The sequence below is a fragment of the Bacillus sp. AY18-3 genome (assembly GCF_008042305.1).
Classification (GTDB): Bacteria; Bacillota; Bacilli; order Bacillales; family Bacillaceae_G; genus Bacillus_A; species Bacillus_A wiedmannii.
Window position 1 is genome coordinate 115,343 of sequence record NZ_QKQR01000004.1, and the last position, 57,671, is coordinate 173,013.

Sequence of the window (57,671 nt, forward strand, 5' to 3'; positions counted from 1 at the left end):
AAAAGCAACAGATCAATTAGTACCAAAAGGACTTGCGACAGGACCAGACGGTAAAGATTATCAAGATACATTTAAAAATGGTCTGAAATATGATCCGAAAAAAGGTGCAGCAGCTTGGGAAGCAGCGAAAAAAGAACTTGGAAAAGACCAAGTGACAATTGAATTACTAAGCTATGATGATGGAACAGCGAAGAAAATCGCTGATTACTTTAAAGATCAAATTGAGAAAAACTTAAAAGGTGTAACGGTTAACACGAAAATTCAGCCGTTCAAACAAAAACTAAAATTAGAGTCAGCACAAGATTATGAAGTTTCGTTTGCAGGTTGGAGCCCAGATTATTCAGATCCAATGACATTTATTGATATGTTTGAATCGAAGAGCCCATATAACCAAATGAGTTATTCGAATCCAAAATATGATGAAATGGTAGCGAAAGCAGGTAATGAATTATTATCTGATCCGAAGAAGCGTTGGGAAACGTTAGGAAAAGCAGAAAAATTATTCCTTGAAGAAGATGCTGGATTAGTTCCTTTATATCAAACAGGAAGAGCGTATGTAATGAAGCCGAATGTAAAAGGAATTGTGAAACATAACATCAGTCCAGAATATAGCTTTAAGTGGGCTTATGTAACGGAAGGCAAATAATAACAAAAGAGCGTGTTTAAAAGTAGATAATTTACTTTTAACACGCTCTTTTTCTATTCAATTAAATAGAGAAGAATAAGAAAAGTGGTACTGACATATAGTAGATGGGGGAGAATTCGTATAGTAGTAATAGTAAAATACATAGTTACTATAAAATAAAACTTTAAAACTGTGGGGAATTAACAGGTGTTAATAATTAAGGTCATAGAAAATCTCTCAAAAATAGTTTCGTACATATAAATTGGGGAGGGTACAAGAATGAAGAAAAAAATGAAAAAACTAACGGCAGTTGTAGTGCCAGTTTTAGCAATGAGTATGGCGTTAACAGCATGTTCTTCTGGATCTGGTGGGGAGAAGAAACCGACTACAACGTCTAATAATGGCGGGGAAGAGAAAAAATCTGATATAAAATATGCAGCGAAGCAAGTGCTAAATCGTACAGAAACGAATGAAATTCCGACGATGGATACTTCAAAAAGTACAGATACACTTGGCGCACAAATTTTAGGGAATACGATGGAAGGTTTATATCGCCTGGATAAAGATAATAAGCCAATACCAGCTGTAGCAGAATCTAGCACGAAAAGCGAGGACGGTAAAAAATATACGTTTAAACTACGTAAAGATGCAAAGTGGTCAAATGGTGATCCAGTAACGGCGAAAGATTTCGTATTTGCATGGCAACGTCTAGTAGATCCAAAAACAGCTGCTGAGTATGCATTTATTGCTTACTATATTAAAAATGCAGAAACAATTAATCAAGGAAAAGCAGAAGTAGCTACATTAGGTGTAAAAGCGGTAGATGATCATACGCTTGAAGTTGAACTAGAAAGACCAGTACCATATTTCTTGAATTTAATGGCATTTGCGTCATACTATCCATTAAATGAAAAATTCGTAAAAGAAAAAGGGAATAAATACGGTTTGGAGTCTGATACAACAGTATATAACGGACCTTTTGTTCTTACTGATTGGAAGCATGAGCAAGGCTGGAAATTAAAGAAAAATGATCAGTACTGGGACAAAAAGACTGTAAAACTAGATGAAATCAACTTTAGTGTAGTAAAAGAACCAGCTACTAGAGTAAATTTATATGATACAGGTGCAATTGATTTCGCACTTTTATCAGGTGAATTTGTTGATAAGTATAGAAATAATAAAGAGGAGTTTGGCGCATATTCGGAAACGAGTACATTTTACTTACGTCTAAACCAAAAACGTGGTGGGCAAGATACACCGTTAAAGAGCAAAAAACTCCGTGAAGCAATTGCATTATCAATTGATAAGAAAGCTTTAACAAATGTTATTTTAAATGATGGTTCAAAACCAGTGGATTACTTAGTGCCAAAAGGTTTAGCGAGTGGACCAGACGGTAAAGATTTCGCAGAAACGTTTAAGAATGGTTTAAAACAAGACTCCAAAAAGGCAGCAGCAGCTTGGGAAGAAGCGAAAAAAGAACTTGGAAAAGATCAAGTAACAATTGAACTGTTAAATTATGATACTGGTAATGCGAAAAAAGTTGGAGAATATGTAAAAGATCAAGTTGAAAAGAATCTAAAAGGCGTCACAGTAAATATTAAACTGCAACCATTTAAGCAAAAACTAAAATTAGAATCAGACCAAGATTATGATTTTTCATATGGTGGCTGGAATCCAGATTATGCGGATCCAATGACATATCTTGATATGTTCGAAACGACAAATTCTCAGAACCAGATGAGCTACTCAAATTCAAAATATGATGACATTATTACTAAAAGTAAGACAGAATGGATGGCTGATGCAAAAAAACGTTGGACTGAGTTAGGAAAGGCTGAGAAAATATTACTTGAAGATGATGTAGCGCTTGTACCTTTATATCAAAATGCTCGATCATATGTTATGAAACCGAATGTAAAGGGAATTGTGAAACATAATATTAGTCCGGAATATAGTTTCAAATGGGCGTATGTAGAAGAGAAATAAAAAAGAGAAGAGCATTTTCAAGTTGCGGTATAGCACTTGGAAATGCTTTTTTTATGTGCACGATTTATTGATAGGTGAATATATGTATTATAGAAAATTTAAAGGAGAATTCTATGAAACGAAATACTTACATCGATTTCCTAGCTTATTACGGAATAGGAAGTGCTCATCCTGGTGGTTTTACGTTAACGAAACAATTGTTAGCACAATTGCCTTTTAGATATGGAGCAAATGTCCTTGAGATAGGCTGTGGTACGGGGAAAACGGCGGCATATATGACAAAAGAATATGGTTATAAAGTAACGGCGGTTGAAAAGAATGAGATTATGATTCAAAAGGCGAAAGATAGATGGTCGTTTGAAGGAATAGACATTCAATTAATTGAAGGAAATGTAGAGCAATTACCTTGTTTGCATGACTCATTTGAGTTCGTACTCGGAGAATCGATACTCGCTTTTACAGAGAAAGAAAGGGTTATCCCGGAGTGCTATCGTGTACTACAGAAAGACGGTAAACTTGTTGTCATTGAAATGATTATTGATAGGCACATTGAGAAGAGTGAGGAAGGAAAAATTGCCCGACTATACGGGATGAAAGAACTATTAACTGAGAGTGAATGGGTACAATTATTTCAGAAAGCAAATTTTAAAAGAATTACAATTGCTGGCGGTGGTACAATTGCAGAAACAATCTCGGGCTATATAGAAGAGCCAGAATGGAATGTATCCTCGCATATTCCAAATGAATTATATGAGGCATGGGTACAGCATGAAAATGTACGACTTATGTACCAACATATTTTAGGACATCGTATTTTTATATGTGAAAAATAAAGAAAGAGAGTTGACTAAAGCTAGTCAACTCTTTACTATGTTAAATGAAAAATAATGCAGCTAATGTAATTCCGAAGATGAAACCAAATCCGAGTTCAACGCCCCAGCCGCCGCCGCCCCAGCCACCACAACTACCGCAACCACGACCGCCACATCCACAGCCGCTGAATCCACCACCACAACCAAATCCGCAACTATCACATCTGCTAAGGCCCCCACAAAGGTCACAGCCACCGTTTGCATATGCGTCATAGTATCCAAATCCTGTATCAAAAGATGAGCGCTGTTGCACTGGTTCAATCCATACAGAGCTGTTTGTCACATCAATTATTTTGCCTAAATGAATGCGACCATCACGATCTTCAATTCGAACGACTTTACCGAAATAACGTTGGCACGTATCGTAACATTTTTGTCTATGCATGTTCTTTCCTCCTTCCCCATTACAGTAATACGATATGTAATGGGGACAAGTGCGGCTTGTACGAATGTCCTATCTATCATAATTGTTATAGGAAAGGGGAAATATAGGAGAAGGATATATAAGGAGGAAAAGGCAATGAAATCTACAGATCAGTTTCAGATATACGAAGTACCGTGGGAAGAGTTTATTGAAGCTTTGCGAGAGGAAATGAAGAAGCAAGTTGGGGCAGATATTATTGATACAGTAGTTTGCAATTTAAAAGATGGTTTTGAAGTGTATACATATGTGCAGGGGGATTTGGAGTTTGAATACAAGGAAGCACTTGAAAGAAAATACGGAAGCGATGCAAAAACTCCTAATGTGTTAACGATTATGTTATTAGCTAACATTTATAGTACAAGTGAAAAGAATATACGCTTACATGCGGATCATAAAGATAATCCAATTGTTGAAGTGTATGTGAAGCAATAAAACACGCTGTGAAAGGCGTGTTTTTTATTTGTCCCGCATTAACGGGCAGTAAGACCCCCACCTCAAAATTCAGCGGAAGCAAAGAAGTTAGGTAGGGGATCAACTGCCCGTAAAAGCCCGATTGGTGAGGGCTGATAATCAGTGGGGGATGAACAAAACCCCCACTGATTAAAGTTTCACTTTATATGATAAAATGTTAGAAAATTAAGAAAGAAGGTGATGGTTTGAAAATTAAACATCTTAATTTAACAGTTTCAGATGTAGTAGCTGCTAGAGAGTTTTTAGAAAAATATTTTGGTTTAACTTGTAGTGGAACAAGGGGAAATGGCTTTGCAGTTATGCGTGATAATGATGGGTTTATACTAACGTTAATGAAAGGGAAAGACGTACATTATCCAAAAACATTTCATGTAGGATTTCCACAAGAAAATAATGAACAAGTAGATAAGATAAATCAAAGATTGAAGGAAGATGGATTTTCGGTTGAGGCTCCTAAACGTGCACATGCGTATACGTTTTATGTTGAAGCACCTGGCGGATTTACAATTGAAGTGATGTGTTAATTTAAAATCAAACTTTTTGATGCTTGTTTTCAATATGAAAAGTAGGAAAAGTCTGTTTTAAGTGTAGAGCTTAAACAGGCTTTTTTACTTATAGTATCGGATAGAAAACGCTAGAAGGAATCATATTCAATATATATATCTGTTTACATAATAAAGTTATGCTGCGCTAGTTGTCCTAAAATACAAGTCATATATCTTGTATCCTCTCATAAATTTAAACATAGGAATTTGTCTACAAAGGTGGCGAAGCCTCATCATGAAAATTCGAATTTGTGCCACATTCATGTTGTTTCTATTTATATGGTTACATCCTTTTTGGACTTTTGCAAAAGGAGAGGAGGCAAAGGAAAGGGTCGTTTCACTTGTATATGATGATTCGGGCAGCATGAGAAATAACGATCGCTGGAAATATGCCAATTATGCTTTGCAAAGTTTAGTTGCGCTATTAGATGAAAAAGATAAATTCTCTTATGTTCCAATGAGCAAGCCGAATGATCCATTAAACATTTCGTTAACGAAGGATAAGAGACAAACAGAAATTGAGGGAATTGGAGCATGGAAAACGTATTTAAATACTCCGTTTAGCGCAGTAGAGACGGCGATGCAATCTATAAAAAAGGAAGCAGATATAGATGGAAAACGTGAATTTTGGCTTATTGTCTTAACTGACGGGGCATTTAATGATTTAGAGAAAGATAAGGTTGGCGGAAAAGAACAAATTACACAGAAGCTAGCACAGTTTAAGAAAGAAATGGATACAAAAAAGATATCGTTACATCCAATTTTAATTACGATGGAAGAGGATTTAGGGCAGCAAGAAAAGGCACAACTAAATACGTTTAAAGAAATATGGAAGAAAGAGATAAATGGCGTTACGATGCCATCTAGTGGAGAGGATGGTATTGTAAAAAGCGTCAATCAAGTGGCAGCATTAGTTGCAAATCGTGATCCGTTCTCCTCGGTTGAATCGATTGTAAAAACGAAAGTAGTAGGAAAGAAAGTAGAGATTACAACACCATTCCCGTTAAAGCGTATGACGCTTGTACGGCAATCGCCTTCTTTGTCTAATTATCAGGTCACACAAATTTCTAAACCATTACAATTACAATCTTCTTATTCCATACATGCACCAGGTGAAGCGAAATTATTCGGAAATATAGTTCATATAAGTACGGAAAATCACGAAGTTATTAAACCAGGAACGTATACGATAGAAGTGGATCGAGATATTGAGAAAGAAGGATTACAAGTACTAGTTGAACCGGCGCTTAACTATACTGTTTCTACTTATGACAAAGACGATAGTAGTCAAAAAAATGTGGAGAAAATGTACGAAGGTGTTACTGCTGTTATTGAAGCGAAGCCTACGGAATTACCAATTCAGTCTTCATATTTTCAGTCAGAAGTAGAAATAGACGGAAAACAGTACCCGATGAAGTGGGACGATAAAAAACATGTATTTTACTACGAAACGAAGATCGATAAAGGGTTAGTGCGCGGGAAAGTTCATATGAACATAAAGGGGTTTTACAGACAGACAAAGGAATTTAAAATCGAAGTAACTGAAAAACCAAAATTATCATTGCAAACTATTACGAAAGATTATGAGGAAAAAGTAACGAATTTAGAGAATAGTAAACCGTTTATTATACAACCACAGTTAGATGGTAAGCCGATGACAGAAGAAGCTGTAAAGAAACTATTAAAATCTACTGGTGTCACATCTAAACAATCAATCAACTATGAAATAAAACAACAGGATAATCAAATTTATATTTATCCTCGCCCTCATTACTCCGACACATTCAATTTTACAGATACCGGCACCGTAGAAGCTACCATCGTAGTGCAAGATTCAAAATTACAAGAAGTTAAGAAAAATATATCACTTCATATTCAAAATGCACCGTTCTATGAAAAATATGCGCTTATTTTTAAGTTTGTTATTCCTATCACTTTATTATTGTTAGTAGTAGGAATAATCGTTTTAGGATGGATTGTTCGTCCAAGATTTCACCGAAAAGCGCTATTGTATTACGAATGGGATCAAGAGGTAGCGAAAGATTGGTTATATCAATCTGAGCCAGAATTACTTAAAAATAAATGGTGGAAACACTATTTTGGCATTCCATTCCGAGCAGAAAGAAAGACTGTGCAATCCGTTACGTTTATAGCAAAGAAAGGATCGAAATCAATATTTGTAGCGAAAGAGTCACAAGTAGTAGGAATGATTATTGATGGGATGTTTATAACAGAAGATGAGGTTGGAATGGAACATAAGACGCTATATCCAAATGAACTTTTAGTAATTGATAGAGGGTATGGTAAAGAAATTTACAAATATGAGTGTGAATAGTAGATAGGGAAAAGGAGGGAGTCTTATCTTTCTCCCCTCTTTTCAAACAAGCAAGAATAGGAAGGTGGTTCACATGACGTTACAAGTTCCAACGATATTAATTGGTTTAGGTGGAATCGGTAGTACTGTGACACATCAAATATATGAAAGGCTACCTGAGGAGCGCCGAAAAAAGGTAGCAATGCACGTATTTGATACAGATGTGAATACATTGAGTAAATTTGATCATATTCGAAAGTTTAAGACGCAAACGAGTTCTAGTAAAACGCCAAGAGAGTATATTGCAGGAGATCCAACGATTCCAGAGTGGTTTCCGATGGACCCGACTATACTTGATAAACCACTGACAGAAGGGGCAGGACAGTTACGCGTCATTTCCCGTTTAGCGTTACTTGCTGCGATGAAAGAAGATAAATTGACATCCTTTTGGCAAGAAATCGAGAAGATTTTTCCGGTTACAAGCGATCAAACGGAATATGGAGTGCGTGTCATTATCGTAACATCACTAGCGGGCGGAACAGGTTCAGGGATGTTTCTACAAATTGCATTATATTTACGTGAAATGCTTCGGAAAAAACTGCAGCATCACAACATTTTAATACGTGGTGCGTTTTTAATGCCGGATGTTTTAGTTAAGACGAGAACGGTTAGTGCGAAAGAATTTGAAACGGTGCAAGCAAACGGCTATGCCTCGTTAAAAGAATTACATGCCATTACACTCGGTTCCACTGGAGAATTATCAAAACGTGGCGGTGTGACGATTGAATTAGAATATCGACCTGATCAAGTAGATGAAGACGGAAGAACGAATCATACGATTAAACAACATCATTTACCATACAATTATTGTTTCCTATACGATTACGAAAATCTACATGGACACCATCTGCACAATTTATCAGATTATATGGAGCAAATGGCAAATACGATTTATTTACAGTTATTTAGTCCGATGTCTGCAAATCATTTTGCACAGGAAGATAATCAAATTCAGCAATTAGCAGAATCAAGTGGGAAAGGACGATATTGCGGGGCAGGAACGGCAAAGATTATTTATCCGTATGAGCACGTGTTAAAATATTGTGCTTTAAAATGGGCTGTGCAAGGTTTAGATGAGTCTTGGCTGCATTTAGATCAACTGTTTCAAGAGAAGAAGCAAAGATATGACCAAGACGTCAAACGCGGGATGCAACGTGAAAAGCCAGAGCGTGGGAAAAGTTATTTAGAAGACTTAGAACATCTTGCTACCCGTCCAGAACAGGCTCATATTTTTTATAGACAAATGTACAATGAAACGCGTGAAGGAGCAGAGGGCGGTAAGGTCGGTGTTGCGAAATCTAAACTGTTTTTAGAGGCTGTAGAAAGTTATGTACAGCGTACGGTGCAAAAAGATGAGGAATTAAACCGACTGCAGCACGAGTGTAAAATTTCGGCTGCTAAACTGAAAATGATGGAGCAAATGAAAGGTGAAGTAGCAAGGGTGGATCATGCGGTTCGTTTATATGCGTATGCGATTCCGAGCCGCGTACATGAGCATGTAACGACACTATTGTATGACATGATTGAATCAGACCGTTTTTCACCAAGTGGTTCTGAAGGGCAGTCCTATCAATTAAATACATGGTTTTTAAAGAAAACAGATCCTGTTCATCCAGTATCAGCTCGTTTTATGTTGTATGAAATTCGAAAGCAGTTAGTCGAGAAAATGAATCGACTACATGAAAATAATGAACAAAAGCGTAATTTAATTCAAAACTACGATAAGAAATTTAATGTGAGTAATATTGATGGAACGGTAACAGCTGTTCGCCGAGTAGAAATTGCGCAGCAACAAGGCTGGTTTGGAAAAATGATTAATAATCAGCAGCGTTTGTTTAAAAAAGAATTTGAAGATATTGTAACGCAGTATGTACACAAATTAAACGAGTATCGTAAAGAAATGCTATTAGAACTCGTTTATCAATCGCTTTATCAAGCAGTTAATAAAATGATTCAATATTGGGAAAGGTTTTTTGATAATTTATACGAAACGCGTGAAAATTTATTGTTTGAAATTCAAAAACGAAGCAAGGAGTTTGAAGGGAAAACAAACCCAACGAATGTATACGTATTAGCTGAAGAGAAGCTGCAAGAAAAGATATGGCAAGATATGCAGCAACATTTAAATTTGGGAGTATTACCGAAAGATATATCTGCGGAAATTTATATGAGTTTATACGGGGAATATTGCCGGGATGCAAAAACAGAAGAGATTCAATCGAAAAAAGTAGAAGATTTTTATCGTGAGCACATACTAAGTTATTGCTACGATGAATTACAAATACGCTATCGTGATAAATTAGAGCTGAATATCGTTGAGGCGTTACGAAAAGAGGCAGATTATAAGAAGCGTGATCGTGATGAATACGTCCGTGAAAAAATTGAAGACTTGTTCCATTTAGCAAGTCCATTCGTTCCGAAAGTTTCCCATCATAGGGAATTACAATATTGGGGTATACATCCATCTTTAAAGAAAGAATTGCAAGAGGAATTAATTCAAGAAATGTTTAAAGAAAAAGATACAGTACATGAAGCTTTTTCGCCATTTGAAGTCATTTGTTATCGTGCGCATTACGGTTTATCACTACAAGACTTTCCTAAGCTGTCGTCTGGACATATTGCAAATGGATTTATGAATGATAAAGGTGATTATTTTCAGTCTTACTATCGCCGTGTGAACAAGTTGAATAGTAAAAAATCTAGTTTAACGCCGCATTTAGATAAATATTGGCACTTGCCAGCTTTCATGCCAGACTTAAATGCAACACAAACGAAGTTGGATTACGATAAATGTAATCGCGCTCTTCTATACGCGTATATGTATCGTTGGATTAGTTTAGTTGCTGTTGATGGCCAGTTCGTGTATCAATATAACGGTGTTGGACGTAGCTTCTTAATTCAGTCGATGGGAAAAAATATTTCAAGTGAAAGTTATAAATTACACAGAGCATTGCTTCATAATCCGTTTATTTATGAAAACATCTTGTCCAGATTTGAAGAAGAACAAGAAAAAGCTATGATACAGGGCGGACATTTATATACACATCCGTTCGTATTAGGTGCTCAAGATATTAGATGGCTTCGTAAAGAGCATGTCCATAATATTTTAGATATGATTTTAATGTATGACCGTGAAGCAAAATATGATCCAACGTTAGAAGAAACTTCTGATGAATTATTAAGATTATTCCTTGACGAAATTGAGTTATATTTCCAAAACTATTACGGTACAGGTGCCGATATGGTTGCAAAGAAAGAGAAAGAAATGTTTATTAAACAATTGTGGGATCGTTCGTACGCGAAAGGTTATGTAGATCCAAATAGTGCTCCTTATAAAAAGTGGCAAAATTTATTAAGCGTTCATGATGAAGAAGAAACGCCAAAAACGAATGTATAATGAATGAAAAGGGAATCCTTAAAAGTGGCAATACAACTTTAGAAAAGAGGGATTCCGATGCCGTTTTTAGGAAGTGTATATCAAATATTTGGATTGTATCCAGAAATTTATTATGGAATGATTTCAGCCGAACTTGCGGAGCAGCAAAGATTGGAACAGGCGGAAAACGAAGAACCAGAAACAGAAGCGTAACTGTATAGGAAGCTTCAAAATAAAAATGATAACACGCTACTTACTCTTTGCACGTATAAGAGCAAGTAGCGTGTTTTTTTTATTTAATAATCCCGTTCTCTAAAATTTTAATAGTAGGTGCTACTTTCACATTAGACTTTGAAAAGGCACTCGGCCAATCGTCTTCAACCGTTTTCCATTCTTTATATTGAAATGCTCTCGCATAATCACCAAACCCGAATGGATCAAGTTGCTGTTTTTGAATTTTGTGGATTAAATCGTTTAAATCTTTGTTTAGTTGTTTTGTAATAAGTGAAGTTAATTTCTTTCTACCTTTGTCTATATCCATGTTGAATGTAAGTTCAGATACGGAAACTTTAAAATTCATTGCAATATTAAATTTGAAGTGGTTATCGTTATAGCCTGTGTGAATGTCACGATTCATGCTAAGAACATTTATTGTTGCGAAGTCGTCGCCGTCTGTATCTTTTAGATGACTATTACTTTCAACTGAATTAGAAGGGATTTTCAGTGTAAGTGAAACGGGTATATTCGCTTTCTTTTGTAATAGAAGAAGAAGGGCACTTTCATATCGATTTAAAGACATTTTATAGATTCCGCGAGAAGTTAATAATGCAGAGCCGGTAACGAGAATATCTTTTTTACCTTTTTTTATTTCTGAGATAGCAGGTGTTATACCTTTATTAAAAGTTTGCCTATGGAATTCATGGAATGTCGTAAACGCGGTTCGATTGTATAGTTTGTTCGTATTAATTAAATCTGTTAAATATTCAGGAAGTGCAGGCTTATCTTTAAAATTATTATATATAACTGAAGAGATTGGACCGTCTACTGCAACCATGCGCATATTTCCAGTATTTTTAGGGTCGCGATACCAAACATCAAGGTAAGGCATAGCTCCTTCTTGTTTTAAAAATTTCGTACTAAATAAAATGAGTTGTAACTTTTCTGTAGATACTAAACCGCTACTTGAACTATTAAATGTTGCTTTTGCTTCTCGAGGGGTATGTACTGTCGCTTCATGAGTTTCGTATTTTTTCTCCACATCTTCATTAAAAATAGGGTTTACGTGGTATACAATTAATTTTCCTTTTGCTTGTGCATCAAACCCGTAAATTAATGAAATGGATTGTTTTTCTAAGTCGAGCCGATCTCCTCCACATCCTGTTAAAAAGGTTATGAGAAAGCAAAATATAGTGAAAATAAAGCGTCTCATTTAAATTTTTCTCCTTTTCCAATGCTGATAAAGTGTCATGTATAAGAGAAATACGACTGGGAATAGAAAAACGATAAAATAACTTGCAGTTCCCCAAAATTCCCGCAATGCACTTATTTGATACGAGGATGGGATATAAAAAAATAAAACGAAAACACACCCGAATAATAAAAACCAAATAGGTAATGAACTCCCTTTTTTGTTAAGTAACTGATTGATTCCATCTGAGGCAGTAAAAATATAAGGAATGCAAGAATCAAAAATAATGAAGAGATAAAATGACAAAAAGATAATTTCAAACCGTTCCAGAAATGAAAAGTGAAATGGTGTAACAAGAGAAAGAGTGGGCCATAAAAACTTAGTTATACCATCTGGGCTAAAATAAACGAAAGAAACGAACGTAACTTGCAGGTAAACGAATAAAGTAATCATATTTGCAATAACGATTCCTTTTTTTGCAGATGATTTATTACTGAGATAAGGATAAAGGACAAATGCAAACTCAAATCCGAGAAAGGCAATAATAGTTGATTTTACTGTGTTGAAAACTGGTAGCCATCCCTCTTTAAGGAGAGGAAGAAGATAAACCCAATGCCCGTCTTTAAGTGGGATAAATAATAGCAATGGCATCCAGAGTGTAAATAAGACAGTAAAAACAGCATAGCGGCTAATAATAAGAACACCTTTACATGCGAGCATAACCATTGGGATAGATAATAACATCATGATTAAAAACATTGAAGATCTAGGTAAAATCCAAATGTGAATAACGTATAAGAGGGAAAAAATTAAGGATACAGCTGCAAGAACAGCATATAAAATCCAAAAAATCATTCCTACTCTTCCTAGCCACTTCCCAAGATAACGAGTTAGCACATCAAGTAAAGTATACCCGGGATGTTTTTCCATAATTTTTACAATACATAGACTGACTAAAGTAGTGATAGCGCATCCTATTATAATAGACATCCAGCCATCTGTATTCGCCCCTTGCGCAACTTCACGTGGCAGTGTAAGTACACCGAACCCTACTTGAACACCACTAATCGTTAAAATGTATTGAAATAAACTAATCTCCCTCTTTGCACGCTTTGTCACTTATCTTCCTCCGTTTCTTCTATATCGCGTTGTCGATTCTCTTGTTTTAAGTTAAGGGATAGTGGTCGTTTCTTCATTAGTTTCCATGGTAAACGTACAAGAATGTCTTTTAAATCTGAAGCAAATGACGGAGAAAAAGGACTACCATAAGGAACACCAAGTGATTCCATAGAAAGAATATGGATGATGATAACTGCCATCCCGACCATAATTCCAATGACCCCAAACAAAGAAGCGGTTATCATCATTGGAAAGCGAAGAAGCCGAATTCCTGCTGACATTTCCATGTTAGGGATGATAAAAGAAGCGACTGCAGTAATAGATACGACGATAACCATAACATTACTTACTATTCCTGCTTGGACAGCAGCTTGCCCAATGACAATCCCTCCTACGACTCCAATCGTTTGTCCAACGGGACCAGGAAGCCGAACCGCAGCTTCGCGGAGCATTTCAAGTACTAGTTCCATCAAAAGTGCTTCTAATATAGGGGGGAAAGGAATTTTAGCTCGAGATTCTCCAATTGTTAACAATAATTTAAGTGGAATCACTTCATAATGAAAGGAAATCATAGCAATATAAAGAGCTGGAGCAAATATTGCAATAAATAGTCCGGTAAAACGAAGTAGTCGTATGAAAGATGGAATCATTGGCCGGAAGCTGTAATCATCTATCGTCTGAAAAAAAGATGAAAAGGTCATAGGTCCAATTAATACGCCGGGTGAGCGGTCTACAACAACAGCAATTCGTCCATCCAAAATGTGATGGGCCGTTGTATCAGGGCGTTCGGTTATTGATAATTGCGGAAAGAGAGTATAGGAATTATCTTCAACAAACCCTTCTAATTCTCCAGTAGTAATAATGGCATCCACTTTGATTGATTCGATACGGCATGCCATTTCTTGTACAACGTCTTCGTTTGCAACGTCTGCTAAGTACAGCAAAAAAACCTTTGAAGTAGCTCGTTCACCAACAGTGAATTCCTTCACTTTCAATTCGCGATTTGGAATATATCGACGAATAAGTGCAAGACTGTCGCTCGCTACTTCATTAAATCCTTCGTGGGAGCTTTTTATAGCAGTTTCTGTTGTAGGTTCTTCAATACTTCTTTTTGGCGCCGATTGCGTATCTAGTTCTAATGCTGTAAGTTGTCCATTTATAAATAAAATGCTTTTACCATGTAAAAGGGAATGTTCAATGTCAGACCACTGCTGAACTTTCTTTATATTCCCGACTGTAACTGAGGATTCCCAACAATCAACTTCATTCCACTCTTTAAATAGGAGAGGTCGAAGAATATCAATGTTAATAACGGTTTTGTCTACAAGTCCTTCCATATATATAATTGCAGCTACTTTTCCGTTTTTTAACGGAAAAGTACGTGTAATTAATTCTGGAATACCGCTAAAAAGTTTGGACAAGTGCTTTAGATTAAGGGAAAGAGAGGAAGAGATAGATTTATTTAAAAGGTGATCAGCTTGTTCTTGTGCAGAGAAAGATTTTTCACCACGTATCCATTTATTAAAAGACCCCATTTGTTCGCTTACTCCTTTTTATGTTTTATATGGGTTATTATGGATAGTTCCGTGCTGACATATGCGTAGTTTAAATTTTATATTGTATATTTCCATCTTTAACGCTATAATTATAGTGTTAAAGATGGAATCGTGATATGACCTGTTATGAATCTATCGTTTTATTTATGAATAAATGGATTGGTATTTTAGCAAGATGTGCTAATAAACTACTCCACCATGATAATAACGTGCCGAAATGTGGTGCGTATATTTTCGTGGTGGAGTTTTTTTATTCTCAAAAAGGGGGAAAGACCATGAATAACAACATGGTTCATATTACAATTGACGGAAAAAAGTATACAGCGGAGCCTGGTTCAACGATATTGGGTGTTATTAATGAGAACGGGATTGAACATCCGCAAATTTGTTACGTGCCAGAAGTAGATCCTATTCAAACATGTGACACTTGTATTGTAGAGGTTGACGGAAAGTTAGTGCGCTCTTGTTCGGCAGTAGTGACAGAAGGTATGAACATTGAACGTAATTCTGCTCATGCCAAAGAAGCACAAACAGAGGCAATGGATAGGTTACTAGAAAATCATTTATTATACTGTACAGTATGTGACAACAACAATGGGAACTGTAAACTGCATAATACAGCAGAATTAATGGAGATTGAACATCAAAAATATCCTTATGAACCAAAAGTAGATGCAAGTGAAGTTGATATGACGCATCCGTTTTATCGCTACGATCCTAATCAATGTATTGCATGCGGTCAATGTGTTGAGGTTTGTCAAAACTTACAAGTAAATGAAACGTTATCAATAGACTGGGAAGCGGAACGTCCACGAGTTATTTGGGATGAAGGAGTAAATATTAATGATTCTTCATGCGTGAGCTGTGGTCAATGTGTAACCATTTGTCCTTGTAATGCTTTAATGGAGAAAACGATGCTCGGTGAAGCTGGATTTATGACGGGATTAAAACCAGATATTCTTGAACCGATGGTAGATTTAATTAAAGAAGTTGAGCCTGGATATAGCGGCATTTTTGCGGTATCAGAAGTGGAAGCGGCTATGCGTGATACTCGTACGAAGAAAACGAAAACAGTATGTACATTTTGTGGTGTAGGTTGTTCATTTGAAGTGTGGACGAAAGGGCGTAAAATCCTTAAAGTACAACCTTCTTCTGATGCGCCAGTTAACGCAATTTCTACTTGTGTAAAAGGAAAATTCGGTTGGGATTTCGTAAATTCTAAAGAAAGAATTACGAAACCTTTAATTCGTAAAAATGGAACGTTTGTTGAATCTACATGGGAAGAAGCACTAAATGTAGTTGCAAGTAAATTAGGATCTATTAAAGAAGAATACGGTAAAGATGCTGTCGGCTTTATTTCTTCATCTAAAATTACGAATGAAGACAATTATGTAATTCAGAAATTAGCTCGACAAGTATTTGAAACGAATAATATTGATAACTGCTCACGTTATTGTCAATCGCCAGCGACAGACGGATTATTCCGTACAATTGGTATGGGCGGAGATGCTGGAACGATTAAAGATATCGCAAAATCCGGTCTTGTTATTATTGTAGGTTGTAATCCGACAGAAGGTCATCCTGTTTTAGCTACACGTATTAAACGTGCGCATAAATTACACGGACAAAAATTAATTGTGGCTGATCTTCGTAAAACAGAAATGGCAGAGCGTTCAAACGTTTTTATTAGTCCAAAACAAGGAACAGATCAAGTATGGTTAATGGCTGTTACGAAATATATGATTGACCAAGGCTGGCACGATCAACGATTTATTGATGAGAATGTAAACTTCTTTGAAGATTTTAAAGAGAGTCTTACAGAATATACACTTGAATATGCAGAAGAAATGACTGGTATTTCAAAAGAAATACTTATTCAAATGGCTGAAATGATTCGTGATGCAGATGGTACATGTATCCTTTGGGGGATGGGAGTAACGCAAAATACAGGTGGATCGGATACTTCCGCTGCGATTTCAAACTTACTGCTTGCAACAGGTAATTATCGTCGTCCAGGTGCTGGTGCATATCCACTTCGAGGTCATAATAACGTACAAGGTGCTTGTGATATGGGTACTTTACCAGGATGGCTTCCTGGATATCAGCACGTTACTAACGATATGGAACGTGCGAAATTTGAAATGGCTTACGGAGTGAAAATTAATAGTGAACCAGGTCTTAATAATATTGAAATGCTTCACGCAATTGATGAAGGGAAAATGAAAGCTATGTATCTTGTCGGAGAGGATATGGCTCTTGTAGACTCTAATGCGAACCACGTACATGAAGTGTTATCAAGCCTTGATTTCTTCGTTGTACAAGACGTTTTCTTATCTAAAACTGCTCAATATGCAGATGTTGTATTACCGGCAGCACCGTCTCTTGAGAAAGAAGGTACTTTCACAAATACAGAGCGTCGTGTGCAAAGATTGTATCAAGTTCTTCCTACGCTTGGAGATGCGAAGCCAGATTGGTGGATTGTGCAGGAGATTGCGAATAAATTAGGTGCAAACTGGAATTATAGCCATCCAAGCGAAATTTTTGCTGAAATGGCAAGTTTATCACCACTATTCTCACAAGCAAACTATGAAGTACTTGAAGGGTGGAATAGTTTCCATTGGGGAAGTTTTGATGGAACGAATACACCACTTCTGTTCCAAGATGGATTTAACTTCCCAGATAAAAGAGCTCGTTTTGCGATTGCTGACTGGGTACGTCCAGCTGAATTCCCAGCGGAGTTCGATCTTTACATTAATAACGGTCGTATGCTTGAGCATTTCCATGAAGGGAATATGACAAATAAATCAACAGGTATTCAAACGAAAGTACCTGGTGTGTTTGTAGAAGTTTCTCCAGCACTTGCAAAAGAACGTGGAGTGAAAACAGGTTCATTAGTTCGTCTTGTTTCTCCTTTTGGAGCATTAAAATTACGTGCACTTGTAACAGACCGTGTAAAAGAAAATGAGTTATATTTACCGATGAACTCTACAGATAATGAAACAGCAATTAATTTCTTAACAGGTCCTGCTGTGGACGTACGTACGAACACACCTGCTTATAAACAGACGAAAGTGCGTATGGAAGTGCTAGAAGTTGATGGCGCAAATCCGATGCCAAAAGCGAACCCGCGTAACAAAAAACGTCATCCTCAAGCTGGTATTGAGGTAAATCGTAAGTGGGCACGTCCAGGGTATGTGCATTTAACGGATAAGTAGGAGGAGAAAAATATGGCTACACCTATAAAAGTGATTCAAAAACAAGAATTAACTGAGGAAGAAATAAAACAGCAAAAATTAGATGATTTAAAAGAGCTTCTAGCTAATAATGAAGAGGCTTTAAATCAAATGTTTAATATTGTTGGGGAATTAAATGACATCGGAATGCTAGAAGCTGCAAATTCTATGTTAAAGGCGAAAGAACCGATCGCAAAGATTGTACTTGGCCAAGTGACTCGTGAGCCTGTTACGAATTTAATTAATAATATGATGGGTGCTGCGGGTGCTTTAACAGAACTTGATCCAGAACTTACGAAAAAGCTTATAGGTAGCTTATTAGTAGGGTTAGAAGAAGGTAATGAACATCTAGAGAGTAATAAAAAAGTAGGGGTATTTGACCTTATGAAAGTATTGAAAGACCCAGATATTAACCGTGCTATAGGGTTTGGGCTTCATTTCTTAAAAGGTATGGGTAAAGGGTTAAAAGACGAATAATCTTCATGAAGTGAATCTTTTCGCCCAAATGTTTGTACGAAATATTTTGGGCGGAAGGGTCATTTTGGTAAAATATATAATAAAGTAAAATGAGGATTTTTGGGAGGTATAATTGTATGTCAAAAAAAGTACATGAATTTAATGATATGATACGAAAACTTCGAAAGGAACTTTTCGGAAAAGGACCAGAACGAATTCATACTGTTTTTGCTGAAAATATGGCGATTGCGACCCTTTACGGAAACTTAACACCTACTGAAAAATTCATTTCAAGTACGATGGACGGTGCGGAAATGGTTCATATGGCTAGAACGAAAATGATTCAAGAAGTGTATGCTGCGAATTCCCGTGAACATTTGGAGGAACTTGTTGGAGCGAAATTAGTGAATTTATTTTCAGATATGAAAGTAGAAGAAGATATTGCAGTTTCGGTATTTGTTTTTGATAAAAATATAACGTGAGAGAAGGATACTGATCGTGAAACCGATACAGGTAGAAAGAGAAATCTTTCGTTATGAACAAGGGGCGTTTAAACATATAGAGGACAGTATTGTAACAGAGTTTCCTGTCACGATTAAAATGAACGGACAGGAGTTTGTTACAATGGTTAGTACTCCAGAATATATAGAAGATATGGTAATAGGCTTTTTAGCATCTGAAGGAATCATTCGGAAGTATGAAGATATTGATAACATATGGGTACAAGAGAAAGAAGGATTTGTACATGTCACAACGAAAAAAGTGAATCCGTATTACGAACAAATGCAAAATAAACGTTATATTACTTCATGCTGTGGTATGAGTAGACAAGGGTTTGTTTTTGCAAATGATGCACTAAGCGCTAAAAAAATGAATGGTGTCCATGTACAGGTTGCTGCAGAAGACTGCTTTCAATTAATGAAAGAAATGCAGCAATCTGCAGAGACATTTCAACATACAGGTGGCGTTCATAATGCATCTTTGTGTGATGTGAATGGCATTATTTTAAGCCGAATGGATATCGGTAGACATAATGCATTAGATAAAATTTACGGTTATTGCTTAAAAAATAATATTTCTATAAAAGATAAAGTCATTGTATTTAGTGGTCGTATTTCTTCGGAAATATTATTGAAAGTTGCAAAGATCGGTTGTGAAATTATATTGTCAAAATCAGCTCCAACCGAATTGGCTTTGCAGCTAGCAGAAGAATTAGGTATTACTACGATAGGGTTTATTCGGAATCAATCCTTAAATGTATATACGCATCCAGAGCGTGTTATAAATATAAAATAAGTAAAAGTGAGGCAATAAATATGAAATCTGTCACATTAGACAACCTACAACGACCTTTAAAGGATTTACGTATTTCTGTTACTGATCGCTGTAATTTCCGCTGTCGTTATTGTATGCCAGAAGAAATATTTGGTCCTGATTATTCGTTTTTGTCTAATGATAAAATTTTATCTTTTGATGAGATTGAAAGGATAACACGTATTTTTGTTTCTTTAGGTGTAAGAAAGTTACGAATTACGGGCGGAGAACCGTTACTTCGAAGAGGACTTCCGCAGCTTATTGAGCGCCTTAATAAAATAGAGGGTGTGGAGGATATCGGTTTAACAACCAATGGATCGCTACTGAAAAAGTTTGCTCCTGATTTATATAAGGCGGGTTTATCACGTGTGACAGTTAGTTTAGATTCCTTAGAAGAAGATCGGTTTTTCTATTTGAATGGTAATAGAAGCAAAGTGCAAAGGGTTCTGGAAGGAATACAGGCTGCAGCTGAAGTTGGTATGAAAATTAAAATAAACATGGTCGTTCAAAAAGGAAAAAACGAACAAGACATCTTGCAGATGGCGCAATACTTTAAGGAAAATAAGCATATTCTTCGGTTTATTGAGTATATGGACGTTGGAAATTATAACGGTTGGGAGTTAAAAGAGGTTGTCTCGAAACAAGAAATAGTAGATGCCATTCATCAAGTTATGCCATTAGAACGGATAGAAGCGAATTATGTAGGTGAAGTTGCGACTCGCTATCGTTATATTGGAAGTGATGAAGAAATAGGTATTATTTCATCAGTAACAGATTCCTTCTGTTCATCATGTACGAGAGCACGTATTTCTGCAGAAGGAAAATTATATACTTGTTTGTTTGCTTCTAAAGGAAATGACTTGAGAGAACTACTTCGATTTGGATACACTGACGAGGAAATAATAGATATCGTACGTGATATATGGAACAACCGAGAAGATCGTTATTCAGATGAACGCTTAAGTCATACAAGTAAAAAAAAATCGCCTAAAATTGAAATGTCACATATTGGTGGTTAATATATAAGAGTGATGCTTTGAGGAAGTATATACAAAATGGAAAGTATGCAACGTTTGTAGATTTTCTATTTTATAGTAAAAGTGATGATTGATATCTCTGTAAAAGATGTGCAGAGAAATTAAGCAGCATTCAAAAACCTTTATTTTGAGGAGGTTTTTTGAAGCTGCTTTTTTATTTGGAGAAAATGGAGGAATTGGTAATGGCATTTCATAAACCGGAACAAATTGCTGAGCTTGTAATTGAGGCCGGTGTTCAAAAAGTAAGTCAGACGTTGCCAGCAATGCTTATTCTCGGTTTTTTAGGAGGAGCGTTTATTTCGTTAGGTTTTTTGCTTAATATTCGTGTTTTAGGTAATTTACCTGAGCGCTGGGGTAGTTTAGTCAATGTTTTAGGAGGAGCGGTTTTCCCGGTTGGATTAATGCTCGTCGTATTAGCAGGAGGAGAATTAATTACCGGAAATATGATGTCACTTTCTATGGCGCTTTATGCAAAGAAAATTACATTGGTAAGTGTACTAAATAATTGGGTTTGGATTACTTTCATGAATTTCGTGGGAGCTATTTTTGTTGCGTATTGTTTCGGTCATCTTGGCGGATTAACAGAGGGAGATTATTTAAATAAAACGGTAGCGATAGCGGAAGGGAAATTACATGAATCATTTGGGAGAACTTTAATTTTAGCAATTGGTTGTAATTGGCTCGTTTGTCTTGCGCTTTGGCTCGCTTATGGGACGAGTGATTTTGTCGGGAAAATAATCGGAATTTGGATTCCGATTATGGCATTTGTAGTGATTGGATTTCAGCAAGTGGTAGCAAATATGTTTGTTATTTCAGCAGTTATTTTTGCAGGTCATCTGACGTGGATGGATCTTGCTAGAAATTTTGTTCCTGTTTTTATCGGAAATGTAATTGGGGGAGCTGGATTTGTTGGATTTGCTTATTTTGCTTGTTATCAAAAACAACATTCTAATATGAAATAGAGTTCGTGAGAGGAAGGATATGTAATGGCTGAGCGGTATTCACGACAACAGTTGTTCAAACCAATTGGGAGTAGAGGGCAAGAAAAAATTCGGAATAAACATGTGTTAATTGTAGGAGCAGGCGCATTAGGAAGTGCAAGTGCCGAAAGTTTCGTACGTGCAGGTATTGGCAAATTGACGATTATTGATCGTGATTACGTTGAATGGAGTAATTTACAAAGGCAACAATTGTACTCTGAACAAGATGTGAGAGAGAAAATGCCGAAAGCAATCGCTGCTAAAAATCGGCTAGAACAAATTAATTCGGAAGTACAAATGCATGCTTTCGTAATGGATGCAGTTGCAGAAAATATGGAGGACCTATTAAAAAATGTAGATGTAATAATTGATGCAACAGATAATTTTGATATTCGATTTATAATAAATGACTTATCACAAAAACATAATATCCCGTGGGTATATGGTTCTTGCGTTGGATCGTACGGTATGAGTTATACGGTTATTCCGCAAGAGACACCGTGTTTACATTGTGTGCTGAAGAACGTTCCTGTTACAGGTGTGACATGTGATACCGCTGGAATTATTAGCCCGACTGTTCAAATCGTCGCAGCATATCAAGTGGCGGAAGCACTCAAAATTTTAGTCGGAGATTTCTCAGCAATTAGAAAAACATTTTTCATGTTTGATATATGGAGTAATCAAAACCATTTTATAAAACTAGGGAAAATCAAAACAGAAGATTGCCCCTCGTGCGGTTTGAATCGAACTTATCCTTATTTATCATACGAAAACCAAACGAAGGTGGCTGTTTTATGCGGAAGAAATACAGTGCAAATTAGGCCGGTAGAAAATAGGAAGTACGATTTTGACGATATAGAAAAAGTATTAAAAAAATTGGGGGAAGTAGATCGGAATCCGTATTTACTATCTTGCCAACTAGATGATTACCGCGTCGTTATTTTTCGAGATGGTCGTGTTTTCATTCATGGTACAAATGATATTTCGAAAGCGAAACAATTATATTATCGCGTATTCGGTTAATAGAAAGGGTTGTCAATAATGGAAAGAAGAGTGCCAATTACGGTTGAAGAAGCTGTTCGTAAAGTAATGGGATTTGCTAATGAGGGATTAAAGGAGTTACTACCTATTGAATTAGCTTACGGACGTATATTAGCGGAGGATTTAATAGCTGACCATGACGTACCTTCATTCAATCGTTCACCGTATGACGGATTTGCTATTAGAGCAGAAGATACGAATGTAGCAAGTTATGAAACACCAATTGTGTTTGAAGTAATTGGTGAAATTGGTGCGGGATCAATATTTCACGAGAAAGTAGGGCCGTTTCAAGCGGTTCGAATTATGACGGGAGCGCAAATTCCGAATGGGTGTGATGCGGTTGTTATGTTAGAGCTGACTCGTCAATATGAGGAAGCTGGCAACAATTATATGGAAGTGAAGCGATCATTCAAAACGGGTGACAATATTTCTTTTCAAGGTGAAGATGCTCGTAAAGGAACGGTTCTTGCAAAAAAAGGATCATACATTCATCCAGGTATTTCAGCTCTTCTTGCTACGTTCGGATATAGTGAGGTACCAGTGGCAAGAAAGCCTGTAATTGGATTGTTAGCGACTGGTAGTGAATTACTGGATGTAAATGATTCATTACAGCCAGGGAAAATCCGAAATAGTAATACGTATATGATATTGTCTCAAATTCGAAGAGCGGGCGGAAGAGTAAAATATTTTGGGAAGTTTAGCGATGAGTTTCATACATGCTTCACAGCTGTAAAAGAAGCGTTAAGCCAAGTGGATATGCTCATTACAACAGGTGGTGTATCAGTAGGGGATTACGATTATTTACCAGCTATTTACGAAAAGTTAGGTGCATCGGTTCTTTTCAATAAAGTTGCAATGCGGCCAGGTAGTGTTACGACTGTAGCACAATTAAAAGGCAAGTTATTATTTGGTTTATCAGGAAATCCATCTGCTTGTTACGTAGGATTTGAATTATTTGTAAGACCTTGTATTCGGACGTATATGTTTAGTGAAAAAGCACATGTAAAAAGAGAAAAAGCGTTATTAGGAGAAGATTTTCTAAAACCAAATCCATTTACCAGATTTGTGCGAGCAAAACTGACATATAACGAAGGGCAATTAATCGCTTATCCGTCAGGGTTTGATAAATCTAGCTCGGTTTCTTCTCTAGCAGAGACAAATATATTTATTGTACTTCCAGGTGGTACGAGAGGTTATAAAAAAGATATGTTCGTAGATGTTCTTTTGCTGGAAGATAACGAAGGTAGTGAATGGCCTTGGGCATTTTATAAAGTGAGAGGTGTTTCTAATGGGACAAGCGCTATTTGAGATTGTAGATATACCGATTGTAGTTGAAGAAGTAACGAATAAAGTCGCAAGAAGAGAAGCAGGTGCAATTACAACATTTATTGGTACGGTGAGAGAATTAACAAAAGGAAAACGAACGTTACATTTAGAGTATGAAGCATATAAACCGATGGCAGTAAAACAACTTACAAAAATTGGTGAAGAAATTAACGGAAAATGGCCGGACGCAAAAGTAGCAATTAAGCACCGTGTAGGGCGGCTAGAAATCATGGATATTGCGGTCGTTATTGCAGTTTCATCACCGCATCGCAAAGTAGCGTATGAAGCGAATGAATACGCGATTGAACGTATAAAACGAATCGTCCCAATTTGGAAAAAAGAATTTTGGGAAGATGGGACGATGTGGATTGGAGATCAACTTGAAAATACGGCATATCCAGAAGGAAAACCGAAGAAGGAAGAATGAGAAGATGATTACAATTTTATTGTTCGCAAATTTGCGTGAGGAAATCGGATCGGATCAATTAATAATTTCAGAAAAACAAGAAATGACAGTGCAGCAATTAAAAGAATGGCTCAAAGCAAGCTATTGCTTACAATCGCTTGATAGAGTGATGGTGGCTGTTAATGAAGAATTTGTAACGGATGAAGAGATGATAAAAGCTGGAGATATAGTCGCATTAATCCCGCCCGTTAGTGGGGGATAATAAGCTTTTTCGCCAAGAAGATGTTGTATATAAATTCGAATACGAGAAGGGATGAGTTCTATGATTACTCAAGAACAAATAATGAACGCATTAAAACATGTAGAGGATCCGGAGTTACACAAAAGTATTGTAGAATTAAATATGGTTAGAAATATACAAATGAATGGAACAGAGGTTAAACTTGAAGTAGTGCTAACGATTCAAGGTTGTCCATTAAAGGCAAAAATTCAACAAGATGTGGAAGAGTCTCTTCAGGCAATTGGTGCATCTAAAGTAGATTTGACATTTGGTTCTATGACACAAGAAGAACGAGATGCGCTAACAGAGAAGTTAAAGAAAAATAGTAGAACAGAAACTGGAATGCCGAGCATGCTTCGCCTTGATTCAGGGGTACGATTTATTACTGTAACGAGCGGTAAAGGTGGAGTTGGAAAATCAACAGTGACAATTAACCTTGCAACTGCTTTAGCTCGTATGGGAAAAAAAGTGGGGATATTAGATGCAGATATATATGGTTTTAGCATTCCGGCTATGATGGAAACGAATCAAAAACCGACGATGATTGATCAAACGGCAATTCCGGTTGTAAGTCACGGTGTTAAAATTATGTCGATGGGATTTTTTGCAGAAGGAAATAACCCGGTTATGTGGCGCGGACCGATGTTAAATAAATGGATTCAAAATTTCCTTGCGAATACGCACTGGGGAGAATTAGATTATTTACTTCTTGATTTACCACCCGGCACAGGAGATGTAGCTATTGATGTTGCAGCAATGATCCCGCAGGCGCAAGAAATTATCGTTACAACACCACACAACGTAGCTTCATTCGTAGCATCTAGAGTAGGTGTTATGGCAAAACATACGAAACACGAGATTTTAGGGATTGTAGAAAATATGGCTTATTATGAAGAACAAGATGGATTGAAAAATTATCTCTTCGGAAAAGGAGGCGGCGAAATGCTTGCAGAACAATTGCAAACAGAAGTGATTGCACAAATACCTTTTGCAAAACGAGAAGAAAATAACGGTTCATCTGTATATGATGAAGAGTCTCTTGTAGGAGAAGTGTTTACATCGTTAGCGGAGGATATTATTTATAGAGGATAGAGGAGGAAGTTTAGTATGGCGTGTAATATCGATCATTCTATGGAAGATGTAATGAGTAAACTTGAAAGTCAAAAGAGTTTTTTACCGGAAGTGATTTTTAAAGAGTTAAAGGTATTTTTGCGAGGGAATCATTCACAGGAAATATTAAATGATATCTTTCATCTTTTAAAAAAGTATGATTTGGTTAGTGAAGAAGAACGAGAGATGAGAAATACTCAATTATTGCTGATTATAAAATAAATACGCTTTGGCTTTTGTTTTTTTGCAGAAGGGGTGAATGTAATGAATATGAAAAAGATGATTGAAACGATAGAAGCAACTAAAGTGACTAACGAAGAATTATCGATTTCTACTTTACATCAAAAGCTTGTGAAGTTGTATAGTCAAAAAGATAGTGCGGAGTATACGGAGATATTAAAATATATTTTATCATTATCCGTGCAGCTGAACCTACATTTCGTATTGAAATATTTTGGTGTGCGCCCGGTTGTTGCTGCAGATGAACGTATGCAATTTCAAGAGATATTTAAATGTTTAGCTAAGAAAGATGATAATGGGGAATGGTTTCTAAATTTCGTTTCTTTATATGTAGGACTAATTGTAGTTCTTCATTTCGATGAAAAAGAGATTGAGAGAAGTTTTTTCGATGATATGGTAGTGGATGAAGGGAATGCAATATAAGATTCTGCTCATAATATCTTTCTATTTAATTGCTGTAACTGCGATTTTAGTTGGTTATTTAAATATAAAGGTAACTAATTAATAAAAAGTGTTCTTCAGTTGTTTCCATCGTTTTTTCATGTTACCATTAAGCGAATTTTTCATAGGGAGAGAAAGCGATGAAATGGATTTATTTTATTATTATTAACGTTATAGCTTTTAGCCTTATGGGGCTTGATAAACGAAAAGCGAAGAAGAAACAGTGGAGAACGCCAGAAAGTACGTTGTTTTTATCAGCGGTAGCTGGAGGCGCAGTTGGTGCTTGGATTGGTATGTATATGTTTCACCATAAAACATATAAAAAGAAATTTGTTTTCGGTATACCGTTACTTGTCGTTATAACAGTATGTTTACTTTTTGCTGTATGAGAAATGTCGAAAGAATTGCAGATTGATTATTGGTAAAGTGAGCATGCGGGACCGTATAATGGAGAAAAATGAGAAGAGGAGAAAAGGGAAGATGGGGAGTCAATCAGCACAGCAAAAAAAAGGAATTATATATGCGGCTGGTGCTTATACGATGTGGGGAATCCTACCAATCTATTGGAAATGGGTTGAGGAAGTTCCAGCAGATGAAATATTAGCACACCGCATCGTTTGGGCGTTCGTTTTTATGTTACTTGTGTTAGGTGTTACGAAGAGGTTTCGTCAGTTTATTGGGGAGTTCGTGAATCTTTTTAAACGACCTAAATTATTAATGTCATTAACAATAGCTTCAGTCTTGATTAGTGGAAACTGGTTTGTCTACATATGGGCCGTTAATCATAATCATGTCATTGAAGCAAGTCTTGGATATTATATTAATCCGCTTATTAGTATTTTACTTGGTACAGTCGTTTTAAAGGAAAAGTTAAACTTTTGGCAATATGTTGCAGTTGGTTTAGCTGGAATAGGGGTTATCATTTTAACAGTCCGTTTCGGATCTATTCCGTGGGTTTCTTTATCACTTGCCTTTTCATTTGGATTATACGGATTAACAAAAAAATTGTTAAACTATAATGCGACAATTGGTCTTACGATGGAAACGATGTTAGTGACGCCGTTTGCGATTATCTATCTCGTTATGACAGGAGCGCATGGATTCGGTTCATTTGGATCTATTTCCATGTCATCGACGTTACTATTAATAGGAGCGGGCATTGTTACAGCTTTACCACTTTTTTATTTTGCAAAAGGAGCACAACTTATTCCGCTTTATATGGTAGGATTTTTACAATATATTGCACCAACGATTAGTTTAATTTTAGGTGTATTCGTATTTGGTGAACATTTCACATCTACTCATATGATGGCATTTTTCTGTATATGGGTTGCATTATTTGTGTTTTCAATAGCGAAAACAAAGTTTTTAGTGCAGAAACAACCGAAATTTATAAAAAATAAATCAGCAAAAGTATCATAATGCGTAGTATTTTCTACGCATTTTTCTTTATACTGATACTATATAGATTTCCATTATAGTCAGTAGGGAGCTGAGAACGTGGAAACAATTTTACATAATGATCCGCTTATGGCCGCTGTAATTTCATGGTTTCTAGCACAATTAACGAAAGTAGTCTTTAAATTATTCAAAACGGGTGAATTTGATTTTGCAAAGTTTTTCGCTTCAGGTGGGATGCCGAGTTCTCATGCTTCAACTGTTACAGCACTTGCGACAGGTGTTGGCGTTGTAGAAGGTGTGGAAAGTACCTTATTTGCTATTGCTGCTATCTTTGCAATAATTGTTATGTATGATGCTTCAGGAGTAAGACTTGCAGTTAGTAAACAAGCGAAAATATTGAATGAGTTCTTTCACGGTAGACAAACAGAATATAAGAAGTTAAATGAACTTGTCGGGCATACACCGTATGAAGTAGTAGTCGGTGCTTTGGTAGGGATTATTGTCGGAGTGGGATATTGCTTATGAGCAGAACATTTTATATGTTCTGTTTTTCTTTGTTTTCATACATATTTAGCTACCTTTTTGAATATCGTTATACGGATTTCGAAAGGGTGGGTGAGTAACTTGTTATTATATGAAAAAGTGCATGAAGAAATAGCAAGAAGAACAACTGCACTTCAAACGATGCAACGGCAAGATGGTACGTGGCAGTTTTGCTTTGAAGGAGCACCATTAACAGATTGCCATATGATTTTTTTATTAAAATTATTAGGTAGAGATAAAGAGATAGAACCGTTTGTAAAAAGATTAGCATCACTTCAAACAAATGAAGGAACATGGAAATTGTATGAAGATGAAGTGGGTGGCAATTTATCTGCTACAATTCAATCTTATGTTGCCTTACTAGCTTCAAAAAAATATACAAAAGAAGATGCGAATATGAGGCGAGCCGAAATGTTTATTAAGGAACGTGGAGGCGTGGCGCGTGCTCATTTTATGACGAAGTTTTTATTAGCAATTCATGGAGAATATGAATACCCTTCGCTCTTTCATTTGCCAACACCGATTATGTTTCTGCAAAATGATTCACCCCTCAGTATATTTGAATTGAGTAGCTCAGCACGTATCCATTTAATTCCGATGATGGTTTGTTTAAATAAAAGATTTCGAGTAGGAAAAAAGTTACTGCCAAATTTAAATCATATCGCAGGCGGGGGCGGGAAATGGTTTCGGGAGGAGCGGTCTCCGTTGTTTCAAAAGTTATTAAGTGATGTAAAACAAATCATATCGTATCCACTTTCTTTACACCATAAAGGATATGAGGAAGTCGAACGTTTTATGAAAGAGCGTATCGATGAAAATGGAACGTTATATAGTTACGCAACTGCCTCATTTTATATGATTTATGCTTTACTCGCGTTAGGACATTCTCTTCAATCATCAATGATTCAAAAAGCTATAGCAGGGATAACATCTTATATATGGAAGATGGAAAGAGGGAATCATTTGCAAAATTCTCCTTCAACTGTATGGGATACGGCTTTACTCAGCTATACGTTACAAGAGGCCCACGCTTCGAAAGATAATAAGATGATTCAACATGCAGCAGCGTATGTATTAAAAAAACAGCATACAAAAAAAGCTGATTGGAGCGTACATGCTCCGGCGCTGACTCCAGGCGGTTGGGGTTTTTCGGATGTGAATACGACAATTCCAGATGTCGATGATACAACAGCTGTGCTAAGAGCGTTGGCAAGAAGTAGAGGGAACGAAAATGTAGATAATGCTTGGAAGAAAGGGGTCAATTGGGTTAAAGGATTACAAAATAATGATGGTGGCTGGGGAGCGTTTGAAAAAGGTGTGACGAGCAATTTATTAGCAAATTTACCAATCGAAAATGCAAGCGATATGATTACAGATCCTTCCACACCAGATATTACAGGAAGAGTGTTAGAGCTTTTCGGGACATACGCGCAAAATGAATTGCCTGAGAAACAAAAACAAAGTGCGATAAATTGGTTAATGAATGTGCAAGAGGAAAATGGATCATGGTATGGGAAATGGGGGATTTGTTATATATATGGTACGTGGGCTGTTATGACTGGTTTACGGTCACTCGGAATTCCATCTAGCAATCGATCAATGAAAAGAGCAGCTTTATGGCTGGAACATATACAGCATGAAGATGGTGGGTGGGGGGAATCGTGCCACAGTAGCGTGGAAAAAAGGTTCGTTACTTTACCATTTAGTACACCATCCCAAACAGCATGGGCGTTAGATGCTCTCATTTCTTACCATGATGAAGAAACGCCAGCTATTCGAAAAGGTATTTCATATTTGCTTGCGAATCCTGATGATAATGAACACTATCCTACCGGAACAGGTTTACCAGGTGGGTTTTATATTCGTTATCATAGCTATGCATATATATATCCGCTACTTACTTTGGCACATTATATAAAAAAATATAGAAAATAAACCGAGAGGATATCTCTCGGTTTATTTTATTGGGTAGTAGGTCCCTGTTGAAAAGAATAAGGTTGTGCGTTCCTTATTTTTCTATTGACTGGCGTTTTTGACGTGCATCAGCGGCATTTGCACGTGCGTTCGCTTCTAAGTCATTGTGGTCAGCGAGTTCACGAGAGAACTCAACATCAATGCCATCAGCAGCTTTGTTTTGCTTGAAATTTTTTTTGTTCATTCGACACAATCTCCTTGTGTTTTATGCGACGTTGCAAAGTTAGTTTGACACAAATAGACTTTTTTATACAAAGAGGAATTGGGAAGCAAAGAGCCGAAATATACAGTATAAGTAATAGAAATGGGGGATAGGGATGGAGTTTTTAAATGGGAAAACAGCTGTAGTAACGGGAGCTGCACAGGGAATTGGAAAAGAGATTGCAAGGGTTTATGCAAAACTAGGGGCTAAAGTATTAATTAGCGATGTAAATGAAGAGAAGCTACAAAAAACGACACGTGAGTTATCAGATGAAGGATATGAAGTGAAGCAGTATCGTTGTGATGTGAGTAATCAAAATGATGCGAAGTCCTTAATTGAATACGCAGTCCAAACATTTGGTACACTGCACATTTTAGTAAATAATGCAGGAATTACGCGAGATGCTATGTTACATAAAATGGAGAAACCGGAATGGGAACAAGTACTGCAAGTAAATTTAACAGGTGTTTTTTATTGTATGCAGCCAGCACTTCTTTACATGAGACAACAAGGGTATGGACGCATTATTAATATATCTTCAATTAGTAGAGAAGGAAACATAGGTCAAGCGAATTATGCGGCTACGAAGGCAGGCGTTGTAGGTTTAACGAAAACGGCAGCGAAAGAAGTTGGAAGTTTCGGCATTACGTGTAACGCGATTTGCCCAGGATTTATGGATACAGATATGACAAAAACGATACCAGATAAAGTGAAAGAAAAGATGGTTGGCGCGATTCCGGTTGGTAGAATTGGAACGCCAGAAGATATTGCGAACGCAGCGGCCTTTTTAGCATCAGAATACGCATCCTATATTACAGGAGAAGTATTAAATGTGAGCGGGGGATTGCAAGTTTAAATGAATACATAATGAAAAGAACCTGACCGGATAGGCCAGGTTCTTTTTTCGTTAATTTAAGTTGAGCCAAACACTCTTCACTTCTGTATAGTTATTTAATGCGTAAGATCCCATTTCACGACCAAGACCAGATTGTTTAAATCCTCCGAATGGAGATGCTGCATCAAAGACGTTATAACAGTTTACCCATACTGTACCAGCACGTACTTTACTTGCAACATAATGTGCTGTTTTAACATTTTCTGTCCACACACCAGCCGCTAAGCCGAATTGTGATTTATTTGCACGTTCAATTACTTCATCAATATCGTTAAAAGGTATTGCAGAAATAACTGGACCGAAAATTTCTTCTTTAGCGATGGTCATTTCGTCATTTACGTCAGCGAATACTGTAGGAGAAACGAAGTAGCCTTGATCGAATGGATTGCCTCCTCCGCAAAGTACTTCAGCGCCTTCTTCAATCCCTTTTTCAATGTAGCCCATTACACGTTTTTGTTGTTCTTCGGAAACGAGAGGACCGATTGTTGTTTCAGGGTTAAGACCGACACCTTGATTTAGTTTTTTAGAATAGAGGACGAGATCAGCCATGACATTATCATACATTTTCTTCGGAACAAATAAGCGTGATCCAGCAGAGCATACTTGTCCTTGGTTAAACATAACACCAGAAAGTGCACCAGGAATCGCGCGAGATAAATCAGCATCTGGCAAGATGATATTTGGTGATTTACCGCCTAACTCAAGTGTAACGCGTTTTAATGATTCAGATGCTTGTCGCATAATTTGTTTACCGACTGGAGTAGAACCAGTAAATGCAATTTTATCAACGAGTGGATGATTAACGAGAGCTTGTCCAGCTGATTCACCGAATCCAGGAACGATATTAATAACACCTTTCGGGAATCCAGCTTCTTCAATTAATTCAGCTAAGTATAGAGCGGATAGTGGAGTTTGCTCTGCAGGTTTTAAAATGATTGTACATCCTGTAGCAAGCGCTGCTCCCATTTTCCACATTGCCATAAGAAGTGGGAAGTTCCAAGGAATAATTTGACCGACGACACCAACAGCCTCATGGCGTGTATAGTTAAAGTAATTACCAGAAACAGGAATTGTTTGACCAACGATTTTCGTAGCCCAGCCAGCATAATAGCGCATATGTTCAATTGCAAGTGGTATGTCTGCTGCCATTGTTTCACGGATTGGCTTTCCGTTATCTAATGTTTCGAGCTGTGCAAGCTCTTCTTTATGTTCTTCCATTAAATCAGCTAACTTGTACATAAGACGGCTTCGCTCAGCAGTGCTCATGCGAGACCAAGGACCTTCGTCGAAAGCCATGCGAGCTGCAACGACAGCTTTATGAATATCTTCTCGACCAGCCTCAGAAACGACGGCAAGTGTTTCGCCGGTTGCTGGGTTAGGTGTTTTAAATGTTTTTCCGGAAGCGCTTTCAATGAAAGATCCATTCACATATAACTTTTTTGTACCTTGAAGAAACTTTTCTACCTTTTCATGAAGATTTACAGCTAGTTGACTCATTGTATAACCCCCTTGAAAATATAATGTAAACGCAGTACGAGACGGCGTTTATTCCGAAATCAAGGATGTGGGAACTAGATGGAAAGCCTCTAATTTTAATCATAATTAACAAATACTGAAAATTCAAATTTCATTTGTGTTACAATTGTAAAAAATATGTAATGTAAGAGAAACTTCTATATGATTATAAAAAATCCTGCTTGTTTTTGCTTTCTAGTAGGAAAAACTAGAAGAACAATGGTACAATAATACATCGTGAGAGGAGGGAGAAAATGAAGAATTATCATGATGATCCGCGCTTTCGAATTGCCCATAGAGAAGCGTTAATTGGCCTTGGACTTGCTATTATCAATTTTATAATATGGTACGGATTTGCTTATGGGCTTGGTAGTAAAAATCCAAGTGAATATACATATGTATTCGGTTTTCCAGCATGGTTTTTTTATAGCTGTATCGTTGGATTTATCGTTATGGTTATTTTACTTAGTTTAGTTGTTCGTTTTGTATTTCAAGATATTTCACTCGATGAGGAAGAAAAAAGTGAGGAATAATAGATGAATTGGTATGTAATCATTCCAATGATAATTTCGTTTATCGTTGTATTTTTAATTGGTGTATATGCTTCAAGACGCGTACAAGCGACTGCTAATAATAAATTTTTACAAGAATATTTTCTTGGTGGGCGTGAACTTGGCGGTTTATTATTAGCGATGACAATGATTGCTACGTACGGTAGTGCTAGTAGCTTTATTGGTGGTCCAGGTATTGCGTACAATATGGGCCTCGGATGGGTATTATTATCTGCGATTCAAGTTGTAACAGGGTATATCGTTTTAACGGTTATCGGTAAAAAGTTTGCAATTATCGCTAGGAAGATGGAAGCCATTACTCTTATCGATTATTTAAAGGGAAGATACAATAATAAAGCAGTTGTTATACTTTCTGCGTTATGTATTATTATCTTCTTATTTTCAGCAACAGTAGCTCAATGGGTCGGTGGTGGCCGATTAATTGAATCACTAACGGGTCTATCTTATACAACAGCACTATTTTTATTTACTTTTTCTGTACTTGTGTACGTATTAATTGGTGGATTTCGTGCAGTTGCTTTATCAGATACGTTATTAGGAATCATTATGTTAGTTGGAACGACAATCATTTTAATTGCTACTGTCATTGCTGGTGGTGGAATTGAAAAGATTATGCAGGAGCTTATTCAAATCAATCCAAATTTAATTACACCATTCGGAGCGGATGGTAGTTTAACGAAATCATATGTGACATCATTTTGGATTTTAATTGGAATTGGTGTTGTTGGGTTACCGCAAATTAGCGTGCGTGCCATGTCTTATAAAAATTCAAAAGCTATGCACCAAGCGTTAATAATTGGAACGGTTGTTGTAGGTACAATTATGATTGGTATGCATTTAACAGGTGTATTTGCGCGAGTCGTACTTCCGGGTATAACGGTACCGGATAAAGTCATGCCGCTACTCGCGATGGAAGTGTTGCCACCTTGGCTAGCTGGAGTTTTCTTAGCTGCGCCAATGGCAGCAATTATGTCTACAGTAAACTCGTTATTGTTACTTGTAAGTTCATCAATTATTAAAGACATATACGTAAATTACATAAATAAAGATGCAGCAGACAGTACGATTAGAAAAGGAAGTTTGTGGATTACTGGTATCGTAGGGCTGCTCGTTTATGCAGCAGCAATTAAACCACCAGATTTTTTAATATGGTTAAATTTATTTTCTTTCGGTGGGTTAGAAGCAGCATTCATTTGGCCAATCGTATTAGGGTTATATTGGAGAAAAGGAAATGCAACAGGAGCGCTTGCCTCTATTTTAGTTGGGGTAGGCTCATATATGTGTATTCATCTTTTCTATCCAAATCCGTTCGGTATACATACAGTTGTCTTCCCAATTTGTTTTGCGTTTATAGCTTATATCATTGGAAGTATGAGTGCTGTGAAGAAAAACAGTATAGGTTAGAGGAAGAACGTAGTCCTTATAGAGGACTACGTTCTTTTGTGTGAATTTATTCTTTTTTATTCTGTATATGTAAGGTTATTCATAAATTAATAACAATTGAGGGGATGGAGTTGAGGTCGATGAAAAAAGTATTATTTTTGGGAGACCCAGGAATTGATGACTCTTTAGCAATTATGTATGGATTGTTGCATCCTGATATTGATATTGTCGGCGTAGTAACGGGATATGGAAATGTAACGCAAGAAAAGGCGACGAGTAATGCAGCATATTTATTACAATTAGCAGGAAGGGAAGATATACCGGTTATTAATGGTGCGAAGATTCCTTTATCTGGAGATATTACAACATACTATCCGGAAATTCACGGGGCAGAAGGTTTAGGACCAATTCGTCCTCCGAAAAATCTTTCTCCGAATATAAAGCCTTTTTGTGAGTTTTTTGATATTCTTGAAAAATATAAAGGAGAATTAATCATTGTCGATGCTGGCAGGTCAACGACACTTGCGACAGCGTTTATTTTGCAAAAGCCGATGATGAAGTATGTGAAAGAATATTATATAATGGGTGGTTCTTTCTTAATGCCTGGAAATGTTACACCAGTTGCAGAGGCGAATTTTCATGGTGATCCGATTGCGTCACAATTAGTTATGCAAAACGCCAAGAATGTGACATTAGTGCCACTTAACGTTACATCTGAAGCAATTATTACGCCAGAGATGGTGAATTACATTACGAAACATTCTAAAACGAATTTTAATAAATTAATTGAACCGATTTTTACGTATTATTATAAAGCTTATAGAAAGCTAAATCCGAAAATAAAAGGAAGTCCAGTGCATGACGTTGTCACAATGATGGTTGCGGCGAATCCGTCTATTTTGGATTATGTGTACCGTCGTGTCGATGTAGATACAGTGGGGATTGCAAAAGGAGAAAGTATTGCTGATTTTCGTCCACAACCTGATGCAAAATCCTTAAAGAATTGGGTGCGAATTGGTTGGTCATTACATTATAAAAAATTTCTCGAAGACTTCGTGAAAATTATGACGTAGACATAATAGGAGAATACAAGTTAAAATAATGGAGATGATTACTAAAATAATCATCTCCATTATTTTGTTTGAAAGAGATAGATAGAGAAGAGTTATACAATAGGAGAGGAATTTTACTTGAAAAAAACTATAGTATGCGCAGTGATTGTGGGTATTTTCGTTTTGCTAATATCGGGTAATTTTTTAGTGAAAAAAGTGTGGAGTTCAAATAATGATGATGCACAGTATATCGCATCCTTTATTGAAGAACATAAAGATGAAAAAAATAGTGCGCTTCTCGTGAAGAGAAATGATAAAGTTGTTTATTCTGTAAATCCAAATGTTGTATTGCCAGTTGCTAGTACGATGAAGTTAATTGTGGCGCTTGAATATACGAAACAAGTTACGGAAGGGAAAATTGATCCGTCTAGTTTCGTTTCCATTAATGATATAAATCGTTATTATGTGCCGAATACAGATGGCGGTGCACAAGATAGATGGCAAAGGTATTTGCAAAAGACAGACAAGATAACAGAAGGGGCAGTTTCTTTAGAAGAAGTGGCAAAAGGAATGGTTAAGTTTAGTTCGAATGCGAATGCTGAATATTTGATGGAAGTGTTAGGATTAGATAATATTAATCGTAATTTACAAAGTTTATCGCTTCCAGCACATCAGCCGCTATTTCCGATTGTTTCATCTTTATACATCCCTGGATATTTGCATAAAGAATTACATGTTCCGAAATATAAAATAGAGAAAAAGTTAAAAGAGATGTCTCAAGAGCAATATCGTGAATATGCGATGATTATACATGAACGCTTAAAGAAGAAGGGACCATTATTACAGAAGGAAATTCCTCTTTATTTAGAGGAACGTTACGATAAAATTTGGTCAGATCGATTACCAGCAGCTTCTGCAAACGATTATATGGTACTGCTTCAAAAGGCAAATCATAAAGGTGGCCTAACAGAGGCCGAAGAAAAAGTGTGGGCGAATATCGTTGAAACAGATATGAGTGCTAAAAAATATCGTAAAACATTTAGACATGCAGGGCAAAAAAATGGCTATACGCCATGGACAGTTACAAAAGCAGTTTATGCGATGGATAAACGCGGGAATTGTACAGAAATAGTGTTTTTAGCAAATAATTTAAATGAGGACGACAGTGCAGAAATACGGAAACATTTAGCGAACTTACATTTCCAAGTGCTGCAAAGTGATAAGTATGATGCGACTTTTATTAAGTAAACTCGGTGCAGAGAGCACCGAGTTTATTTTTATCCCGCTTTAATGGGCAGTTGATCCCCACCTCAAAATTCAGCGAAAGCAAAGAAGTTAGGTGGGGGATCAACTGCCCCTAAAAGTCCGATTGGTTCAACTAATAATCATTGGGGGATGAAGAAAACCCCCAATGATTAAAGTTTCACTTTATGTACAAGCACTTTTTTCCTATCTCTGGGTATGATGGGTAGTAATACTTAGGTGAGAGGGGAAAAGGTGATGAAACAAAGTAAAGAAGAGTTTATAAAGAGTGAAGGCGCTGATTTCCCTGGAAAAACATATGTAGATTGCGTATTACAACATGTATTTCATTTTCAGCGAAATTACTTATTGAAAGATATGTTTCAAGTGCATAAAGCGCATATCACGATGCTGACTGAAGAAAATTTAATGAAAAAGGAAGAAGCTAAAGTTATACTACACGCATTAAAAAAGGTAGAGGGAATTCCAGAAGAGCAATTGCTCTATACAGAGCGGCATGAAGATCTCTTTTTTTTAGTGGAACATTTAATTTCTCAAGAAGCGAAATGCGATTTTGTAAGTAATATGCATATTGGTAGAAGTAGAAATGATATGGGTGTAACGATGTATCGCATGAGTTTAAGACGATATGTATTACGATTAATGGAACATCATTTATTATTGCAAGAAAGTATATTACAACTTGCCGATGATCATAAGGAAACGATTATGCCAGCTTATACACATACACAACCAGCACAGCCCACAACATTTGGTCATTATACGTTAGCGATTTATGATACGATGCAAAGAGATTTAGAACGAATGAAACGAACGTACAAACTTTTGAACCAATCTCCAATGGGAGCTGCCGCTCTTTCTACAACAAGTTTCCCAATTAAACGAGAGCGAGTTGCCAATTTACTTGGGTTTACAAATGTAATTGAGAACTCATATGATGCTGTTGCTGGAGCGGATTATTTATTAGAAGTTAGCTCGTTACTTATGGTAATTATGACGAATACGAGTAGATGGATCCATGATTTCTTACTATTAGCGACGAAAGAATATGATGGCATTACTGTCGCAAAGCCATATGTACAAATAAGTAGCATTATGCCGCAAAAGCGAAATCCAGTTTCCATTGAACACGCCCGTGCGATTACGAGTAGTGCTTTAGGAGAAGCATTTACAGTATTTCAAATGATTCATAATACTCCATTTGGTGATATTGTCGATACGGAAGATGACCTGCAGCCGTATTTATATAAAGGGATTGAAAAGACCATTCGTGTTTTTTGTATTATGAATGCAGTTATTCGAACGATGAAAGTAGAAGAAGAAACGTTGAAGAGTCGTTCTTATAAACATGCAATTACGATAACTGATTTCGCAGATGTTTTAACAAAAAACTATAGCATTCCATTTCGGCATGCGCATCATGCAGCGAGTGTTATTGCGAATATGTTATTGGAGCAAAAAAAAGAGCTGCATGAATTACATGTAAAAGATGTAAATATATACTTACAAGAAAAATTTAAAATACATTTATTAGAAAAAGAGTGGGAAGAAATTGTATCACCAGAAGCTTTTATACAAAAAAGAAATGTATACGGTGGACCGAGTAAAAAAGAAATGGAGCGCATGATTAACAATCGAAAAGAATCATTTCAAAAAGAAGAAGAGGTATTTGAAAAGGAAAAACAGAGAATTTTACAAGCGGAAAATGATTTAAATACGTTAGTTTCGAATATTATTGAATCGTAAAAGAGGAATTTAATGAATTAATCGCCAATACTTAATGAAACTATAAATAGAGAGAAGAGATTGTCGATGATTCAATTACATGTATATGAAGAGATTCTTACTTTTAAAAAAGAGGTTACACCATTTTTAGAAAAGAATGAGCAGGAAAATAATCTCATATTAGGTGTATTACAAATGGTTCAACAACCGATATTTATGGGAGTAGCAAAACAAAGAGAAGAAATTAAAGTTGTATTTCTTCAAACAGAAGAGAAGAAACAAATCATTGTTGCTACGTCTGAAATGATGGAAGAGGAAATTGTGGAACTTGCAAAAAGATTAGCAGAAGTATATCCAAATGTTCCTGGATTGATTGGTAATAAGAAAATGGTACAGAGATTAGCGGAAGAGATTGCAGTGTTAGAAAATAAGAAAACTACTGTTGCAATGGAGCAAGGTATATATGAATTAAAACAAGTGAAGAAAAAGTGGAACGGAGATGGAGTATTTCGAGAAGTAAGTAGTGATGAGCTACCATTAATAGAACAGTGGATATATCAATTTTGCGAAGATGTGAATTTGCCTACTACGAAAGAAGAAGCGACCCAAACCGCTCATACATTAATTACGAACCGTCGTCTATTTGGTTTAGAAGTAGATGGGAAGCTTGTATCTGTAGCTGCAAAAACGAGACCGACTACAAACAATATAACAGTTAATTTCGTATATACGCCGAAAGAAGAACGGAAAAAAGGATATGCATCTAGTTGTGTCGGTGCACTTAGTCAACGTATGTTAGATGAAGGGTATAAGACGACTACGTTATATACTGATCTAGCGAATCCTACGTCTAATAAAATTTATCAAGAAATTGGTTATGAACAAATTGCGGAGTCTATACTTATATTTTTAGAGAAATAAAATGAAAAGGCACGCTATTAGAGCATGCCTTTTTGTTATTCATCAATTCGAATGACTTCACCTTGCGGGAAATTCTCAGTTTCTAGTAAGTTACGAATTGCTTTCGCAACGTATTCAGGTGACAATAGTTTTCCTTCTTCTTTTAGTGCGATGAAGCGGTCTAAATTTATGAAATCTTCTTTATTTGTTTCACGAATTTGTGCTTGCATACTTGTGTCAACAACACCAGGTGCAAAAGAGACGATTTTTACTGGAAATTCTTTTTCTACTTCTTCGGTTGCTACGCACTGTGTAAACATATTTACACCAGCTTTCGTCGTGCAATAAGCACCCCATCCGAAATAAGGATTTTTCCCTGCACCAGATGAAATGTTTATAACACGTTTATCTACTTTCCAGTCTTTCGTATGTTTCATGAAAGTGGAGGTAAGAATCATCGGTGCAAGTAAATTAATTTGAACGTTCGTAATGAGCAGTTCACTTTCAGCTTTTTCTATTGGTTTCATCGGTGCGAGTGTACCAGCATTATTAATTAAATGAATAGATGATACAGTGTCTTTTTGAATAGATGAAATGATTTCGTTAAAGTTCGTTTCTAAATTATGTACATCTTGAAGATCTAAGGAGTGGAAAACACAATTGCTGTTATATTGCTGTGCAAGTTTCGTAAGTTCTTTATTTTCTCTTCTAGAAATAGAGATGATACTTGTGTTTTCTTCTAACAATTGCGCGGCAATTGCCTCACCTAAACCTTGTGAAGTTCCTGTTACGATAACATAGCGCATAGTGTAGTAAGCTCCTCTCGTATGTGCGGAATTTTGTTGGACAAAGTACATTGCATAGTTTGTCTACATTTTATAGTATAGAGCACTTTTTACTATAATTGAAATGAGATGATTGTGTGCCTTTTATAAATCGTTTTACAACAACAGTACCTGGTGCCGTCACGTTCACTGGGAATACGTTAGGGCTTAGCCCTACATCGCCTGCGCCAGGTAATATTTTTGGTACACTTGCTGTGTTTACGACAGTAAATACAGCGTTGCAAGTACCAGGATTCCCAGCAGGGACAACAGATGAATGGCAGTTGAATTCTTCAAGTGCAATTTTAAATCTTCCAGCGGGAAGTAGTGTGTTATATGCAGAATTAGTTTGGGCTGGTACTTTCCGGACTGATACGGAAGATGTTTTACCGTTTTTAAATGATAATATTACATTTACAACACCGGCTGGGACTTTTTCTGTTACGCCAGATCCTGCTACTGCGCAGCAAGGTTCAGTAGGGAATCAGTTTTATTATGCGCGCTCTGCCAATGTAACGAATCTTGTTAGTGCAGGCGGGGCAGGAACTTATACTACAGGTGCAGTGCCAGCTGCAAGAACTTCATTTGATCCAACTATTAGTCGTTCGGCTGGTTGGACACTTGAGGTTGTGTATCAAAATGCAAGTTTGCCACTTCGGAATTTATCAGTTTATGCAGGTCAAGAAATTATCGATGCTTCATCACCACCAGTGGATGCTACTATTTCAGGATTTGCTACTCCAGCCACAGGAGCTGTAACAGGACGGGTGCTCGTAACTGCTCAAGAAGGTGATTCTAACATTGTTGGAGATCAACTTCGTTTTGGACCAAATGCAAATACTACAGTTGCATTATCCGGCCCGAGAAACCCCGCAAATAATTTTTTTCAGTCACAAATTTGTAACGATATTGGAGAGTTAGATACAACTGGAACGTTTGGAGATTTGAATCAGCCTTTAGGGATAGCTTTAGCCGTCCGAAGACAAGGGTGGGATATTACAAATGTAAATGCCTCTGCATCATTAGTAAATAATCAAACGTCAGCAACGGTTCGATTCGTTACTAATGGAGATGGATATGCTGCAGCTGGTTTTGGGGTTCAAATTGATGCAACGGGGCCAATTATTAATCCTGTTAAATCGGTCAATAGAACAGTTGCAGGAGTTGGAGATATTCTTACCTACACAATTACAGTTCCTAATACAGGTACGGGAAGTGCAGAAAATGTTATATTACAAGATAGTATTCCGAACGGAACGACGTTTGTTACAGGTAGTGTAACGGTAGGTGGAGTAACACAGCCGAATGCGAACCCTGCTAATGGAATTAATTTAGGCACAATCCCAACTAACGCGCAAAGAGTTGTTACATTTCAAGTGCGAATAACATCGTTTCCGAACCCAAATCCTATTCCGAATCGCGCAATGGTGTCATATCAATTCCGTCCTTTCGTCGGTAGTCCACCAATTACAAGTATGTCTTCTTCAAATTCAGTACAAACGACAGTGAATCAAGCAACTATAAGTATGCAAAAATCTGTAGATTTACAGACAGCAACCCTTAATGATGTATTAACATACACAGTTAATGTGACGAATAATGGAAATGTCACTGCAAATAATGTTGTTTTTGTTGATAGTATCCCTGGTGGCACAACATTTGTTCCAAATAGTGTTACGGTAAATGGGGTAGCACGTCCAGGAGCAAATCCAGCAAGTAGTATTAATCTAGGAAGTATTAATGCTTCGCAAACGACGGTAGTGCGTTTTCAAGTTCGAGTAACATCTAATCCGCTTGTAAATCCAATTCCAAATCGTGCGAGTGTAACATTTAACTTTACTCCAGTACCTGGTCAACAACCAATTTCAGGACAGGCGACAAGTAACACTGTATTTACTACAATTAATGTAGCTGATATAAGAACGAGAAAAGCAGTGGATAGAGCTTTTGCGACAGTGAATGACGTTCTTACGTACACTATTACAATTGAGAATGCCGGAAATGTACTTGCGACAAATGTTATTTTTCAAGATCCAATTCCAATTGGAACAACTTTTATCGCAAATAGTGTGACTGTAGATGGGGTTTCACAACCAGGAGCAAATCCTTCGACTGGGTTTGCGGTAGCAAATATTTCTCCAGGTGGAAGTAGGACAGTGCGTTTTCAAGTCCGAGTGACATCTACTCCATCAGGAGGTACGATTGCGAATCGTGGAAATGTATCTGCTAATTTCGTCGTTATTCCGAATCAACCACCAGTGACGATTAATAGACAAACGAATACAGTTGTGACACAAGTTAATACAGGCGGTTTAAATGTAATAAAAGAAGTGAATACAACGCAAGCGGCAGTAGGGGATACTTTAACATACACAATTGCCGTCCAAAATACAGGAAACGTTCCGTTAACAAATGTATTTTTCCAAGACACTATTTCTTCAGCGGTTTCTTTCGTTGCAAATTCTGTAACCGTTAATGGAGTATCGCAAAGTGGATTGAATCCGAATACAGGATTCTCTCTTCCGAATATTCCTGCGGCTCAAACAGTTGTAGTCACATTTGACGTATTAATTGTACAGGATCCAGAAAATGAAGATATTTTAAATCAAGCAAATGTAACAGCGAGTTTTCAAGTGAATCCGAGTGAACCACCAGTAACAATCAATGTTCAGAGTAACATTGTGAATACAACAGTACAATCAGGGAACTTTGAAGTTGTGAAATCAGTGAATACGAATGTTGCAACGGTAGGGGATGTTTTAGTATATACAATTGAAATCATAAATGCAGGTAGTGTACCAGCTACAAATGTATTTTTTCAAGATTCAATTCCACAAGGGACATTATTTATTGAAAACAGTGTAGTTGTTAATGGTGTTTTACAAGAAGGGGCAGATCCAGAACTTGGATTCTTATTAAATAATTTGCCTACTGGCGCGAGTGTAATTGTTACGTTTGAAGTATTAATTGATGAAATTCCTCAAGGAAATAATGTTGTAAATAATGCGAATGTAACTGGAGATTTTCTTGTAAATCCAACAGAGCCACCAATTACTGTAACGGTGCCAAGTAATACTGTTAATACAGTGGTGAATTCTTCAGGGCTAAATGTAATAAAAAGTGTAAGTGCTACTGAAGCAGGTGTAGGAGATACGCTAACGTATACAATTCGTATACAAAATAGTGGAACAGTAGCAGCGACAAATGTAGCATTCGTTGATCCAATTCCATCTGGAACAACATTTGTAGCAAATAGTGTAACGATAAATGGAACGCCTCAACCAGGTTTAAGCCCAATAATTGGATTTCCACTTGCTAACATTCCGGTAGGAGGGATGGTAACAGTTACTTTTCAAGTGACGATTACGAGTGTACCACCAAATAGAGTTCTTCCGAATAATGCGAATGTAACTGCTGATTTCCAAGTAAGTCCTCTCCAGCCACCAGTTACAATTGTAACGATTAGTAACATTGTTGTGACACGAGTGAATGTAGGATCACTTAATGTAATGAAGAGTGTAAATACACCACAAGCAGGAGTAGGAGATACGTTAACGTATACGATTCTTATTCAAAATACAGGAACTGTTCCTGCAACGAATATTATTTTTCAAGATCCAATTCCGTCTGGTACTGCGTTTGTAGCAAATAGTGTGACGATAAATGGAGTTGTTCAGCAAGGCGCGAATCCTATGGTAGGTTTCCCAGTACCAAATATTCCGGTCGGACAAACATCTACGATTACGTTTCAAGTTACAGTGACGAGTGTTCCGAGCGGTGGAAATATAAGAAACCAATCGAACGTTACTGCAAGTTTTCTTATAAATCCAGCAAACCCTCCAATAACGACTGTTACGAATAGTAATTTCGTTGTGACGCAAGTAAACACTGCTCGATTAAATATACAAAAATCTTCGTCTGTACAACAAGCTGCACTTGGAGAGACTTACACGTATTCTGTAGTCATTCGAAATAACGGCACAGTAACAGCAACGAATGTTTCCTTCATTGATTCAATTGCTCCAGAAACAACATTTGTAGCAAATAGCGTAACGATAAATGGAACGCCTCAACCTGGATTTGATCCAAATATAGGTTTTACGCTTCCTAATATTGCTGCTGGAACATCATTGACTGTAACGTTCCAAGTAACAGTAGTTGCGCCATCCACGCGCGGAGCCGTATTAAACACGGCATCTGCTACAGCCACTTTTTTATTAAATCCTTTACAGCCTCCTGTAACAACGACAAATTCAAGTAATACGACAGTAGTTACGATACCGTTACCTCCTCCTGGTGAAGTAACAGCAACAAAAACAGTTGATGTTGCTGCTGGAGCGGTTGGGGATGTATTAACGTATACTGTGCTAATTTCAAACGTAGGAATTATACCAGTTACAGATGTGTTCTTTCAAGATGTCATACCAGAAGGAACGATATTTGTAGCAAATAGTGTAACGATAGGTGGGGCGCAGCAACTTGGCTTAAATCCAGAAACAGGATTTCCAGTTAGTCCGTTATTAAATGCAGGTGCAAATATTGCTGTGACGTTCCAAGTGACGATTACGGAGATTCCAGATAATGAAGTCATATTAAATGATGCAGATGTTACATTTACTTCACAACCAAATCCGCAGGAACCACCAATTACGGAAACGATATTAACGAATTTAGTCGTTACGACAATTAATATAGCGTCTATATTTCCATTAAAACTAGTTGATAAAGAGGTAGCGACGGTTGGAGAAATATTAACGTATGATGTATTAATCTTTAATTTCGGTACAGTGGCAGCAACGAATGTTAAATTTATAGATACAACTTCCGCCGGTGTAGCATTTGTACCGGGAAGTGTGAGCATAAATGGGGTGCCGGCACCAGGATTAGATCCTTTCATTGGCTTTACAGTTCCAGATATCCCTGTAGATGATTTTGTACTTGTCACATATCAGGAAGTGGTTACGAGCATACCTGAGGGGGGGACGATTGTTAACTTTGTAGACGTTACAGCTACATTTGCTGTAAGTGAAACAGAGCCGCCTATTACAGAAACAACGACAAGTAATACGACATTAACAGAAATTAATGAACCTGGTTTAAATGTTTTAAAATCAGTGAGTCAGCCGGTTGTTGCAGTAGGTGATACAATCACATATACAACAGTAGTTCAAAATACAGGTACAGTGGTAGCGACAAATGTTCAATATAGTGATGTATTACCGTCCTCGATCACATTTATACCAGATAGTGTAACGATAGATGGTGTGCTACAACCTGGATTCAATCCTAATAATGGATTCCCGCTTCCAGATATAAGCCCAGGTGAAAGTGTAGAAGTTACGTTCCAAGTAACAGTTGTCAGTGTTCCATCAAACGGAACAATTGCTAATACTGCAAATATTACGGGAAGCTTTATATTAGTACCAGGAGAACCACCAGTTGTAGTAAACCAACCGAGCAATACAACACTTACAACTGTAAATAGAGGACGATTTAATGTTATTAAACAAGTAAATAGGGCTGCTACTCTCGTTGGAGATGTATTAACGTATACAGTTCAAATAACGAATACAGGAACAGTAACAGCTAATGATGTTCAGTTTATTGATACGATTTCAGCAGGAGCGTCATTTGTACCAAGTAGTGTAACGATAAATGGAGCCCCGCAACCAAACTTAAATCCGATTACTGGCTTTGGAGTTGGAGATATACCAGTTGGAGAAACAGTTATCGTGACGTTTCAAGCGACAGTTACAAACATCCCGTCAGCAGGAACCATTACGAACGTTGCAAATATAACAGGAAGCTTTACTTTAGTACCAGGAGAGCCGCCGGTTGTAGTAACTGAACTGAGTAATACGACAATAACAAGGGTAAATAGAGGGAGATTTAATGTTATAAAAACCGTAAATAAGCAAGCAACACGATTAGGGGATACGTTAACTTATAGTGTGCAAGTTACAAATACGGGAACGGTATTAGCGACGAATGTTCAGTTTATCGATGTTCCGTCACCTAGTTTAGAATTCATTCCTGGAAGTGTACAAATAAATGGAATTTCGCAAGTAGGTTTAGATCCATTTGTAGGCTTTTCATTACCAGATCTTGCAGTAGGGGACAGTATATTAATTACATTTGAAGTAAATGTAATCGCAATTCCGCCTTCTAGTAGCATTATGAATACAGCGAGAGTAACTGGTGATTTCGAATTGATTCCAGGAGAACCACCGTTTACAATTACGAACTCAAGTAATACGACAGTCACACCAGTAAATCGAGGTAGTTTAGATATGCTGAAAGAAGTAGATCATCCGATTGTTGGAGTGGGAGAAACGGTAACGTATACTGTTCGTATATTAAATACTGGTACGGCTGATGCGATGAATGTTCAATTTATAGACGTGTTATCTCAGGAAGCTGAGTTTGTTCCAAATAGTGTAACGATAAATGGAGTTCCGCAACCAGGGTTAAATCCACAGGCTGGATTTACGATACCAGACATCCCAGTGGGTGAGACGGCACTTGTAACATATGAAGCTAAAATTACAAGTTTTCCAGATGGTGGTACAGTAGTAAACGTTGCTGGGGCGTTAGCAGAGTATATTTTAGTACCAGGAGAGCCACCGGTTACAGTAATGGACACGAGTAATACAGTTATTGTAACGGTAAATACTGCAATTTTATTTGTTGCAAAAGGAGCAAACTTTGAAGTAGCGATGGTAGGAGATGTTGTCACTTACGGAATTGCTGTTATAAATGATAGTACAGTTCCTGTGACGAATATTGTTTTAACGGATATCATTGATTCGAATACGCTATTTATAAATGGCACGGTAACGGTCAATGATGTACCTTTTCCATTTGCCAACCCGAATACTGGTATTCCGTTAGGTGATTTTCAGCCAAATGATGCAGCTATTATTAATTTCCAAGTTGTAATAACAGGAGGGCAAATAAATAACTTAGTTACAAATACAGCGACAGCGAGTGGGCTTGCAATTGTGAATCCTAATGAACCTCCTGCAGTAGTTGAAGGCGATAGTAACACAGTTGTTATCCCGTTTATTCCTCAGAATGTTTCAACGACTGTTGTAAAAGTGGCAGACCATCAAACAGCAACAATAGGAGATGTTATTACGTTTATGACAGTTATTACAAATACGGGGGATACTGTCATACAAAATATTCGTTTTCAAGATATGTTAGATAGTAGTGTTCGATTTGTTCTTGGAAGTGTAAAGGTTGATAATACGCTAGTGCCAAATGTAAATCCAGTATCAGGATTTCTTATAGGAAGTTTAAATCCAGGTGAAGCACGCACAGTCTCGTTCCAAGTAGTAGTTCAGAGCGCGCCAAGTGGTTCAGGAAATTATATAAATCAAGTGAGTATTCGCTTCGAACATCAAGTAGGTACAGTGTTACCGCCTGTTACGCAAATAATAGAAAGTAATATTGTGGTCATACCGTTCGTCCCAACGATCGAACAAATTTGTGAAACAAACTTTAATTGCTTAGATAAAATTCCATTTCAATGTTCTCCGTGTAATCATTTGCACGAACATAAAAAATAAAACAAAAAAGAGCATCCTGAAAGAATAGGATGCTCTTTTTGTATTAATCACATAGATTCATTTTCGGGTGAGGTAAAAAACTCGTTGATTTTGTTGGAAAGTAGAAATGGAATGGCTCCTTTTATAACAGAAATATCCCAATCCCACCATGCGAGATTTTCTAGCTTGTCAATCGTTTCTTGCGGGAAACGATATCGAACAAATTTTGCAGGATTACCAGCTACAATTGCATATGGAGGTACGTCTTTTGTAACAACACTCTTTGCCCCAATAATGGCTCCGTTACCAATTGTAACACCAGATAAAATGCAGGATTGATAACCAATCCATACATCGTTGCCGACTACGATGTCACCTTTTGAAGAAGGATGACCAGTAATATGTGCTCCTTCATTAAAAAATGCATTAAATGGGTATGTTGTTATCCAGTCTGCGCGATGTTCACCGCCAAGTATAAAAACGACTTCTTCTCCTAATGAACAAAACTTACCTATTTTTAATTTTGTTTCATCATTCCAAGAAAAAATGGTTGGACCTACTTTACTATAAGTATAATCACCAATATCATATTTATTATATTCAGGTTTTTGATTTAAAAATAACATAACAAATTTAGCATCCTCTCTAAAGCAAGTAATGGATATGGAACATTATATGCAACTTAGAATAAGTCGAACTGTGTTGTATGAATTGGTAATGCACAAAAATAGTAGTAGGCGCAATGCATAAAAAGGAGTGGAATGAATGGTATACGAAATGGGATTATATAATAAACCTTTTCAATCAATTCAATTAGGAAAAAAAGTATATGAAGTACGTTTATACGATGCAAAACGTCAACTTATAAAACAAGGCGATCATATTGTATTTACGAACCTTACGACAGAGGAAATGATGACTGTAAAAGTAGCGGAAATAAAACGATACGAAAGCTTTAAAGCGATGTACGAACAAATTGATAAAAAATTATTGGATTGTGAAAATGATAGTTTAGAGGAAATGCTAGAAAGTACATACAAAATATATACGAAAGAACAAGAAAAAAAGTGGGGAACAGTTGCGATTCGTATTGAGGTAATAAGATGATAAGAAAACGCGGTGGGGCTATCATTGTGCAGGAGGGGAAAATTGCTCTTATAAAACGTATTCGAGAAGGGGAAACATATTATGTTTTTCCAGGCGGAGGAATTGAAGACGGAGAAACAGCTGAAGAAGCAACGAAGCGAGAAATTTATGAAGAATTAGGGGTACATATAAAAGTGGAGCATCTGATTGCAAAGGTGGAGTATAAAGGTACGGAGTATTATTTTAATGCCCATATTGTAGGTGGAGTTTTCGGAAGTGGTAAAGCTGAAGAATTCAAACTGAAAGATAGAGGGAGTTATATTCCGTTGTGGTTGCCGATACACGAGTTGGAAAAAGTGAATATAAAACCGTATGAAGTGGTCGGAAGTATATTCAATCATTATAAAAAGTAAGGTCTGACAACATACAAAAAAAACCATTGACATAGTCTTCTGATTTAAGTATTGTATTCGAGTATGTTTATAATCAGGAGGTTTATATGAGCAATCAAACAACTACACATCATGTGAAAATGACAACAGCAGATCCATCTGGAATTGGTCTATTTGGATTAGCGATGGTAACACTTGTAGCATCATCTCAAAAGTTAGGCTTAACAGATGGCGTTTCACTTGTATTACCGTGGGCAATCTTTTTAGGAGGATTTGCACAAATCTTTGCGTGCATTCACGATGCAAAGCATAACAATACGTTCGGTACAACAGCATTCGGTGCATACGGCCTATTTTGGTTAGGTGTTGGAATGACTTGGTTAATTCAACTTGGAGTATTTGGCGAAAAATTAGCACAAGCTGCAGATTCAAAACAGCTGGGTGTAGCCTTTATTGGATATTTGATTTTCACAATCTTTATGACAATTGGTGCAATGGAAACACATAAAGTATTATTTATGATTTTCGTCCTTATTGATTTCTTATTTATTGGTCTTTCATTAAGCACTTTAGGTGTTATGCCACATGCAATGCATAATTTAGCAGCGTATTCTGAACTATGTATTTCATTATTATCTTTCTATGGTTCAGCAGCAGCAGTGTTAAATACACACTTCGGTAAAGTTGTATTACCAGTTGGAAAGCCGTTTGGTATTTTTAAAAAGTAATAAAAAAGCACAGGTGATTGTATAGTCATCTGTGCTTTTTTATATGGAATAAATAAAAATGAAAAATATAATTGAAATTGATTCTCATTATTAATATAATGAGAATGAGAATCATTTATTGTAAGAGGGGGATGCCGAAGTGGCAAAAATTTTAATAGCTTATGCAAGTATGTCAGGAAATACAGAGAGTATTGCTGATTTAATAAAAGTTAGTTTAGATGCTTTTGATCATGAAGTAGTATTGCAAGAAATGGAAGGCATGGATGCTGAAGAGTTATTAGCCTATGATGGAATCATTTTAGGATCTTATACGTGGGGCGATGGTGAATTACCGTTTGAGGCGGAAGATTTCCATGAGGACTTAGAAAATATAGATTTATCAGGAAAGAAAGTAGCGGTATTCGGATCAGGTGATACGGCGTATGAACTATTTTGTGAAGCGGTAACGATATTTGAAGAAAGACTTGTAGAACGCGGTGCAGAGCTTGTACAAGAAGGATTGAAAATCGAACTAGCTCCAGAAGATGAAGAGGATGTTGAAAAATGCAGTAATTTTGCAATTGCATTTGCTGAGAAGTTCTAAGAATGGGAGTGTCAACGTGGAGACAATGTTAAGTGCGACCGCTATTACAAAGTTAAGAGATGGAAAACTTATGTTAGCTACTACATATAATGGCTTATTTATTGAACGAGACGGAGAATGGAAACAAATATTAAAAGGTTTTCAAAAACGAATTAGGGATTTACATAGCGAAGATAATGTAGTGTATGGTGTAGGTGACGAAGGGATTTTTATTCGTAGTATGAATGGTGGAGAGAACTGGACGGTTCAGCGTTTTCCAACAAAAGCAACGAGTTGGAATGTGTGTAGTAATGTACAAGGAACAGTCATTGCTCATGGAGATAAAACGTTGTATCGTTCTAATGATTTTGGTTCGACATGGGAAACCATTCATCCATTTCTTGAGTATGGTGGCGGGGCACCATCTATTCGATCGTTATTTTTATATAAACATTACTTATTTATCGGTACGAAAATACATGCTAAATATGGTGGGGTTTGGCTCTTTAATTTGGAGACACGTAAATTAAAGAGGATTAAAATCGTGATGAATCAGATGATCTCAGCGTTGACTGTACACAATTCTTATATAGTAGCAGCGAGTGGATCGTGCAAGGGGATTAGCGGGAATATTTCTTTTTGTAAAATAGATGAAAGTATTGAGAGTGAAAAAACATATTGGCACACATGTCAAAGTGAGCAGAAAGCAAGTAGCTATTTAGCCTTGAGTGTAGATCAACATGTGCTATATACAACGTCAACGCAAAATAAGGCGGGGATTAGTACGGTTTGTCGTGTACTTTTAGAAGAAGGACTTGTTACAGTATGTGACTCAGTTAAAGGGCATGGCTGGCGCATCGTTAACCAAAAAGAGGGTTATGTTGTAGCTGGATCAGGTGAATCAAAAGCGATGCAGTGGAAGAAAAAAATTATATAGCAAAAAAAACTTTACTTTTATTATATTGATATGATATAGTTACTTTAAACCATTTTACTTTTAATAATATAGAGATTTAAATGAGCTGTAACTTCCGAGGAGGATAGCAATGTTAAATCTCCTCTGGGGTTGCAGTTTTTTAATGTTTGAAGTATTATTGTAAAGTGGTTGAAAATGAATATGTACATATAGGTACATTGTAGGAGGATTTTTTAAATGCAAAACGGTAAAGTAAAATGGTTTAACGCAGAAAAAGGTTTCGGTTTCATCGAAGTTGAAGGCGGAGAAGACGTATTCGTTCATTTCTCAGCTATCCAAGGCGACGGCTTCAAATCTTTAGAAGAAGGTCAAGAAGTTACTTTCGAAGTAGAACAAGGTAACCGTGGACCTCAAGCTACAAACGTTAACAAGAAGTAATTACGGAAAAAAGAAGGGCTTGCCCTTCTTTTTTTTGCATTTTTATTGAATAATCTCCTATGTACATATAATAATGAGATTAAATTTTCGTTTATTAGACGAAGTATTTCATGCATAAAGTGTATGAATGAATAAATAAATACTGAAAATAGAGTATGTGTGTGAAAAGGAATTTAGAAAGAGGTAAATAAATTGGAAAACGCTACACATTTTATTGTGTTCGATATAGAGAGAAATTTCAGGCCGTATAAATCAGAAGATCCGTCAGAGATAGTTGATATCGGAGCTGTAAAAATAGAAGCAAGTACAATGAAGGTAATTGGAGAATTTTCGGAGTTAGTAAAGCCGAGTGCACGACTCACTCGTCATACGACAAAATTAACGGGAATTACAAAGAAAGATTTAATTGGTATGGAGAAATTCCCGCAAATTATAGAGAAATTTATTCAATTTATCGGAGAAGACTCTGTATTTGTTTCATGGGGAAGAGAAGATTATCGTTTTTTATCTCATGATTGTACGTTACACGGTGTAGAATGCCCATGTATGGAAAAAGAGAGCAAATTTGATTTGCAGAAGTTTGTTTTCCAAGCGTATGAAGAGTTATTTGAGCATACACCAAGTTTACAATTTGCAGTAGAACAGCTCGGTTTAACGTGGGAAGGGAAGCAGCACCGAGCTTTAGCGGATGCTGAGAATACAGCGAATATACTTCTTAAAGTATATAGCGAGAGAGACATTCGTAAACGGTACAAAAGACATGGTGAGCTGGAACTTGTAGAGAACGGAAAACTAACAGAAAAAGCGAAAAAAAAGATGCGAAAATGGGTATTTAAAGAAATGAGAAAAAATACAGAGCGTCCTTTCGTTTGGAGTGCATTTGAAAATAGTGACACGTGGGAAAGTATAACAGAAAGATATTATATAAGTGAAGCTACAATAGAACTTCTGAAAAAGCATTTTCCTACGGCGGTGAGAAAAGCGGAAAGGCAGATTAGGTATTTGGCTGAGATGGAGGAGAATGTAGAGGTTAAATGACATTCTCCTCTATTTCTAGCTACATAAATTTAAATTCATTGTATTAAATAGCAATTAATTTGTTGCTGTAATTGAGCAGTCATTATTGCTTTGAAATTTAGGGCGTGAGTTAGAATGTTAATCTGTTGAGGAATAGTTAATTTTTCAAATCCTTTTGCATGTGCAAAGAAATGTTGGAGGAATTTTTTCTTCTCTTCAGTTAATCTCTTATGATTTCCTATTGGAAGACCTGCGCATTTATATAAAAATTGTTTAGTATTACTTTTTAACTTTAAATCATTAATCCAATTCATAGTTTTTTCAGTGGTATGGCTGTTTATGTAGTTTTTTGGAACGGTTACTTTATAATTGTAATCGCGTAAATCGTTTTTAGTAAAACCTGTCTGTTTTAAAATTTGTAATAGAGGGAAATGATTTTCCTCAAGTTTATTTAAAATAAATTGTCTATTGGTTTTATTAGAATCGCCTTTGTTATGAAGTCTACGAAGTATTTTGAGGTATTGTGAAGGTTTATCTGTGAAATCTTCAATAATACAGGGTATTTGTCTTATGTGTTGATTATTAGCTATAAAGTTATAACAATCGTATTTCCCCACTAAAATGTATTCATCTTTTTGAGGATGTTTTTCAACTGGTAATAGTAGATCAAATGGATCGAGATATTCAATAGTATTGGTCATTTTTTTTGAATAATTTTTTGTGACGTGTGAAATATACAATGGATTTATTTTTTCAATGGAGATCATGCTGATTTTAGTTAAAGAATGAGGAAGATAGTCTATAATCATCTGTATTTCCCTCCTTAAATCAAGTATATAAAACTAAAAAGTTGTCTTATGATAGTAATAGAAAAGTACGTGAATAATGTGAAAAATCCTACCTCTTATAAGAGGTAGGATTTTTCACATTATTCTATTCAATTTCTCCTGATCCGTAGCTATACTGTTGCTTATTCTCAATCCGCTCAATCACATCTTGCAATTCATCTGGCTTCAGAAATTCAATCGGAGAGAAGCCTTTCTCAAACGTAAGTGTATCAGCTTCAATCATTAATACGTATCGGTCATTTACCTTTGCGATATGTATTTGATCCCCGAAATCAGCAAGCAGGGCCTTTACGGAGATGTGGTCTGCTTTTAGCTTTAATTCCACTTCAGGAGCGTGCTCGACGATTTGAGCGGTAGCTTCCATTACTTCTTCGGTTGAAAATTGTTCCATAATTTCGCGTTTCGGACTGGCAGCCCATACTTCCATTGCTTGGTCGAATTGTTCGCGTTCTTCCGTACCTTCTTCAAATACATCTTCAATTTGGTCGTATACCATGTCCATTACTTGTGTTTTCATAATTTCAGGCATAGAGCGTTCGTACTCGACGAATTTTAAGAAGTCCTCAAAATAACGGGCGTGAGATGCTTGGTGAATTTTTAGTTCGCCTACTTCGACCATACCTTCTTCAGGCATGTACGGATATTGGATAGATTTCATGTTTTTTGTTGTGATGGCCATTTCAACGTTACGAATCAGTGTGGATTCATCTGAAATAGAAGCGACTTTCGGTTCGAAGTCACATTTCATAACGAAAACGAATGGATCATCAAAGTATTTGCGTAGTTTTGCTTGCGCAATTAAAAATACACCACCGCGTACAGCGCTTGTGTCCAGATATGTATAAACGAGAGGTTCACTCATATCTTTGAAGTTTTCTTTTGTTTCCGCAAAGCGAATGCGATTAAAGAGGTTGTAATGGGGGTTTGAATCAAGTTCGTGCCCTTCTTCTACAATGAAGCGACCGATCTTTGTCGGAGCTTGTTCTGTTTTCGCATGACGTTCTACTTTTCGCTTTGAAATTTTTAATAATTCACCATTTAAAAATTCTTTTAAGGAGCTATCTTCATACTCTTCAGCGTCTAACGTTTGAAAATGTTTGTAGCGTTTATCAACAGCTTCACCTTTTCCTTCTACTTGTACAACATAAAAGGAAAGATAATTTATTTCAAAATCCATATTTATCACCTTGTTTCATTTCATTAACTCTTATCAGTATAGAGATGGAAAAAACTTTCGTCAATTTATATAAAGGAAGGGGGAGCCCCTTCCTTTATATATTTTTTACTTTCGAAATTAAAATCCGTCTTCTAATGCTGAAAATGGAATGTTTAGTCTGTTTTCTATTGTACGTAAACGCTGGTTTAATCGGTTTAATCTACGTGTATGACGCTCAACCGTGTTTTCTAATTGACGTACTCTTTGTTCAAGCTCATTTACTCGTCTTTCTAGTTGACGGTTTCCAGTACCAGGAAAAGAGATGGGAAGTTGGAATTGTCGATTTTGATCATATGGATTAACTTGTTCTGCTGGATCTATATATTGTTGGTATTGTGCTTGTAAATCATATTGAGGTTGATAACCATTTTGGTTATATGGATCGTATGGATTGTAGGGGTACATAAAAACATCCTCCATTTCTTTAAAATAGGTTAATTCACCATAATGTATGTGTAAAAGCGGAGTGTGGCACGGCAAATACCTATTTATGTTCACAAGGTGTTCCTTTATAAATAAGAATATGGAGTTTTACATTTGTATTTCTTTTGTTTTATGGTATATACTGGATAAAAAGGTGAGGTTACATAAAGGTTACAATTCTATCGGACTCCAACTTTTATATAAATATGTATAGACATTTAGAAAAGAAAAGAGTAATTTATATAGAGTAAAAAATAACTTGTAACATTTTATAAATATATTGTAAAATGATTGTAACAAAACATACATAAAAATGAAATAATACATAAAAGTAATATTGGGAAAAAGGGGAGAGTATATTGTTCCGTAAAGTAAAGGGTATATTAGTTGGGGTGTTATGTGTAGCTATAGTGAGTGGTTGTGGTGCAAAAGTAAGTGATGTTGCATTAGTAAGTGATATTGGTGGCCACACGGTAGAGGCTAAAGCAGAGGTACAGGATTCTATTAGTTTAGTAGATGGTCGTACTGGTACGGAAGTGAAAAAGCTAGATTTATCGAGTCTAGGTTATTTTGAAGACGAAGCAAAATTTAAAAAATCGGTAACGAAGGTTGCTAGCGAGGTTGGAAAAAGCGTTGACAAAAAGATGGTCCCTTCACGTGTAGCACCTGATGGAAGTTGGCAAGAAGGAAAACCTTCTTATGAATTAATGGAAAAAGAATTAGTAGATAAATTATTAAACGTTGGCATGTGGGATTCTTCATATCAATTACCTATTGTTGAGAAAAAGCCTATCGCAACATTAAGTGATGCGCAAGGAAGTGGTACGGTAATTGGTAGATATGAAACGAATTTAGGTGGCTCAGCAGGTGGCCGTATTGAGAATATTCGCTTGTCAGCAGCGAGCATAAATGGAGTTGTATTAGCAAAAGGAGACAGTTTCTCTTTCAATGCATTAATTGGTGATACAACGCCAGATAAAGGATATCAACTTGGAAAAGAAATTGTAGATGGTAAATTAGTAGATGGATACGGCGGTGGTGTTTGTCAAACATCATCAACATTATACAATGCAGCAGATCAAGCTGGTTTGAAAATGGTAGAGAGAACGACACATTCTAAAACGGTAGGTTATGTTCCACAAGGAAGAGATGCTACAATTGCATATCCATACTTAGACTTAGTGTTTGAAAATACGAATGATGCACCTGTGAAACTTTATATGGGCATTCAGGGTGGAAAGTTAGTTGCCGAAGTACATAAAATGAAATAAGAGTTACAGCATACTGTTTTTGTAAAGTCACCTTTTCTGAAAGTTAGAAGAGGTGACTTTTTTATTATGAAAATAAAAATGTGTGTAAATTCTGACTTTTCTTATTTACATAGGATGATTTTAGTTGTATCCTTCATAGTAACGGTTATATGAAATAGGAAAATATCGGGATAAGGAGATGGAGTAATTCATGGTACAAATTCATCCGAAAACACGTATTGGTCATGTTGAATTTAAAGTGCAAGATTTAGAGCGCCAAATTGCATTTTATGAGAATGTAGTGGGCTTAGAAGTAATTAAGCAAGAGGAGAATAAAGCATATTTATCAGGAAAAGGTGGAAAGAACACGTTACTT

The 57,671-nt window shown here is 36.6% G+C and carries 53 protein-coding genes (2 of these 53 running past the window's edge); 42 read left to right on the plus strand and 11 right to left on the minus strand.

What is annotated here, in order from left to right; translation table 11 throughout:
- From DM800_RS03240 to DM800_RS03250, 3 genes are all read left to right on the plus strand, one after another.
- Window positions 1-646, plus strand: partial view of a peptide ABC transporter substrate-binding protein gene (locus DM800_RS03240; RefSeq protein ID WP_147786388.1) — the 3' portion only. Its footprint begins 1,061 nt before the window's first position; 646 of the gene's 1,707 nt are visible here — the last part of the coding sequence; the start codon falls outside the window, past its left edge; the stop codon is at window positions 644-646.
- Window positions 647-904: 258 nt separating this feature from the next.
- A complete protein-coding gene (locus tag DM800_RS03245) occupies window positions 905-2,611 on the plus strand; it encodes a peptide ABC transporter substrate-binding protein (RefSeq protein ID WP_147786389.1) in 1,707 nt (568 codons plus the stop codon).
- A 113-nt stretch (window positions 2,612-2,724) separates the two neighbouring features.
- Window positions 2,725-3,444, plus strand: coding sequence for a class I SAM-dependent methyltransferase (locus DM800_RS03250; protein WP_098115791.1), 720 nt, complete (start codon window positions 2,725-2,727; stop codon window positions 3,442-3,444).
- 40 nt (window positions 3,445-3,484) lie between these two features.
- On the opposite strand, the gene DM800_RS03255 is transcribed toward DM800_RS03250, so the two are convergent.
- On the minus strand, window positions 3,485-3,868 hold the full coding sequence (locus tag DM800_RS03255; protein ID WP_048544012.1) for a hypothetical protein: 384 nt from the start codon (window positions 3,866-3,868) through the stop codon (window positions 3,485-3,487).
- 135 nt (window positions 3,869-4,003) lie between these two features.
- On the opposite strand from DM800_RS03255, the gene DM800_RS03260 reads away from it, so the two are divergent.
- The 5 genes from DM800_RS03260 to DM800_RS03280 all read left to right on the plus strand — a co-directional run bounded on the left by DM800_RS03260 (window position 4,004) and on the right by DM800_RS03280 (window position 10,886).
- Window positions 4,004-4,339, plus strand: coding sequence for a hypothetical protein (locus DM800_RS03260; RefSeq protein WP_147786508.1), 336 nt, complete (start codon window positions 4,004-4,006; stop codon window positions 4,337-4,339).
- Window positions 4,340-4,563: 224 nt separating this feature from the next.
- A complete protein-coding gene (locus DM800_RS03265) occupies window positions 4,564-4,902 on the plus strand; it encodes a VOC family protein (protein WP_088608899.1) in 339 nt (112 codons plus the stop codon).
- Between the two features lie 256 nt (window positions 4,903-5,158).
- Window positions 5,159-7,258 carry a vWA domain-containing protein gene (locus DM800_RS03270; RefSeq protein ID WP_147786390.1) on the plus strand — a complete coding sequence of 700 codons (2,100 nt, stop codon included), beginning with the start codon at window positions 5,159-5,161 and terminating at the stop codon, window positions 7,256-7,258.
- A gap of 73 nt (window positions 7,259-7,331) precedes the next feature.
- A complete protein-coding gene (locus DM800_RS03275; protein ID WP_147786391.1) occupies window positions 7,332-10,694 on the plus strand; it encodes a tubulin-like doman-containing protein in 3,363 nt (1,120 codons plus the stop codon).
- Window positions 10,695-10,751: 57 nt separating this feature from the next.
- Window positions 10,752-10,886, plus strand: a complete 135-nt coding sequence (locus DM800_RS03280; RefSeq protein WP_001116178.1) for a hypothetical protein — start codon at window positions 10,752-10,754, stop codon at window positions 10,884-10,886.
- Window positions 10,887-10,965: 79 nt separating this feature from the next.
- On the opposite strand, the gene DM800_RS03285 is transcribed toward DM800_RS03280, so the two are convergent.
- From DM800_RS03285 to DM800_RS03295, 3 genes are read right to left on the minus strand one after another with little or no spacing between them, the layout of a single operon-like run.
- Window positions 10,966-12,102: a Ger(x)C family spore germination protein gene (locus DM800_RS03285; RefSeq protein WP_147786392.1), complete on the minus strand. Its 1,137-nt coding sequence runs from the start codon at window positions 12,100-12,102 to the stop codon at window positions 10,966-10,968.
- On the minus strand, window positions 12,103-13,200 hold the full coding sequence (locus DM800_RS03290) for an endospore germination permease (protein WP_147786393.1): 1,098 nt from the start codon (window positions 13,198-13,200) through the stop codon (window positions 12,103-12,105).
- Window positions 13,197-14,735: a spore germination protein gene (locus tag DM800_RS03295; RefSeq protein WP_098132242.1), complete on the minus strand. Its 1,539-nt coding sequence runs from the start codon at window positions 14,733-14,735 to the stop codon at window positions 13,197-13,199. The genes DM800_RS03290 and DM800_RS03295 overlap by 4 nt, the downstream gene beginning before the upstream one ends.
- A 296-nt stretch (window positions 14,736-15,031) precedes the next feature.
- On the opposite strand from DM800_RS03295, the gene fdhF reads away from it, so the two are divergent.
- The 17 genes from fdhF to DM800_RS03380 all read left to right on the plus strand — a co-directional run bounded on the left by fdhF (window position 15,032) and on the right by DM800_RS03380 (window position 30,499).
- Complete coding sequence (fdhF, locus tag DM800_RS03300) at window positions 15,032-17,971, plus strand: formate dehydrogenase subunit alpha (protein ID WP_147786394.1); 2,940 nt, start codon at window positions 15,032-15,034, stop codon at window positions 17,969-17,971.
- 12 nt (window positions 17,972-17,983) lie between these two features.
- Window positions 17,984-18,466, plus strand: a complete 483-nt coding sequence (locus DM800_RS03305) for a helical membrane plugin domain-containing protein (protein ID WP_097858301.1) — start codon at window positions 17,984-17,986, stop codon at window positions 18,464-18,466.
- A 116-nt stretch (window positions 18,467-18,582) separates the two neighbouring features.
- Window positions 18,583-18,927 (plus strand): Na-translocating system protein MpsC family protein, encoded by a 345-nt coding sequence (locus DM800_RS03310; protein WP_000039582.1) that lies wholly within the window; start codon window positions 18,583-18,585, stop codon window positions 18,925-18,927.
- 16 nt (window positions 18,928-18,943) lie between these two features.
- Window positions 18,944-19,741 (plus strand): formate dehydrogenase accessory sulfurtransferase FdhD, encoded by a 798-nt coding sequence (gene fdhD, locus DM800_RS03315; RefSeq protein ID WP_147786395.1) that lies wholly within the window; start codon window positions 18,944-18,946, stop codon window positions 19,739-19,741.
- A gap of 20 nt (window positions 19,742-19,761) precedes the next feature.
- The gene (gene moaA, locus DM800_RS03320) at window positions 19,762-20,778 is read left to right on the plus strand and encodes a GTP 3',8-cyclase MoaA (protein ID WP_218943200.1); all 1,017 of its coding nucleotides are present in this window, start codon (window positions 19,762-19,764) and stop codon (window positions 20,776-20,778) included.
- Between the two features lie 200 nt (window positions 20,779-20,978).
- Window positions 20,979-21,758 carry a formate channel gene (locus DM800_RS03325; protein ID WP_033656377.1) on the plus strand — a complete coding sequence of 260 codons (780 nt, stop codon included), beginning with the start codon at window positions 20,979-20,981 and terminating at the stop codon, window positions 21,756-21,758.
- Between the two features lie 24 nt (window positions 21,759-21,782).
- Window positions 21,783-22,799, plus strand: coding sequence for a molybdopterin-synthase adenylyltransferase MoeB (locus tag DM800_RS03330; RefSeq protein WP_147786397.1), 1,017 nt, complete (start codon window positions 21,783-21,785; stop codon window positions 22,797-22,799).
- Between the two features lie 18 nt (window positions 22,800-22,817).
- The gene (gene moeA / locus DM800_RS03335) at window positions 22,818-24,125 is read left to right on the plus strand and encodes a molybdopterin molybdotransferase MoeA (protein WP_147786398.1); all 1,308 of its coding nucleotides are present in this window, start codon (window positions 22,818-22,820) and stop codon (window positions 24,123-24,125) included.
- A complete protein-coding gene (moaE, locus tag DM800_RS03340; protein ID WP_147786399.1) occupies window positions 24,106-24,570 on the plus strand; it encodes a molybdopterin synthase catalytic subunit MoaE in 465 nt (154 codons plus the stop codon). Before moeA ends, moaE begins: the two co-directional genes overlap by 20 nt.
- Before the next feature lie 4 nt (window positions 24,571-24,574).
- The gene (gene moaD / locus DM800_RS03345) at window positions 24,575-24,811 is read left to right on the plus strand and encodes a molybdopterin converting factor subunit 1 (RefSeq protein WP_087982170.1); all 237 of its coding nucleotides are present in this window, start codon (window positions 24,575-24,577) and stop codon (window positions 24,809-24,811) included.
- Window positions 24,812-24,871: 60 nt separating this feature from the next.
- Window positions 24,872-25,921: a P-loop NTPase gene (locus DM800_RS03350; protein ID WP_147786400.1), complete on the plus strand. Its 1,050-nt coding sequence runs from the start codon at window positions 24,872-24,874 to the stop codon at window positions 25,919-25,921.
- 15 nt (window positions 25,922-25,936) lie between these two features.
- Entirely contained in the window at window positions 25,937-26,161 is a 225-nt protein-coding gene (locus DM800_RS03355) for a hypothetical protein (protein ID WP_060487359.1), read from the plus strand.
- 42 nt (window positions 26,162-26,203) lie between these two features.
- Window positions 26,204-26,602: a nucleoside triphosphate pyrophosphohydrolase family protein gene (locus DM800_RS03360; protein WP_060487358.1), complete on the plus strand. Its 399-nt coding sequence runs from the start codon at window positions 26,204-26,206 to the stop codon at window positions 26,600-26,602.
- Between the two features lie 158 nt (window positions 26,603-26,760).
- A complete protein-coding gene (locus tag DM800_RS03365) occupies window positions 26,761-27,009 on the plus strand; it encodes a DUF1294 domain-containing protein (RefSeq protein WP_147786401.1) in 249 nt (82 codons plus the stop codon).
- A gap of 91 nt (window positions 27,010-27,100) precedes the next feature.
- On the plus strand, window positions 27,101-28,042 hold the full coding sequence (rarD, locus tag DM800_RS03370) for an EamA family transporter RarD (protein ID WP_147786402.1): 942 nt from the start codon (window positions 27,101-27,103) through the stop codon (window positions 28,040-28,042).
- A 78-nt stretch (window positions 28,043-28,120) separates the two neighbouring features.
- Entirely contained in the window at window positions 28,121-28,546 is a 426-nt protein-coding gene (locus tag DM800_RS03375; RefSeq protein ID WP_000447816.1) for a divergent PAP2 family protein, read from the plus strand.
- A gap of 99 nt (window positions 28,547-28,645) precedes the next feature.
- A complete protein-coding gene (locus tag DM800_RS03380; RefSeq protein WP_147786403.1) occupies window positions 28,646-30,499 on the plus strand; it encodes a terpene cyclase/mutase family protein in 1,854 nt (617 codons plus the stop codon).
- A 73-nt stretch (window positions 30,500-30,572) separates the two neighbouring features.
- Here DM800_RS03380 and DM800_RS03385 read toward each other — a convergent pair whose 3' ends face one another.
- Window positions 30,573-30,722 (minus strand): YfhD family protein, encoded by a 150-nt coding sequence (locus DM800_RS03385; RefSeq protein ID WP_060487356.1) that lies wholly within the window; start codon window positions 30,720-30,722, stop codon window positions 30,573-30,575.
- Between the two features lie 133 nt (window positions 30,723-30,855).
- Between DM800_RS03385 and fabG the strand changes: the two genes are divergently transcribed.
- Window positions 30,856-31,596 carry a 3-oxoacyl-ACP reductase FabG gene (fabG, locus tag DM800_RS03390; protein WP_000395032.1) on the plus strand — a complete coding sequence of 247 codons (741 nt, stop codon included), beginning with the start codon at window positions 30,856-30,858 and terminating at the stop codon, window positions 31,594-31,596.
- Between the two features lie 51 nt (window positions 31,597-31,647).
- Here the strand turns inward: fabG and dhaS are convergent, their stop codons facing one another.
- A complete protein-coding gene (dhaS, locus tag DM800_RS03395) occupies window positions 31,648-33,132 on the minus strand; it encodes an aldehyde dehydrogenase DhaS (RefSeq protein ID WP_147786404.1) in 1,485 nt (494 codons plus the stop codon).
- Between the two features lie 272 nt (window positions 33,133-33,404).
- On the opposite strand from dhaS, the gene DM800_RS03400 reads away from it, so the two are divergent.
- The 6 genes from DM800_RS03400 to DM800_RS03425 all read left to right on the plus strand — a co-directional run bounded on the left by DM800_RS03400 (window position 33,405) and on the right by DM800_RS03425 (window position 40,066).
- Entirely contained in the window at window positions 33,405-33,683 is a 279-nt protein-coding gene (locus DM800_RS03400) for a YhdT family protein (protein WP_000800722.1), read from the plus strand.
- A gap of 3 nt (window positions 33,684-33,686) precedes the next feature.
- Window positions 33,687-35,126 (plus strand): sodium/pantothenate symporter, encoded by a 1,440-nt coding sequence (gene panF, locus DM800_RS03405; RefSeq protein ID WP_001104842.1) that lies wholly within the window; start codon window positions 33,687-33,689, stop codon window positions 35,124-35,126.
- Between the two features lie 104 nt (window positions 35,127-35,230).
- On the plus strand, window positions 35,231-36,178 hold the full coding sequence (locus DM800_RS03410) for a nucleoside hydrolase (protein ID WP_137035772.1): 948 nt from the start codon (window positions 35,231-35,233) through the stop codon (window positions 36,176-36,178).
- 117 nt (window positions 36,179-36,295) lie between these two features.
- Window positions 36,296-37,405 carry a serine hydrolase gene (locus DM800_RS03415; RefSeq protein ID WP_087982182.1) on the plus strand — a complete coding sequence of 370 codons (1,110 nt, stop codon included), beginning with the start codon at window positions 36,296-36,298 and terminating at the stop codon, window positions 37,403-37,405.
- 252 nt (window positions 37,406-37,657) lie between these two features.
- Window positions 37,658-39,166, plus strand: coding sequence for an argininosuccinate lyase (argH, locus tag DM800_RS03420; RefSeq protein ID WP_137035773.1), 1,509 nt, complete (start codon window positions 37,658-37,660; stop codon window positions 39,164-39,166).
- 66 nt (window positions 39,167-39,232) lie between these two features.
- Window positions 39,233-40,066 (plus strand): GNAT family N-acetyltransferase, encoded by an 834-nt coding sequence (locus tag DM800_RS03425; RefSeq protein ID WP_046954603.1) that lies wholly within the window; start codon window positions 39,233-39,235, stop codon window positions 40,064-40,066.
- Window positions 40,067-40,101: 35 nt separating this feature from the next.
- Here DM800_RS03425 and DM800_RS03430 read toward each other — a convergent pair whose 3' ends face one another.
- Entirely contained in the window at window positions 40,102-40,851 is a 750-nt protein-coding gene (locus DM800_RS03430) for a (S)-benzoin forming benzil reductase (protein ID WP_088122797.1), read from the minus strand.
- 116 nt (window positions 40,852-40,967) lie between these two features.
- Here DM800_RS03430 and DM800_RS03435 point away from each other — a divergent pair, with 116 nt between their 5' ends.
- Window positions 40,968-48,440 (plus strand): DUF7507 domain-containing protein, encoded by a 7,473-nt coding sequence (locus DM800_RS03435; RefSeq protein ID WP_147786405.1) that lies wholly within the window; start codon window positions 40,968-40,970, stop codon window positions 48,438-48,440.
- 47 nt (window positions 48,441-48,487) lie between these two features.
- On the opposite strand, the gene DM800_RS03440 is transcribed toward DM800_RS03435, so the two are convergent.
- Entirely contained in the window at window positions 48,488-49,045 is a 558-nt protein-coding gene (locus DM800_RS03440) for a CatB-related O-acetyltransferase (protein ID WP_000898179.1), read from the minus strand.
- 139 nt (window positions 49,046-49,184) lie between these two features.
- Between DM800_RS03440 and DM800_RS03445 the strand changes: the two genes are divergently transcribed.
- From DM800_RS03445 to DM800_RS03475, 7 genes are all read left to right on the plus strand, one after another.
- The gene (locus tag DM800_RS03445) at window positions 49,185-49,526 is read left to right on the plus strand and encodes an ASCH domain-containing protein (protein WP_147786406.1); all 342 of its coding nucleotides are present in this window, start codon (window positions 49,185-49,187) and stop codon (window positions 49,524-49,526) included.
- Window positions 49,523-49,918, plus strand: coding sequence for an NUDIX hydrolase (locus DM800_RS03450; protein WP_147786407.1), 396 nt, complete (start codon window positions 49,523-49,525; stop codon window positions 49,916-49,918). The genes DM800_RS03445 and DM800_RS03450 overlap by 4 nt, the downstream gene beginning before the upstream one ends.
- An 86-nt stretch (window positions 49,919-50,004) precedes the next feature.
- A complete protein-coding gene (locus DM800_RS03455) occupies window positions 50,005-50,625 on the plus strand; it encodes an acetate uptake transporter (RefSeq protein WP_000070936.1) in 621 nt (206 codons plus the stop codon).
- A 139-nt stretch (window positions 50,626-50,764) separates the two neighbouring features.
- Window positions 50,765-51,208, plus strand: a complete 444-nt coding sequence (locus DM800_RS03460; protein ID WP_001062763.1) for a flavodoxin — start codon at window positions 50,765-50,767, stop codon at window positions 51,206-51,208.
- Between the two features lie 16 nt (window positions 51,209-51,224).
- Window positions 51,225-52,124: a WD40/YVTN/BNR-like repeat-containing protein gene (locus DM800_RS03465; protein ID WP_088064150.1), complete on the plus strand. Its 900-nt coding sequence runs from the start codon at window positions 51,225-51,227 to the stop codon at window positions 52,122-52,124.
- A gap of 216 nt (window positions 52,125-52,340) precedes the next feature.
- Window positions 52,341-52,541 (plus strand): cold shock-like protein CspB, encoded by a 201-nt coding sequence (cspB, locus tag DM800_RS03470; RefSeq protein WP_001179147.1) that lies wholly within the window; start codon window positions 52,341-52,343, stop codon window positions 52,539-52,541.
- Between the two features lie 192 nt (window positions 52,542-52,733).
- Window positions 52,734-53,579 (plus strand): exonuclease, encoded by an 846-nt coding sequence (locus tag DM800_RS03475; RefSeq protein ID WP_147786408.1) that lies wholly within the window; start codon window positions 52,734-52,736, stop codon window positions 53,577-53,579.
- Window positions 53,580-53,614: 35 nt separating this feature from the next.
- Here the strand turns inward: DM800_RS03475 and DM800_RS03480 are convergent, their stop codons facing one another.
- The 3 genes from DM800_RS03480 to DM800_RS03490 all read right to left on the minus strand — a co-directional run bounded on the left by DM800_RS03480 (window position 53,615) and on the right by DM800_RS03490 (window position 56,042).
- A complete protein-coding gene (locus tag DM800_RS03480; RefSeq protein ID WP_147786409.1) occupies window positions 53,615-54,367 on the minus strand; it encodes a hypothetical protein in 753 nt (250 codons plus the stop codon).
- A gap of 124 nt (window positions 54,368-54,491) precedes the next feature.
- Window positions 54,492-55,583, minus strand: a complete 1,092-nt coding sequence (locus DM800_RS03485) for a DUF3900 domain-containing protein (RefSeq protein ID WP_147786410.1) — start codon at window positions 55,581-55,583, stop codon at window positions 54,492-54,494.
- A 117-nt stretch (window positions 55,584-55,700) separates the two neighbouring features.
- Window positions 55,701-56,042 carry a hypothetical protein gene (locus DM800_RS03490; protein WP_116480664.1) on the minus strand — a complete coding sequence of 114 codons (342 nt, stop codon included), beginning with the start codon at window positions 56,040-56,042 and terminating at the stop codon, window positions 55,701-55,703.
- Window positions 56,043-56,404: 362 nt separating this feature from the next.
- Between DM800_RS03490 and DM800_RS03495 the strand changes: the two genes are divergently transcribed.
- Together DM800_RS03495 and DM800_RS03500 are read left to right on the plus strand one after the other, a co-directional pair.
- Window positions 56,405-57,316 (plus strand): VanW family protein, encoded by a 912-nt coding sequence (locus DM800_RS03495; protein WP_000488977.1) that lies wholly within the window; start codon window positions 56,405-56,407, stop codon window positions 57,314-57,316.
- Window positions 57,317-57,506: 190 nt separating this feature from the next.
- Window positions 57,507-57,671: the start of a VOC family protein gene (locus DM800_RS03500; protein WP_060487871.1), read on the plus strand. The gene runs 744 nt beyond the window's last position; 165 of the gene's 909 nt are visible here — the first part of the coding sequence; it begins with the start codon at window positions 57,507-57,509; its stop codon lies beyond the right edge, outside the window.

Excerpts from the sequence above, each read along its gene's own strand:
- DM800_RS03245 (WP_147786389.1), top strand. The coding sequence starts at position 905 with ATGAAGAAAAAAATGAAAAAACTAACGGCAGTTGTAGTGCCAGTTTTA.
- DM800_RS03250 (WP_098115791.1), top strand. The coding sequence starts at position 2,725 with ATGAAACGAAATACTTACATCGATTTCCTAGCTTATTACGGAATAGGA.
- DM800_RS03255 (WP_048544012.1), bottom strand. The coding sequence starts at position 3,868 with ATGCATAGACAAAAATGTTACGATACGTGCCAACGTTATTTCGGTAAA.
- DM800_RS03260 (WP_147786508.1), top strand. The coding sequence starts at position 4,004 with ATGAAATCTACAGATCAGTTTCAGATATACGAAGTACCGTGGGAAGAG.
- DM800_RS03270 (WP_147786390.1), top strand. The coding sequence starts at position 5,159 with ATGAAAATTCGAATTTGTGCCACATTCATGTTGTTTCTATTTATATGG.
- DM800_RS03275 (WP_147786391.1), top strand. The coding sequence starts at position 7,332 with ATGACGTTACAAGTTCCAACGATATTAATTGGTTTAGGTGGAATCGGT.
- DM800_RS03280 (WP_001116178.1), top strand. The coding sequence starts at position 10,752 with ATGCCGTTTTTAGGAAGTGTATATCAAATATTTGGATTGTATCCAGAA.
- DM800_RS03285 (WP_147786392.1), bottom strand. The coding sequence starts at position 12,102 with ATGAGACGCTTTATTTTCACTATATTTTGCTTTCTCATAACCTTTTTA.
- DM800_RS03295 (WP_098132242.1), bottom strand. The coding sequence starts at position 14,735 with ATGGGGTCTTTTAATAAATGGATACGTGGTGAAAAATCTTTCTCTGCA.
- fdhF (WP_147786394.1), top strand. The coding sequence starts at position 15,032 with ATGAATAACAACATGGTTCATATTACAATTGACGGAAAAAAGTATACA.
- DM800_RS03305 (WP_097858301.1), top strand. The coding sequence starts at position 17,984 with ATGGCTACACCTATAAAAGTGATTCAAAAACAAGAATTAACTGAGGAA.
- DM800_RS03310 (WP_000039582.1), top strand. The coding sequence starts at position 18,583 with ATGTCAAAAAAAGTACATGAATTTAATGATATGATACGAAAACTTCGA.
- moaA (WP_218943200.1), top strand. The coding sequence starts at position 19,762 with ATGAAATCTGTCACATTAGACAACCTACAACGACCTTTAAAGGATTTA.
- DM800_RS03325 (WP_033656377.1), top strand. The coding sequence starts at position 20,979 with ATGGCATTTCATAAACCGGAACAAATTGCTGAGCTTGTAATTGAGGCC.
- DM800_RS03330 (WP_147786397.1), top strand. The coding sequence starts at position 21,783 with ATGGCTGAGCGGTATTCACGACAACAGTTGTTCAAACCAATTGGGAGT.
- moeA (WP_147786398.1), top strand. The coding sequence starts at position 22,818 with ATGGAAAGAAGAGTGCCAATTACGGTTGAAGAAGCTGTTCGTAAAGTA.
- moaE (WP_147786399.1), top strand. The coding sequence starts at position 24,106 with ATGGGACAAGCGCTATTTGAGATTGTAGATATACCGATTGTAGTTGAA.
- moaD (WP_087982170.1), top strand. The coding sequence starts at position 24,575 with ATGATTACAATTTTATTGTTCGCAAATTTGCGTGAGGAAATCGGATCG.
- DM800_RS03350 (WP_147786400.1), top strand. The coding sequence starts at position 24,872 with ATGATTACTCAAGAACAAATAATGAACGCATTAAAACATGTAGAGGAT.
- DM800_RS03355 (WP_060487359.1), top strand. The coding sequence starts at position 25,937 with ATGGCGTGTAATATCGATCATTCTATGGAAGATGTAATGAGTAAACTT.
- DM800_RS03360 (WP_060487358.1), top strand. The coding sequence starts at position 26,204 with ATGAATATGAAAAAGATGATTGAAACGATAGAAGCAACTAAAGTGACT.
- DM800_RS03365 (WP_147786401.1), top strand. The coding sequence starts at position 26,761 with ATGAAATGGATTTATTTTATTATTATTAACGTTATAGCTTTTAGCCTT.
- rarD (WP_147786402.1), top strand. The coding sequence starts at position 27,101 with ATGGGGAGTCAATCAGCACAGCAAAAAAAAGGAATTATATATGCGGCT.
- DM800_RS03385 (WP_060487356.1), bottom strand. The coding sequence starts at position 30,722 with ATGAACAAAAAAAATTTCAAGCAAAACAAAGCTGCTGATGGCATTGAT.
- fabG (WP_000395032.1), top strand. The coding sequence starts at position 30,856 with ATGGAGTTTTTAAATGGGAAAACAGCTGTAGTAACGGGAGCTGCACAG.
- dhaS (WP_147786404.1), bottom strand. The coding sequence starts at position 33,132 with ATGAGTCAACTAGCTGTAAATCTTCATGAAAAGGTAGAAAAGTTTCTT.
- DM800_RS03400 (WP_000800722.1), top strand. The coding sequence starts at position 33,405 with ATGAAGAATTATCATGATGATCCGCGCTTTCGAATTGCCCATAGAGAA.
- panF (WP_001104842.1), top strand. The coding sequence starts at position 33,687 with ATGAATTGGTATGTAATCATTCCAATGATAATTTCGTTTATCGTTGTA.
- DM800_RS03410 (WP_137035772.1), top strand. The coding sequence starts at position 35,231 with ATGGAGTTGAGGTCGATGAAAAAAGTATTATTTTTGGGAGACCCAGGA.
- argH (WP_137035773.1), top strand. The coding sequence starts at position 37,658 with ATGAAACAAAGTAAAGAAGAGTTTATAAAGAGTGAAGGCGCTGATTTC.
- DM800_RS03425 (WP_046954603.1), top strand. The coding sequence starts at position 39,233 with ATGATTCAATTACATGTATATGAAGAGATTCTTACTTTTAAAAAAGAG.
- DM800_RS03430 (WP_088122797.1), bottom strand. The coding sequence starts at position 40,851 with ATGCGCTATGTTATCGTAACAGGAACTTCACAAGGTTTAGGTGAGGCA.
- DM800_RS03440 (WP_000898179.1), bottom strand. The coding sequence starts at position 49,045 with ATGTTATTTTTAAATCAAAAACCTGAATATAATAAATATGATATTGGT.
- DM800_RS03445 (WP_147786406.1), top strand. The coding sequence starts at position 49,185 with ATGGTATACGAAATGGGATTATATAATAAACCTTTTCAATCAATTCAA.
- DM800_RS03450 (WP_147786407.1), top strand. The coding sequence starts at position 49,523 with ATGATAAGAAAACGCGGTGGGGCTATCATTGTGCAGGAGGGGAAAATT.
- DM800_RS03455 (WP_000070936.1), top strand. The coding sequence starts at position 50,005 with ATGAGCAATCAAACAACTACACATCATGTGAAAATGACAACAGCAGAT.
- cspB (WP_001179147.1), top strand. The coding sequence starts at position 52,341 with ATGCAAAACGGTAAAGTAAAATGGTTTAACGCAGAAAAAGGTTTCGGT.
- DM800_RS03480 (WP_147786409.1), bottom strand. The coding sequence starts at position 54,367 with ATGATTATAGACTATCTTCCTCATTCTTTAACTAAAATCAGCATGATC.
- DM800_RS03485 (WP_147786410.1), bottom strand. The coding sequence starts at position 55,583 with ATGGATTTTGAAATAAATTATCTTTCCTTTTATGTTGTACAAGTAGAA.
- DM800_RS03490 (WP_116480664.1), bottom strand. The coding sequence starts at position 56,042 with ATGGAGGATGTTTTTATGTACCCCTACAATCCATACGATCCATATAAC.